A 57,034-nucleotide genomic window follows, 5' to 3' on the forward strand; every position below is an offset into this window, starting at 1 on the left:
GATTGCCTCGAACATCTGCCCAAGCACGAAGGTCTGCAACTGCTCGGTGGCATCCGCAATCTCAACGCCAACCGAATCGCGGTTCTGATCGACCTCAATGCATGCGACTGGCAGGCCACCGACTTCTTTGCCCTCGCTCTGCAGATCAGCGCGCACTTCGAACGTGACCGCCAGACCCTGACCCTCTTCACCTACGACCTGCTTGCTTACAAGCAGGTTCCGGATTGGCTGAACGCGAAGTTTTGGGCCAATCCCCAGATGTTCGGTAAATATTGGTGGTGAATCGATGATCAGCGAAACACAACATGACGCCAATTGCCCTTGCGGCAGCGGCGACTCGCTCAGCGAGTGCTGCGGGCGATACCACGGCGGCCAGCCGGCGCCGAGTGCGGAACGGCTGATGCGTTCACGCTATAGCGCCTACGTCTTAGGGCTCGTCGATTATCTCAAGGCCACGACGCTGCCCGTGCAGCAGCAGTCGCTAGACGTGCAATCGATGAGAGACTGGAGCGCCACGAGCACCTGGCTCGGGCTGGAAGTGGAAGATAGCCAACTCATTGGTGGACAGCCGGAACACGCGCTGGTGACGTTCACCGCTCGCTGGCACGATCCGGCGGGACAGCATGCGCAGCATGAACGTTCGGCTTTCGTTCAGCACGACGGGAAATGGTATTTCATCGATCCGACCGTCCAGCTGAAAGCCGGTCGCAACGATCCCTGCCCTTGCCGCAGCGGCCAAAAATTCAAGAAGTGCTGCGCTGCCTATATATGAAAAAAGGCCGGCAAACGCATCGCGCCAGCCGGCCTTCTTTCACGATTTCACCGAGCGCTTACTTCTCGACGAAAGCACGCTCGATCAGATAATGCCCTGGGTCGCCCATGCGCGGCGAAGCCTTGAGGCCGAAGCTGTTCAGCACCTCGCTGGTTTCAGTCAGCATACTCGGGCTTCCGCAGATCATGGCGCGATCATCTTCGGGATTGATTGGAGGCAGACCAATGTCGGTGAACAACTTGCCGCTGCGCATCAGGTCGGTCAGGCGTCCCTGATTTTCGAACGGCTCGCGCGTCACGGTCGGATAGTAGATCAGCTTTTCTTTCAGCGCTTCGCCGAAGAATTCGTTCTGCGGGAGGTGCTCCGTGATGAATTCCCGGTAAGCGACTTCGTTCACGTAGCGCACGCCGTGAATCAGCACGACCTTTTCGAAACGCTCATAGGTCTCCGGATCCTGAATTACGCTCATGAATGGCGCCAAACCGGTACCCGTGCTCAGCAAATAGAGATATTTGCCTGGCAGCAGGTCGTCCAGGACGAGCGTGCCGGTAGGCTTACGGCTGATCATCAGCGAGTCGCCTTCCTTGAGGTGCTGCAGGCGCGACGTCAGGGGGCCATCCGGAACCTTGATGCTGAAAAATTCTAGATGCTCTTCGTAATTCGGGCTGGCGATGCTGTAGGCGCGCATCAGCGGTCGGCCCTCGACTTCGAGACCGATCATCACGAACTGGCCATTTTCAAAGCGCAGCCCTGGATTACGGGTGGTTTTGAAACTGAACAGCGTGTCGTTCCAATGATGAACACTGAGGACTCGCTCGACGTTCAGGTTACTCATGTTACGGATTCCCCTTCTAGCTCGCGAAGAGCACGCTTTGATATTTACGAGAGTTTACCGGCATCGTTAATATCCGCTAAGTGAATATTAACGATATATGTTATCGGTTATATAGATATGCATTTTACGCTGCGTCAGCTTCAGGTATTTGTTTCCATCGCCCGCCAGGAAAGCGTTTCCCGCGCGGCGCAAAGTCTTGCGCTGTCCCAATCGGCTACCAGTACTTCGCTGGCCGAACTGGAGCGGCAATCGGGCTGCCAGTTGTTCGACCGCGCCGGCAAGCGCCTGTGGCTCAATTCACTAGGTCATCAGCTGCTGCCGCAAGCGGTGAGCCTGCTGGATCAGGCCAAGGCCATTGAGGACCTGCTGGCCGGCAAGACTGGCTTCGGCTCACTCAACGTCGGCGCAACCCTGACGATTGGCAACTATCTCGCCACCTTGCTGATTGGCAGTTTCATGCAGCGTCACCCCGAGTGCCGAGTGAAGCTGCATGTGCAAAATACGGCGCATATTGTCCATCAGGTCGCACAACATGAACTTGACCTGGGTCTGATCGAAGGCGATTGCCAGCACGCCGATATCGAAGTGTTGCCTTGGGTAGAAGATGAGCTGGTGGTCTTCTGCGCACCGCAACATGTCCTGGCGGGGCGCACCGAAGTAAGCATGGAAGAGCTTTCGCGTGAGGCCTGGATCCTTCGTGAACAGGGTTCCGGCACTCGGCGGACATTCGATCACGCGATGCGCCATCATCCCGCCAAACTGAATATCCGGCTCGAACTGGAACATACCGAAGCGATCAAGCGCGCCGTCGAATCGGGTTTGGGGATCGGCTGCATATCACGGTTGGCACTGCGCGACGCGTTTCGGCGCGGCAGTCTGGTTGCGGTGGAAACACCCGAACTGGATTTGACTCGGCAGTTTTATTTCATCTGGCATTCGCTGAAATACCAGACCGCAGCGATGCGCGAATTTATTGAGCAATGCCGGGCGCTGACGGCAGGGGTACGGCGCAGCGATGAAATCGTCCTACCATCGATCGCCTGATCGTAAATCGTCTCGGTTTACGGGCCGCGCGCCCTTCGGCGAACCGTGACTCAGCCTTCAGCCGCCTGGAATCGAACCCATCTGCTGTAGCAACAACGCCGCTTGTGTCCGGGTACGAACGCCGAGCTTGCGGAAGATTGCGGTGACATGCGCCTTGATGGTCGCCTCGGACACGCTCAGCTCGTAGGCGATTTGCTTGTTCAGCAGGCCGTCACAAACCATGGTCAGTACCCGGAACTGCTGAGGCGTGAGGCTGGCGAGGCCCTCACTGGCCGCCTTGGCCTCTGGGCTGACGTGGGCAACGTCTTGAATATTGCTGGGCCACCAGACGTCGCCGTCCAGCACCATTCGCACCGCTTCTTGAATGGTTTCCAGCGAACTGGATTTGGGAATGAAGCCACTGGCGCCGAACTCGCGCGAACGGGCGACTACTGCCGCGTCTTCCTGAGCGGAAATCATCACTACCGGTAGCTGAGGATACTGCCCTCTGAGCAGCACCAATCCTGAAAAGCCATAAGCGCCCGGCATATTCAGATCCAGCAGGACCAAATCCCAATCTACGGTCCGGGTCAGTTGAGCTTCCAGCTCGGCAATGCTCGCCGCTTCGGACAAATGCACGCCGTCGCCCAGACCAAGCGTCAAGGCTTGCTGGAGCGCACTGCGGAATAGAGGATGATCGTCAGCGATAAGGATTTCGTAAGCAGCCATGGCAGACCTATGATTTTTTTATTGGCGCTTTCACCGGCCTGAGCCGGATGCCGACTTCAGGTCGAAGAACCCGAGGCGTTCCTGATGGACCGCGGTGATGATATCGCGCCACCACTCGAAATTCGATCACCGTTCCGCATTTAATCAGGGGCCCAGCCTAGTGGGCCGATGAATCTGTGGCCAATCGCATCGCTTTGATGCACAGTTCGCAGGTTTCTCCAGACGAACTCAAACATGCGTAACCAAGCCCTTCGCGCTGATTTCCTGATGCTCATTACGGCCATGATCTGGGGCAGCGCTTTCGTCGCACAGCGGGTCGGAATGGATAACATCGGCCCCTTCCTTTTTACTGGCCTGCGCTTCGCCCTGGGCGCCATCGTTCTCTTGCCTCTGCTACTGCATCAGGGCCGTGGAGCTGCTCGGCACGAGCCTTTCTTTCAGCGCAGCCTGCTGTTGGGCGGCCTCTGCATGGGGCTTGCGCTAACACTGGGCATCAATCTGCAACAGGTCGGCCTGCTCTTCACCAGCGTGACCAATTCCGGCTTCATCACCGGTCTGTACGTCATCGTCGTACCGCTGCTGGGGCTGATCATCGGCCAGCGAACCGGGACAGGCACTTGGTTAGGTGCGATTCTGGCCGTGATCGGCATGGCCCTGCTCAGCATCGGCGACAACTTCCAGGTCGCCTCCGGTGACTGGATTCAACTGGCCGGGGCCTTCGTATGGGGCGTGCACGTTTTGCTAGTGAGTTTCTTCGTCAGTCGCCACGACGCCATCCGCCTGGCCTTTCTGCAATTCGCCACCTGTGCAGTGGTCAGCCTGGCGCTGGCGGCAATCTTCGAGGAAGCCAGTCTGAACAGCATCTGGCTGGCGGCACCCGCTTTGATCTATGGCGGTCTATTTGCAGTGGGTGTTGGTTACACCTTGCAAGTAGTGGCGCAGAAGCACGCAATTGCCTCGCATGCGGCCATCATTCTGTCGCTCGAAGCGGTATTCGCCGCGATCGCCGGCGCGGTGTTTCTCGATGAAAGCCTCAGTATGCGCGGCTATTTCGGTTGCGCGCTGATGTTCGTCGGCATGCTCGCCGCGCAGCTTTGGCCGCGCAAGACGCTACCGATGGCTGCCGATAGCGACATTCCGCAAACAGCCCGGCACTGATCGCGGCGACCCGGTCAGCACCGCCTGAACGCCGCCAATGCCCGATGTGTGGCGTCGTCCGGATCAGGCTTACGGTGGTGCTTGGCGCCCAGGTAATGATCGGTGAACACATCCAGCCAGGCATCCAGCGCACCAGCGGCCTGATCGTCCCCCGCCAGGTCCAAGCACAACGCGGCGACTTCAGCAGTGCAAAAATGCTCGCTACGCGTCGAGCGACGCAAACGATAGCGTGACACCGCCTCGGCCTGCAGGCTCAGCACGGGCAGGCCGCTCAGATAAGGACTCTTGCGAAACATCTTGCGTGCTTCGGTCCAGGTCGCATCGAGCAGGATGAACAGCGGGCGCTTGCCTGAGGACACTTCCACTTCTGAAACCACCCGCTCGGGCTCGGCATACTCGCCGGGAAACACCACAATCGGCTGATACCGGGAATCGGCGAGCAGCGCCAGTAGCGCTGGATCCACCCCGACCCGCTGCCAAGTGAAGGCGTAGGTATTGGCAACGATATCGGCAATCAGCCAGCCGGTATTGCTCGGCTTCAGCGGCTCGATGTCATGCATGACCAGGCACACCGCACTGTTCGCCGCCACCTGCGGAAGCCAGTCGCATAAGCAATGACTAGTGGCGACCCGACAACGTGGGCAGCGCGATGTACGCGATCCGCGTGCGATAAATGGCTTGGCGCTACGGGCCAGGCGCGCTTCACGCAAACGGGCTACAGCATGTGGCATGGGAAATTCGAACAGTCTGAGCGGGGCGGCAGTTTAGCAGCCTGACCGGAAACCATGGCAGCCGCTGAACCGTGCCGACGTGCACCGGTCGAACGACGGCAGTCACCTGGAGATCACCATGCACCGTCTGACCATTTTATTCACGCTCAGCCTCGCCCTACCCTTCGCTCACACCGCCTCGGCACAGGATCAGGCACTCGGCCCGTTACTCGAGAAAGTTGCGAGCGAAAGCAGCGTCGGAACACCGCGGGCAATCAACTCCGACCTCCTCGACGAAGGGTACAGCGTCGACGGTAATGAGCTGGTCAACCATTTGAGCGTCCAGCCCCGCCATGCCGCGCAGATGCGCGACAATCCCAAGCAGGTCCGCACGCAGCTGGCTGCGAGTGTTTGCAGCAATGATGGCCTACGTCAGCTGATGGACCAGGGCGCGGTGTTGCGCTTCGAATTCAGCGAATACGAAAACAAGAAGCCGATAACAACCGAAAGGTACCGTGCTAGCGATTGCTGAAAATCCCTAATTGCTGAAAGCCCCTCAAAAGGGCAGCTGCGTGCCTGCCCTGCCGCCTGGCAAAAGAATCGTGCTCGCTTGCCCGTTACTGATATGTCTTTATTCGATTGAACAAGGCGGTTCGCAGCACCAAGCAAGCACGCGGCTGATATCTCGATCTCCGCGATGGGCCACCGTTAACTTCAAAAGGCATAGAGCATTGCCCGATCTTGGTCTGTTCCAAAGATTACTGGCAAGCTTAAGCACACCGCGCGAACCCCTCGCGCAAGGCGGCCCAGAGCAACGCCGCAGGTTCCAATGCAGGGAGACGTAGTATGCCTTTTGAACCAGACAACGACTTATCACGACATTTCGCGGCCAGCGGTGCCGAGCTGTCGAAAAGGGTTGATGACTTGGTGGCTTTGGTTGTACCGACGGACAGCCCGAACCTTCCCCTTTACCGCGAAATGCTGATCACCATCATGCGCCTGGCGCAAGCGGATCGAAGCCGTTGGAATGCCAAGATAATGCTGCAGACCATGCGCGAAATGGAGCATGCCTTCAGCCGACTCGAACCGTTCAAGCGGCGCCGCAAGGTCACGGTGTTCGGCTCGGCACGTACGCCCGTCGAGCATCCGCTGTATGCGCTGGCACGCGAACTGGGTGAAACCTTGGCACGCTACGACCTGATGGTCATTACCGGGGCCGGCGGTGGCATCATGGCGGCCGCCCATGAGGGCGCCGGCACGGACAACAGCCTCGGACTGAATATCACCCTACCCTTCGAGCAACGCGCCAACCCCACGGTGGACGGTACTGAGCATTTGCTGTCCTTCCACTTCTTTTTCGTGCGCAAGCTGTTCTTCATCAAGGAAGCCGATGCATTGGTCCTGTGTCCCGGAGGATTCGGCACGCTGGATGAAGCATTGGAAGTGCTGACGCTGATACAGACGGGAAAGAGCCCATTGGTGCCTGTCGTTCTGTTGGACGAGCCCGGCGGCTCCTTCTGGAAGGACGCGCTGGACTTCATGCGCCGCCAACTTGAAGGCAATCGCTACATACTGCCCACCGACATGCGCCTGATGCGGCTGGTTGATAACGCCGAAGACGCTGCCGTAGAAATTGATAAGTTCTACAGCAACTTCCATTCGAGCCGCTGGTGGAAAGACCGCTTCGTCATGCGCTTGAACCACCAGCTGACCGACGCCGCACTGGACGTTCTGAACACGGAATTCGTAGATCTTTGCCTGAAGGGTTGCTTCGACCAGCAGCCATGCTGCGCGATGGAACTGGATGAGCCGGAGTTGCGACAGCTGCCGCGGCTGAGCTTCGTATTCAATGGCCGCGACCACGGTCGTCTACGCGAGCTGACCGACTTCATCAATGAGCGGCAGAACTGGGCAGTTTCGCCGGATTAAACGACTGAACCACGGATAGACTGCCATCCGCCACCCACGCCCGGACACATGATACGAGAGGATTCAGCGCCCGCGCCTCAGCTATCGAGCGATCCGCGCTTTAACAGCTGGCCGATCATGTCCAGAGGGTAACCGCGGTAACTGAGGAATCGGCCCTGCCGAGCGCGTTCCCGCTGATCGCTCGGCAGCTCGCCGGCGAATTTGCGCATCCAGACCTCATGTAACTGCGCACTCCAATCGAAGCCGCTGTCACGCAACGCCTGCTCGATATCGTCACGGGCCAGCCCTCGCTGGGACAGCTCCTCACGAATACGCAAGGGGCCGTACCCCGCGTTTGCACGCATACGGACGAAGCTTTCCAGATAGCGTGCTTCGCTGAGTAACCCCTCCTCGCTCAACCGATCCAGCGCCGGCTCGATGAGTTCGGGCAGCGCGCCGCGCGTGCGCAGCTTGCGGCTGAGCTCGATGCGCCCATGTTCGCGACGGGCCAGAAGATCCATGGCTGCCCGCCGCACGGCGGCGGGACTATCGAGCACAACCGGCATACGGATCAGAGATCGGCTTCGGCCAGATCTTCAGCCACCGGGTTGGCTTTGGTGTTCGGTGCGACCACCAACAATTTGTCGCGGATCTGTTGCTCGATCTCGCGGCCAATTTCCGGATTTTCTTCCAGGTATTTAGCGGCGTTAGCCTTACCCTGACCGATCTTGTTGCCTTTGTAGGCGTACCAGGCACCGGACTTTTCAACCAAGCCCTGCTGCACACCGAGGTCGATGACTTCGCCGTTGCGGTAAATGCCCTTGCCATAGAGGATCTGGAACTCGGCCTGGCGGAACGGCGGCGCCACCTTGTTCTTAACGACCTTGACGCGCGTTTCGCTGCCAACCACCTCGTCGCCTTCCTTCACTGCACCGGTACGACGAATATCCAGGCGTACCGAGGCGTAAAACTTCAGCGCGTTACCACCAGTAGTCGTTTCTGGGCTACCGAACATCACACCGATCTTCATTCGGATCTGGTTGATGAAGATGACCAGGCAGTTGGCGTTCTTGATGTTGCCCGTGATCTTGCGCAGCGCTTGAGACATCAGACGCGCCTGCAGGCCTACGTGGGTATCGCCCATTTCGCCTTCGATTTCCGCCTTGGGTACCAGCGCCGCCACCGAGTCGACGATGATCACGTCGACGGCATTGGAACGCACCAGCATGTCGGTGATTTCCAGCGCCTGCTCGCCGGTGTCCGGCTGAGAGACCAACAAGTCATCGACATTGACACCGAGCTTGCCGGCGTAATCGGGATCCAATGCATGTTCGGCATCGACGAAGGCGCAGGTAGCACCCGCCTTCTGCGCCTCGGCAATCACCGACAGCGTCATGGTGGTCTTGCCCGAGGACTCGGGACCATAGATCTCGACGATACGGCCTTTCGGCAGACCGCCAATGCCCAGTGCGATATCCAGGCCCAGCGAGCCGGTAGAGATAGAAGGAATAGCCTGGCGATCGTGATCGCCCATACGCATGACCGCACCTTTACCGAACTGCTTTTCGATCTGGCCCAAGGCGGCGGCCAAGGCGCGCTTCTTGTTCTCGTCCATTACAATCCTCACTTGATCAAGAGGGCCAGAGGCCACGACAACTGTATAAGTAGACAGTATTAGAGCATAGGCAAAATAAAGCGCCTAGCCCTAAACCGATTTTTCTCCCGCCGCGAGCCGGATTAATCCGACGAGCGCGGCGTCCACGCTCTGCTCACGTACGGCCTGCCGGTCGCCGTCGAACTGGAAGCGCTTGGCAACGATCTGGTCACCTGCCGCCCAAGCCAGCCACACGGTGCCAACCGGTTTCTCCGGCGAACCACCACCTGGGCCCGCAATACCGCTAACGGCGACGCCGTAATGCGCTCCGCTGGCGCGCAGTGCACCACGCACCATCGCTTCTACAACCTCCTGACTGACTGCACCGACCTGGGCGAACAGATCAGCTGGCACTCCCAGCTGACGTGTCTTTTGCACGTTGGAGTAGGTGACGAAACCCGCCTCGAACCAGGACGAGCTGCCAGCGATGCGGGTAATGGCTTCGGCGATGCCGCCGCCTGTACAGGATTCGGCAGTAGTGACCTGTGCACTGGCAAGCTGCAGCGCGCGGCCCAGTTCGGCGGCGAGTGCTTCGGTCGGGTTCATCGCGATGTCCTCAGAGCAACGAAAGACTACAGCCTACCTCAGCCAAAGGCGCTGTACAGCCGGTCTTCCGTTGGCCCATTGGAATCAGCACGCATTCCAAAGCTGTCCTTGGACAATAGAAAACAGCCCCGCCGAAGCGGGGCTGATCATCTTCAAGCGGAAGCCTTTCAGACCGTCGGAATGTCTGGATCGTCCTCGAACAACTCGACGTCCTCGTCGGTCAGCTCGCCATTGTCCGGATCCGACATGGGTGCGTCGTCGATGCCGGCGCCTTCCGGGTCGCCGGGTAGCTGCGCAGACGAATCGGGATTGTTAGGGTCGCTTTGGTCTTGCATCATTCACCTCCAACGAGGCCGCCTGTGGCCTACTGTCATTCGAGCGGCACAGAGATGGATCGTGCAGACCGCCAGTCAGGATCAGGCCGACGTCCCCCGTCGACATTCGCTTCCGACCGCGCGTTAGCCCGGACTGATGGCCGTGATAACCTTGCGTCCCCCAAAAGGACGAGCGGCGAACTTCGAACCATTCGGCGCGAATACAACCCGACTGCCTGACCTCAATCTTGCCCCACCGCAAACACTCGAACAGCTCTAATTCATTGATGAAAAAAGATATTCAGGATCTTTCCAAACATACGCCCATGATGCAGCAATATTGGAAGCTCAAGCGCGAGCATCCAGATCAGCTGATGTTCTACCGCATGGGCGACTTCTATGAGCTGTTCTACGAGGACGCCAAGAAGGCTGCCAAACTACTGGATATCACTCTCACCGCGCGTGGCCAGTCGGGCGGTAATGCCATCCCCATGGCCGGGATTCCCTTTCATTCTGCCGAGGGCTATCTCAGCCGCCTGGTGAAGCTTGGCGAGTCAGTGGTGATCTGTGAGCAAATAGGCGATCCGGCCACCAGCAAGGGACCGGTGGAGCGCCAGGTGGTTCGCATCGTTACCCCTGGCACGGTGAGCGACGAGGCGCTGCTCGATGAACATCGCGACAACCTGCTGGCCGCGGTGGTCGGCGATGAGAGGTTGTTCGGACTCTCGGTGCTGGACATCACCAGTGGTCGCTTCACGGTGCAGGAATTCGGCGGCTGGGAAACCCTGCTAGCCGAAGTGGAGCGGTTGAATCCCGCCGAACTGATGATCCCCGATGACTGGCCCGCAGGCCTGCCGTTGGAAAGACGCCGTGGCGTGCGCCGTCGCGCGCCTTGGGATTTCGACCGCGACAGCGCCTTCAAGGGCCTCTGCCAGCAGTTCACGACCCAGGACCTGAAAGGCTTCGGCTGCGAGAAGCTGACCCTGGCCATCGGTGCCGCCGGCTGCCTGCTGACCTATGCCAAGGAGACCCAGCGCACCGCCCTACACCATCTGCGCAGCCTGCGTCATGAACGCCTCGACGACAGCGTGGTACTGGACGGCGCCACCCGACGCAACCTGGAGCTGGACATCAACCTTGGCGGCGGGCGCGACAACACCCTGCAATCGGTGGTCGACCGCTGCCAGACCGCCATGGGTTCGCGCCTGCTGAGCCGCTGGCTGAACCGCCCGCTGCGCGATCGCCACGTGCTGGAAGCGCGCCAGGACTCGATCACCTGCCTGCTAGAACACTACCGCTTCGAGCAGGTCCAGCCGCAGCTCAAGGAAATCGGCGACCTGGAACGCATCCTTGCCCGGATTGGTCTGCGCAACGCTCGCCCGCGTGACCTGGCCCGCCTGCGCGATGCGCTTGCCGCCCTGCCGCAACTGCAGGCGGGCATGCAGGAGCTGGTGGCGCCGCACCTGATCGAACTGGCCGCGAGCATCCGCACCTACCCTGAACTGGCTGAGCTGTTGGCCCGCGCCATCATCGACAACCCGCCTGCGGTGATACGCGAAGGCGGCGTGCTCAAGACCGGCTACGATGCGGAGCTGGACGAATTACAGTCGCTCTCCGAGAACGCCGGCCAGTACCTGATGGACCTGGAGACGCGCGAGAAGGCACGCACCGGGCTGGCCAACCTCAAGGTCGGCTACAACCGCGTCCACGGCTATTTCATCGAGCTGCCGAGCAAGCAGGCCGAATCCGCCCCCGCCGACTACATCCGCAGGCAAACGCTCAAGGGCGCCGAGCGCTTTATCACGCCAGAACTCAAGGAGTTCGAGGACAAGGCATTGTCGGCCAAGAGCCGTGCCCTGGCCCGCGAAAAGCTGCTCTATGAGGAATTGCTGGAACTGCTGATCGGCCATCTGGCGCCGCTGCAGGACTCCGCCGCCGCGCTGGCCGAGCTGGACGTGCTGAGCAACCTCGCCGAACGCGCGCTGACCCTCGATCTGAACCGTCCACGCTTCGTCGAACAGCCCTGCATGCGCATCGAGCAGGGCCGTCATCCGGTAGTCGAGCAGGTGCTGCAGACGCCCTTCGTCGCCAACGACCTGGGACTCGACGACGACACCCGCATGCTGGTGATCACCGGGCCGAACATGGGCGGTAAATCCACCTACATGCGCCAGACGGCGCTGATCGTGTTGCTGGCGCAAATCGGCAGCTTCGTCCCGGCCAAGGCCTGCGAGCTGTCGCTGGTGGACCGCATATTCACCCGTATCGGCTCTTCCGATGACCTGGCCGGCGGTCGCTCCACTTTTATGGTGGAGATGAGCGAAACCGCCAACATCCTGCATAACGCCAGCGACCGCAGCTTGGTATTGATGGATGAAGTCGGCCGTGGCACCAGCACCTTCGACGGCCTGTCGCTGGCCTGGGCCGCTGCCGAACACCTGGCCAAGCTTCGCGCCTTCACGCTGTTCGCCACTCACTATTTCGAGCTGACCGTGCTGCCGGAAAGCGAACCGGTGGTGGCCAACGTGCATCTGTCAGCCACCGAGCACAACGAGCGCATCGTCTTCCTGCATCACGTACTGCCCGGCCCAGCCAGCCAAAGCTACGGCCTAGCAGTGGCGCAGCTGGCCGGCGTGCCGGGCGAAGTGATCCAGCGCGCCCGCGACCATCTGTCGCGCCTGGAAACCACCAGCCTGCCCCACGAAATGCCGAAAATAGAGCCCGGCCAGCCCGCGCCGCCGCTGCAGAACGATCTGTTTGCCAGCCTGCCGCACCCGGTCATCGAGGCGCTGGGCAAGGTTCAGCCCGATGACCTGACCCCGCGTCAGGCGCTGGAGCTGCTATACAAGCTGAAAACGCAAATCTGACGGGCCGCAAAAAGCTGCTAGAATCGCGCGCATTTTTGGACATGAGCGGCATTTGCCTGGTGCCGCTGAGCCTGCCGAACCGGGGGCATCATTGCAACGCCACCCGAAACGCCTGAGGAGATAATAGAAATGACCTTCGTCGTCACCGACAACTGCATCAAGTGCAAGTACACCGATTGCGTAGAAGTCTGTCCGGTGGACTGTTTCTACGAAGGCCCGAACTTCCTAGTCATTCACCCGGACGAGTGCATCGATTGCGCGCTCTGCGAGCCGGAATGCCCCGCCCAAGCGATCTTCTCCGAAGACGAGGTGCCGGAAGACCAGCAGGAATACATCGAGCTGAACGCTGATCTGGCTGAAGTTTGGCCGAACATCACTGAGAAGAAGGACTCGCTGCCTGACGCCGAAGAATGGGACGGCGTAAAGGACAAGCTGCAGTATCTGGAGCGCTGAGCCGCTACCGATAACAAAGAAAAAGGGATGCTTCTGCATCCCTTTTTCGTTCAATCCTGGCAGTCAACTCAACCGGAAAGTAGCGGGCCTCGGCAGGTCGGCTAGATAACGTTCGGCTCTATTTCCAGCTGCACACCGAAACGCTCGCCAATATCCCTCTGAATGCGCCGAGCAAGCTCCAGAATCTGCCGTCCGGTGGCCTCACCGTAGTTGACGAGAACCAGTGCCTGCAGTTTATGCACGCCAGCATCACCTTCCCGATAACCTTTCCAGCCGGCCCTTTCGATCAGCCAACCAGCCGCAAGCTTGACCTGCCCATCCCCCTGCACAAACGCCACCAGCTCCGGAAAGCGTTCGCGCAAGGTGTCAGCTGCCGCCTGAGACACCAAAGGGTTCTTAAAGAAGCTGCCGGCGTTGCCCAGGACGCTCGGATCGGGCAGTTTCTCGCTGCGAATCGAACATATTGCACGGCTTACATCCGCCGGCGTCGGGGCCTCTATAGCATGCTGTTGCAGCCAATGACGAAGCGGTCCGTATTCGAGCTTTAGATTCGGTGTCCGCTGCAACGCGAAGCGCACCCGCAGAATGATATAGCGCTCGGACTGGCGCTTGAACACGCTGTCGCGATAACCGAATTCGCACGCCTGCAGACCGAACTCAACGAGCTCTCCGGTTTCCCGATCCAATGCCGTCAGCCCCGCGAAGACATCCTTGATCTCGACGCCGTACGCTCCGACATTCTGAATGGGCGCGGCGCCGACGGTGCCTGGTATCAGACTGAGATTTTCCAGCCCGCACAGGCCGAGCGCCAGACTGTGCAGCACGAAGGGATGCCAGGGTTCTCCCGCCTCCACCTCGATCACCGCCCGCTCCCCGTCATCCTCGACAATCCGAATGCCTCTGCTGGCCATACGCAGCACTAGTGCATCCACATCCCCGGTCAGCACCAAGTTGCTGCCGCCGCCGAGCATCCACGGTCGAACGCCGAGACGCCTAGCCTCTGCGAGCGCTTCGATGACCTCTTGATCGTCATGCGCTTCGGCAAAGCGCGTCGCGCGCGCCTCGACGGCGAAGGTATTGAATGGTTTAAGCGAGCGACTCTGTTCGATGAGAAGACTCACAAACGCCCCCGGATTTCGTCGAGCAGCGCCGCGGATGCCCTCTCCACCAACTCAAGCACCCGCTCGAAGCCCTCGTCGCCACCAAAATACGGATCGGGCACTATGTCCTCGCCCAGCTTGTAGCGGCGCAGGAACAGGTCGAGTTCACTGCGAGAATCAGCGGGCCGCAGCGCCTGTAATCGCTCCAGGTTGTCATGATCCATCGCCAGAACCAGATCGAAGCGCCGGAAGTCGTCCTCTACCACCTGCCGCGCTCTCAACGCACTGAGGTCGTAGCCTCGCTTGGCGGCAGCCAGGCAAGACCGCTGATCCGGCCCATTTCCAACGTGCCAGTCACCGGTTCCGGCCGAATCGATGCTGATTCGATCATCCAACTGGGCATCCTGAACACACTTACGAAACACGGCCTCGGCAGTGGGCGAACGGCAGATATTCCCCATGCAAACGAACAGAACCTTCACGCTCAGGCTCCGAGCAACTTACGGACGCGCTCGAGATCCTCGGCGGTGTCGACCCCTGCCGGAGGCGCCTCGACCGCATCGGCCACGTGAATACGCTGGCCGTGCCAGAGGGCACGCAGCTGCTCAAGACACTCGGTGTTCTCCAGCCAGCAAGGGCCCCAGGCTACGAAGTCAGCCAGGAACCCGGCTCGGTAGGCATAGATACCGATATGTCGGCGATATGGAACGCCGGACGGCAAAGCATTCCGGTCCTGTGCAAATTCGTCCCGCGCCCAAGGCAGTGGTGCACGGCTGAACGTCAGCGCCAAACCATTGATATCGCTGAGCACTTTGACCACGTTCGGATTGAACAACGCCTGCGAATCGCTGATCGGCTCGGCAAGGGTAGCGATTGCCGCCTCGGAGTGCGCGGCCAGGTTGAATGCGACCTGATCGATCACCGAAGGGGGAATCAACGGCTCGTCGCCCTGCACATTGACCACTATTGCATCTGTCGCGAGACCCAGCTTTTCCGCCACTTCGGCAAGGCGATCCGTCCCCGAGTTGTGCTCGACTCGGGTCAGCACGGCGTCCGCACCAAAGCCTTCGCAGGCCTCCAGAATGCGCTGGTCATCGGTCGCCACCACCACCCGTTGCGCACCACTCTTGCACGCCTGTTCCCAGACGTGGCGGATCATCGGTTTGCCTGCGATATCTTGTAGCGGTTTGCCAGGCAAGCGGCTGGACGCGTAACGCGCCGGGATCACAACGGTATAGGAGCTACTCATTTGTCCAGACGCTCATCCACTTCGAGGGTGCGGGCTTCACTCTCCAACATCACCGGGATCCCGTCTCGCACGGGAAAGGCCATGCCGTCAGCCTTGCAGATCAGTTCGGACTTGTCGTCGGCCAGCTTCAGCGGACCCTTGCAGAGGGGGCAGGCGAGAATATCGAGCAGTTTGGTATCCATGCGCAGTCCTTGGATCGACCGCACCAGGCAAGTCGAGCGGCTTAGGGGTGTTCCGGCAGCAGTCGGTCCAGCTGGGCATCGAACCAGGTCACGAATGCCGCCGAAGGCGCGGCCTGTACCTGCAGATAGCACCAACCCGGCAACGCGAATGCCCGGCATTTGACCGCATCCTTCTCCGTCATCACTAAGGGGAGCTCGGGGCTGAAACTCAACTGCTCCAGGCTATAGCGAGCGTGATCGGCAAAGGGGTGCGGAATCGGTCGCCAGTGTAGCGCCTCGAGCGTGGTGAAGAAACGCTGCGGATTACCGATTCCGGCGACCGCATGCAGCTGCTGACCCGGCGGGAAATGATCGAGCGGCCAGCTCTGTCCGCTGACCAACTCGACCAAACGTGATGGCTGCAGGGCGAAGGCGAAACCGGAGGGGTCGTCGGCGAGCGCTCCATTGAAAAGCACCGCATCGACCGACTCCAGCCGCTCCACTGGCTCACGCAATGGGCCGGCCGGCAGGCAGCGACGGTTGCCGAGCCCGCGGGCGGCATCGATAAGCACCAGCTCAAGATCACGTGCAAGCCGGTAGTGCTGTAAACCATCGTCGGAAAGAATCAGATCGAGCGATTCGCTCTTGAGTAGCTCGCGAACCGCACGGGCGCGATCCGGATCGATCATCACCGGTACGCCCGTCCGTTGCGCGATCAGTAACGGCTCGTCGCCCGCCTCGGCCGCTGTCTGCTCGGGCATTACCCGCCACGGATGGGCCGGTGGCGTGGCGCCGTAACCCCGACTGACCACGCCGACCTTAAGGCCGCGCTGGCAACAATGCTCGATGAGCCAGAGAATCAGAGGCGTCTTGCCGGTTCCGCCAACGGTGATATTGCCCACCACCACCACGGGCACCGGGGCCCGATAACGGTCGGTCGAACCACTGAGAAACTTCTGTCGCTTGGTAACGACCACCCGCCGGTAAACCGCCTCCAATGGGGCGAGCAGGGCCAGAGCCGGGTGCCCTTCATACCAGGCTCGCTGTAGACGTTCGGCAAAGGACATCAGGGTTCCGGCTGGGCCTCGACGGTAGTGATGCGCAGCTGTGCAAAGCCCAATTTGCCCGCCGCATCCATGGCGGTGATGACCGCCTGATGTGGCGTCTTACCGTCGGCGCTGATCACCATCGGCAGATTGGTGTCGCCCTCTGATTCCTTGCTGAGTGCTGCCATGAGCGTGCTCAGATCATGCTTGATCAAGGTCTTGCCATTGAGGGTGAATTTGCCTTCGACATCGATGACCACTTCCAGCCGCTTTGTCTCTGCTTGCTGTGGTGGCGTACCGCTGGCCGCTTCAGGCAGATCGACCTGGAGCTGGGTTTCACGGGTGAAGGTTGTCGTCACCACGAAGAACAGCAGCAGGATAAACACTACATCGATCAGCGGTGCCAGGCCGATATCGACGTTTTCCCGCGCCTTGCGTCGAAACTTCACGCCTTGCCCTCACCCAGATCGACGTCACGGTCACCCTGTACGACCTCGACCAGCTTGATCGCTTCCTGCTCCATGCCGACCACCAGTTCTTCGACGCGGCGTAGCAGGAAACGATGGAAAAACAATGCCGGGATGCCGACCATCAAACCTGCTGCAGTAGTGATCAACGCTTTGGAGATACCGGCTGCGAGCAACGGTGCGTTGGCCATGCCGGAGCCCATGAAGGCGCTGAAAATCTCGATCATCCCAAGCACCGTACCCAGCAGCCCGAGCAGCGGCGCGATCCCGGCGATGGTGCCCAGTGCATTGAGGTAACGCTCGAGATCATGGACGACACGCGCCGCAGCCTCCTCGATGCACTCTTTCATGATCTCCCGGCCATGTTTGGAGTTGGCCAGACCTGCTGCCAAAATCTCGCCTAGCGGCGAATCGGCGCGCAACTCCTTGAGCTTCTGATTACTGAGCTTCTTGTCCTTGATCCATTTCCATACCTGGCCGAGCAGATGCGGCGGGGTCACGCGAGCAGGCCGTAGCGTCCACAGCCTTTCGGCGACGATACCAGCGGCAGCGATGGAACAGAAAATGATTGGCAGCATTATCCAGCCGCCCGCTTTAACCAGCTCCCACACGAGATGAATCCCCCTCGAAAAAGTGGCGCCACTCTAGCATAGGGTCAATGGGCAGCCGACGGCCTCGGTTCTCATTTTTCCCGCCAGAATCGCCGTTCGGCGCGCAATCCCTGCGCGGATTCGAAACGCCCGAGAAGGATTCGTATGGCACCCTGCTCGGCGGTGTCGTAAAGCTGCGTATTGGATGCTTGCAGACGCTGCACGACGTCCGGATGCGGATGACCGAAAGCATTATGAAAGCTGCGCGAGACCAGCGCCCCTTCAGCACCCGCCGCCTCGATGAACGCCGCAGAAGACGAGCTGCGACTACCATGGTGCGGCACCAGCAGCCATCGCACCTCGAGTGGCATATCGCTCGCTATCAGCGCCTGTTCCGCTGTCGCATCGATGTCCCCGGTGAGTAACAGCCGCTCGCCAGCCGCTTCGACCAACAGTACGCAAGAAGATTGGTTGCTATTTTTGCTTTCTGACCATTGCCAAAGCGTGAAACTGACCTGATCCCACTCCCAACGATCTCCTGGACGGCACCACTCGGCGCCCAACGTAGCAGGTAGTCGCTCCGGTTCGCCGCTGAGTACCCGTGCTGCCGGTAGCAATCGCTGAATTGCCTCGGCGCCTCCCGAATGATCACTATCAGCATGGCTGAGGATCAGCAGATCGAGATCGGCCAGCCCCAACGCCCTTAGCGAAGGAAACACAACACGCTCGCCGATATCGAAGTCCCCGTAGCGCGGCCCCGCGTCATATAGCAAGGCATGCTCACGCGTACGCACCAGCACCGCCAGCCCCTGACCGACATCGAACACCCACACTTCCGCCTGCCCTACAGCGGGTGTGTTCGCCGGTGGAAACAGCAAGGGCACGAAGAGCGCCCACCCTAGCGCCCGGAACGGCACTCCGGACGGCAACAAGATCAATAGCATGCCCAGCGCAACCAGCAACCAACTCCACAGCGGCAAGGACGTTGACAGCCATGCCGGTTGCCAGCCAGCGAGCCATTGCAGCGCATCGAACAGAAACGCCAGCAGCCCACCAGCCAGCCATAGCAGCAGCTCACCGACATCCGGTAGCCACAACAGCGAGGTGCCTAATAATGACAAGGGTACGATCAGCGTACTGACCAGCGGCACGGCAAACAGATTGGCGATCGGGCCGCTCAGGCTTACCGGCAAGCCCAACGCAAGCAATACTGGTAACAAGCCGAACGCCATACCCCACTGAGCGCGACCCAACGCCCTCCACCAGATCCAGCTACCGAGTCGACCACGAAAGATCAGAACGAGTAATGCCACCGCCAGGAACGACAGCCAGAACCCCGGTTGCAGGCTTACCAGCGGATCTAGCAGCAGGACACCATTGAGCGCGATCAACAGGGGCAGCCATACGCCGAGATGTCGAAAGCGCAAGCGCCACAGAAGCACCAGCGCGACCATCATGCAAGCGCGCTGCACCGGCACTTCGAAGCCCGCCAGCCAGCCGTATCCAAGCGCACCTACCAAAGCGAAGCCACACGCCCACGGCAGCCAGGCGACCCTTGGTGGCCAGATACCCCAGCGCGCCATCAGCGCGACCAGGCCATAAAGCAGGCCGGCCAGCATCCCTACATGCTGTCCCGAGATCACCATTAGGTGCACGGTTCCGGTGTCTTGAAGGATCCGCCAGTCGGACGTAGACAAACCACTGTCGTCGCCAACCACCAGCGCTGCGATTGCGCCCGAGCGTCCCTGCGCATCGACTGCTAACAAGCGTTGGCGCAGCCGATCACGCCACGACTGATTTCCTTGCGCGACCGACACGCGCTCGCCGGCCTTGATCGTGCCGCTGGCGCCAATCCGCCGCGCCAGCAGCCAGGCCTCGTAATCGAACGAGTTCGGATTGACCAGACCACGTGGTCGTTTCAGCTTGGCTGCAAGCCGCCAGCGTTCTCCGGCCTGCAATACCGGCCCGCCGTACCAAGCCAATCGCACCCGCGATGGTAGACCGGCATGACGCGACGAAATATCCACCAGTTCGAACCGCACCACGCCATCACTGATGTCCGGCAGTCCGGTCACGCGTCCTTCCATCCAGAAGGTGCGTCCGTCGAGTTCTACCGGCAAGCGATCATCCAGCGCCCAATGAGCACTCAAGCAGGCCCAGCCAAATCCAAAGCAGAAAAAAGCGCCCGGCCAAAAGCGCGACGGTAGCAGCGCCAAACCGGACATGCAGATGAGGGGCAGCGCCCACATTGGTGGTAACTGCGGTAGAAAGCGCAGCAGTAGGAGGCCTGCCGCCAGCGCCAGCATCGCTGTACGCATTACATCTCCCGGATTCCCTTCCGAAAACAATAAACGCGACCCGAATAATCGGGTGGTCTACTACGAAGCTCGACATCCTGTCGGCCGGGGCAGTGTATACCTAATGTCACAAACTCTAGCAGTGCCGGGTCTCGTTTCAGGCATAATCGCCGTGCTTACGCCTGCCAGAGAAACGCCATGCCGCGTCGCTTTTTCAAACGCTACATGCCGCACCCGGATCGCATAAAAGAGGACAAGTCCCTGCGCTTTCTTGGCGCGCTGATTCACGATCCCAACCTGCTGCACCTCAACCGGCATTCCGTTTCCAGGGCGATGGCTATCGGCCTGTTCTGGGCCATGATTCCCATGCCTATGCAGATGCTCGTCGCCGCAGTTTGCGCAGTGCCCGCCAGAGCCAACCTGCCAATTGCCATAGGCCTGGTATGGCTGACCAATCCTCTGACCATGCCGCCGATTTTCTATTGCAACTACAAGATTGGTGCCTGGCTTATGGATACTCCGGCCTCGCCAATGCCGGTGGAACTGAGCCTCGCCTGGGTGCGCCAGATGCTCAATAGCCATTGGCAACCGCTTTATCTAGGCTCCTTCGTCGCCGCCATAGTGCTATCGGTATTGGGCTACGTTGCCACCCAGGCATATTGGCGCTGGTGGGTTGGCCGCAGCTGGCGCAAACGCCAGCAGAATCGCCGCTGACTCCCCCACCCTTTTTCACGGCTGGCAACCGTTGAATGCCTGAGCATGGCGAGCCAAGGCGCAACGACATTGAATTGGTTACAGCCACAGACTGGCTCGACGGCTGAGCCCAACGCTCAACGGATCAATACCCTTTTACCTTCGTAATGATTGACCGGCCCGCAACCAAGGCCGGTTCGATACCGCATGACCAACGAGCAGCACTACTCGTAGCGCAGTGCTTCGGCGGGCTGTGTCTGTGCAGCGCGCCAGGCGGGATAGAGCGTTGCAAGAAAGCTCAGCACAAGTGCCGCAAGCGTCACCAAGGCGACGTCTTCGAGCCGCAATTCGGACGGCAACGTGCTGATGAAATACACATCGGAGCTGAAGATATGCTGCCCCGATATCTTTTCTAGCCAGGCCACTAGAGCGCTGACGTTCAACGCGCCAAGGACTCCGAGAACAGTACCTATCAGCGTACCGGTCAGGCCGATGATGCTGCCCTGCACCATGAAGATCGCCATGATCTGACGGGGCGTTGCGCCCAGGGTACGCAGAATCGCGATGTCGGCACGCTTATCGGCGACTACCATGATCAAGGTCGCGATGATATTGAACGCGGCAACCGCCACGATCAGCAGAAGCAGCAGGCCGATCATAGTTTTTTCCATCTTCATCGCACTGAACAGACTGCCCTGGGTCAGCGACCAATCCTCGCCGCGATAGTCGCCGCCGAGCGCGTCGATGATCTCGGACGTCGTTTCAGGCGCGCGGTATAGATCCGCCAGCCTGACCCTCACGCCTTCGACCTGATCAGGCTGCCAACGGAGCATCCGCGCCGCATCGGCCCGATGGATCATGGCCAGACTGCCGTCCAGTTCGGCACCGACCTTGAATACTCCTACGACATTCAGACGCTGCATGCGCGGCGTGACACCGCCGGGCGTATCGCTGAGCTCCGGCACGATCAGCGTGAGCTTGTCGCCCAGTTTCAGGCCGAATCGACGCGCGGTCATCAATCCGAGAATGACCCCGGACTCGCCCGGCTTGAGGTCGTCGAGCCTGCCAGCCATCATTTTCGAGCCGAGGATCGAGACCTCCCCTTCCATCTGCGGATCGATACCCTTGATCTCGATAGGCTGCATGGCCCCTTTGAAGGAAAGCATGCCTTCGAGCTGTGTAATCGGCGCAGCGCCGAGCACTTCAGGATGCGCCATAACCTGGTCAGCCAACGCTCGCCAATCATCCACCGGCTGTCCGTCGCCTGCGATGACTGCATGCGGGACCATTCCGAGAATGCGATTGCTCATCTCGCGCTGAAAACCGTTCATGACCGACAGCACCATGATCATCGCCAGCACACCCAGCGAGAGGCCGATCATGGACGTCAAGGAGATAAACGAGATGAAGTGGTTACGACGCTTGGCCCGCGTATAACGACTGCCAATGAAGATGCTGAGCGGCCTGAACATTAATCAGCCACCAGCCGACCGTCTTCCAGACGCAGTATGTGATCCATCTGCCCTGCCAGTTGCGGGTCGTGGGTCACGACAAGAAAGGCTGTGCGCAACGAGCTGCTCAGCTCCAGCATCAGGTCCTGAATACCCTGCGCAGTATGGTGATCAAGGTTGCCAGTGGGCTCGTCGAGTAGCACCAATGCCGGGCGATTGGCCAAGGCGCGAGCGATCGCCACACGCTGGCGTTCGCCTCCCGACAGCTCCGAAGGCTTGTGCGCCAACCGGTGGCCAAGCCCAACCCGCTGCAACAGTTCGGTGGACCGTGTGCGCGCTTCAGGTATCGGCACCCTGCCGATCAGCAGCGGCATGCACACGTTCTCCAGCGCGGTGAACTCCGGCAACAGATGATGGAACTGATAGACGAAGCCCAGCGCGCGGTTACGCAGCAACCCGCGGTCCTTTTCGCTCAACGCCGAGAGTTCTTCGCCGGCCAGCCAGACGCTGCCTTCGCTGGGCGTGTCGAGGCCTCCGAGCAGGTTCAGCAAGGTGCTCTTGCCCGAGCCGGAACTACCGACAATGGCAACCCGTTCACCCGGAAAAAGCTCCAGCTGCAATCCGGACAGCACGCTGACCGACTCCGGACCTTCCTCGTAGCGCTTGCCCAGGTTGCGGCAACTCAGTACCGCGCGGTCGTTCGAAGACCTTTCGTTCATAACCAGCTCACTCATAACGTAACGCCTCGGCCGGTTGGGTACGGGCCGCTCGCCACGCCGGGTACAGGGTGGCGAAAAAGCTCAGGACGAGCGCCGCGACACAGACCTGCACCACGTCGGCAGCCATCAGCCGAGACGGCAGGTAATCGATGAAATACACCTCGGCACTGAGAAACTTGTGCCCGATCAATCGCTCCAGCGCTGCGATCCAACTGCTGACATTGAGCGCGGCGAAGATACCGAGCAAGGCACCCACTAAGGTACCGACAACGCCGATTACCGTTCCTTGAACCATGAAGATCGCCATGATCTGACGGGGCGTCGCGCCGAGCGTACGCAGGATGGCGATGTCGCCACGCTTGTCCGTCACGACCATGACCAGCGTGGAAATGATATTGAAGGCGGCTACCGCGACGATGAGCAACAACAAGAGGCCGATCATGGCCTTCTCCATGCGTATCGCCTGATAGAGATTGCCGTGCGTGCGGGTCCAATCGCGGGAATAGAAGTCGTCGCCCAATTGGCCGGCGAGCTCCCAGGCGATACGCGGAGCCTGAAACAGATCGGCGAAACGCAGGCGCAGCCCCTGAACCTGATCCGGTTTCCAGCGATGCAATCGCGCGAGATCGGAAATGTTGGCCATCGCCACGTAGCCATCGATCTCACCCGCGCCGACATGAAAGATGCCGCTAACGGTAAAGCGCTTCATACGTGGGAAAACACCGGCCGGAGTGACCGACACTTCCGGCGCAACGAAGGTGACCTTATCGCCGACGCCGACTCCAAGCTTGGCCGCAGCCCTGTCACCGATGACGATGCCGAACTCGCCTGGCTGCAAACTATCCAGCGACCCTTGGCGGAAGAACTGACCGATGATGGATACATCCGGCTCGAGTGCCGGGTCCACCGCATTGATGAGAATCTTGGTGACCTGGCCACGATTGGTCAGCAGACCCTGCATCTGGATGAACGGCGCTACCGCCTCGACTTGCGGATGCTGCTCGAGTCGCTGACCCAGCGTTTGCCAGTCGTCGATCGGCGTCGCGCTTTCGACCGTGGCGTGCGGAACCATACCCAGCACACGGGTGCGCATCTCGTGGTCGAAACCATTCATCACCGACAGCACGACGATCATGACCAGCACACCCAGCGCGAGCCCGATCATGGAGGTGAAGGATATGAAGGAGACGAAGAGGCTGCGACGTCTGGCGCGTGTGTAACGCGCCCCGATATATACGGACAGCGGTCTGAACATAAATCGATGGGTTCGCTTTCGCTGGCGGAAATAACAAGCTGAATGACGTTGCCAGGCGGCCTGATACACTCAAACCATCACTGCAGCCCAGGGAACGACATGCCCATAGAAGATACTGAAGATCGCCGCGAATACTACCGTATCGAGGACGTGATCGCACTGGAAATCCTGCCACTGGAACACCCAGCAACAGTCAAGAACAGCGGCACAAGCCAGCTGTTCGACCTGCTTGGCGAGCTGCACCAACTCGACTTCGAAGCGCAACATCTCCTACGTCAGATAGCCGAGGGCAACCGCACGCTGGCCAACTATCTGAAGGTACAGAACAAACGCATCGACCTGATCGGTCAGGCGTTGGCGCAAGACTTGGTGAAAAATCTCGCCCCAGCGCGCACGGTCGTGCTGTCGGAAGGCGGCATCAGCTTCGTAAACGATCAGCCTCTCGAAGAGGGTTCGGCCTGGATGCTCAAGCTGGTGCTGATGCCGCAGGGCCTGGGTATGTTGCTCACCGCACGCATCGCCAGCTGCCAGGCACTCGACGAGAATCGGTTTGCAATCGGTACGTCCTTCGAAGCGCTGACTGATGCACAACGGCAACTGCTCGCTCGACATATCCTTCAGAAACAGGCGACTGAACGACGCCTGGCCCGTGAGAGCCTGCAAGGAACCTGAAATGCCTCGGTTAGTGATCCCTTTCCTGACAATCGCACTCTGCATCCCGGCACATGCCGACATCATCCGTATTCCCGTTGGCCAGCAGGGCTCTGCCGAGCTGGCCATGCCCATTCGGGGCGACTCCAAGAATCTGGTACTGGACCGCTTCGGTCTCGCCGATGAGGAACACCCTGCCGTGGGCCAGCCGCCCATCACGCGCTGGGATTACCGTGAATTTTCCGTCTACTTCGAAGGCAACCGGGTCATCAACAGCGTCCAGCATCATCAACGCATCACGCCGCTACAGCGAGGCATACAACCGTGACTCTGATCTACGGACATCGTGGCGCTAAGGGCGAAGCCCCGGAAAATACCCTGGTCAGCTTCCAGCAGTGCCTCGAACATGGCGTGCGTCGCTGCGAACTGGATCTGCATCTGTCCAAAGACGGCGAACTGATGGTCATCCATGACCCGACGCTCAAGCGCACCACCGGGCAGCGCGGCAAGGTCGTGGAGCACGACGCCGAAGAACTGACTCGTTACGATGCACGTCAGGGTGGGCCTGGCTGGAAACAGCCCTGCCCTATTCCGCGCCTGTCGGAGCTGTTCGAGAAATGCGCGTTCGACCACTGGCAGCTGGAAGTCAAAAGCGCCTCCAGAGTCCGTGCCGCACGCTCGGTGCTGGCGATCCGTGAGCTGGCCGAACGTCACGGCCTGCTTGATCGAATCACGGTCACGTCCGGATCGCGGGAAGTGTTGCGGGCGCTGAAGCGACTGACGCCGGAAATCTCTTGCGGTCTGGTGGCCGAATACGCCTGGCTCGACCCGTTGAAAGTGGCCAAGCAATACGACTGCGATCTGCTGGCATTGAAATGGACGCTATGCACGCCCGAGCGGATCGCGAAAGCTCGCCAGCAAGGCCTGCACGTATCGGTCTGGACAGTGAACGAACCGGCGCTGATGCGCCGGCTCGCCGATTTCGGCGTGGACAGCCTGATTACAGACTTTCCCGGTTTGGCGGTTGAAACACTGGCCAAGCGATAAGCTGAAGCTGGTGTGCTTGGTGCAGGAACCTGTCAAACGCTCTTCCTGCTTTTACTTCAAGCTCCACCTTCAGCTTCGAGCTGCTTTACCTGATCAAAAACTCTCCCGATTTGGCCAGCGCCAGTTCCGGGTATCTTCTCCGACCGGCTCAGGCCACCGATCGGAGCCGCTCAAAAAAGCCGGTTTAGCCCGTCGAATGCAGCGACGCGATAGGCTTCGGCCATGGTCGGGTAGTTGAACGTGGTGTTGATGAAGTACTTGATCGTATTCGCCTCACCTGGCTGATTCATGATCGCCTGACCGATATGGACGATTTCCGAAGCCTGATAGCCAAAGCAATGCACGCCAAGCACCGCCAGCGTCTCGCGATGGAAGAGTATTTTCAGCATGCCGACCGGTTCGGCTGATATCTGCGCCCGCGCCATTCCTTTGAAGAACGCTTTGCCCACTTCGTAGGGGACCTTCGCCTCGGTGAGTTCACGCTCGTTCTTGCCGATCGAACTGATCTCCGGAATGGTGTAGATACCGGTCGGCACATCATCAACGAAACGCCAGCTGTCGTTCTCGACGATACTGCCAGCGGCCGAACGCCCCTGGTCATACGCAGCACTGGCCAGCGAGGGCCAACCGATCACGTCTCCAGCCGCGTAGATGTTGCCCACGTCGGTACGGTAATGCTCGTCTACTTTTATCTGCCCGCGGCTGTTGACCTTCAGACCGATGTTTTCCAACGCAAGCTTGTCAGTGTTACCGGTCCGCCCATTGCACCAGAGGAAGGCATCGGCCTTGATCTTCTTGCCTGACTTAAGGTGCAGGATGACGCCGTTGTCGACACCCTCAACGCGCTCATATTCCTCGTTATGGCGGATCAGCACGTTGTTGTTGCGTAGGTGATAGCTGAGCGCATCGGAGATTTCATCGTCGAGGAAGCTCAGCAACTGATCGCGGTTGTCGATCAGGTCGACCAGCACACCCAGTCCACTGAAAATCGACGCATACTCGGAACCGATCACCCCGGCGCCATAAATGATCAGCCGGCGCGGTGTATGGCTCAGGGTCAGAATGGTGTCGCTGTCGTAGACGCGCGGGTGCGAGAAGTCTACGTCGGAGGGACGATAAGGGCGCGAACCGGTGGCGATGATGAACTGGCCGGCCACCAGCTTTTCCACCATGCCGTTGGCACTGACGACCTCCACCGTCTGCTCATCAGCGAAACTTGCGGTGCCGAAGAAGATGTCGATGCGGTTACGTGCGTAATAGCCGGTGCGCGAGGTCACCTGTTTGGCGATTACGCTCTCGGCACTCTTCAGTACATCGGGGAACGAAAACCAGCGCGGCTCGCCAATCTGGCGAAACAACGGATTGGTGTTGTATTGCATGATCTGCCGCACCGAATGGCGCAGCGCTTTGGAAGGAATGGTACCCAGATGGGTAGAGTTGCCACCGACGTGCGGTCTGCTATCGATTACGGCTACCTTGCGCCCCGCTTTGACCGCGTTCATCGCCGCGCCTTCGCCGGCTGGCCCCGAGCCCAATACCACTACATCGTAATTGTAGACAGCCATATTCCCCCCCCTGAACACGCAGCAGGAACCCTGCTGCTTTAACGAATTGGTCGACCAGCAAGATCGCTTGCGCATCGGTGCCCTGAGTCATGCGCCGAGAGTCCGTGCGGCATCGACGCGAAACTCAGCACCTTGGAGATCGATGGCCGAAGCCGGAAGTTCGATCAATGCCCACTGTCAGCGTCTGGTCGCGTCGTATGCGAGATCTGCTTTTGTACCCTGGCTCGTCTCCTTGTTGACCTCCTCGCATTTCTCGCGGCTTCCGCCGCAGATCGAGCACTCCTTCTCGATGCCAAGGTTGGCGATACCGCCACAGGAACCAGCAATGGGCTTACGCCCCATGATCACACCGATGGACATGCCGAACACGACCAACAACATGACGAGAAAAACAATTAACCAAGTCATTGCTCTACTCCCGCACCGAACAGTTCATCGAACGCCTCGGTGCTTCTGCTTACGAATTTCTGCCCTTCGCGAATGACAAAGAGCGCTGCGATTTTATGCTCTGCCGCATACGCTAACCCCCGCTCGGGACCCAGCACCATGAGCACAGTAGACAAGCCATCAGCCCGCAATGTTGAAGGATCGACAACCGTTACGGCTGCCAGGTGATGATCGATAGGGACACCCGTCTGCGGATCGAGCGTGTGGGAATAACGTTTGCCGTCACGCTCGAAATAGTTGCGATAGTCGCCGGAGGTGGAAACGGCATAGCCATCCAGTTCGATGATCCGTTGAGCAACGCGCTCAGCATCATGCGGCGCTTCGATAGCGATGCGCCAAGGCGCGCCGTCCGGTTTGTGGCCTCGAGCCTTGAGCTCACCAGTGATTTCTACCAGATAGCTGCTAACGCCAGATGCCTCGAGCGTTTCCGCCACCTGATCTACCGCGTAGCCTGCGGCGATGCTGTTGAAATCGACCTGAACGGCCCTGACTTTGCAAAGTTGCTCGCCTTCGACCCGCAGATGCTGCTGGCCGACATCCTGCCGAACCCTGGCGATCTCTTCCGCCGACGGAACCCGCTCGCCTCGTCCCTGCGGACCAAAGCCCCAGAGGTTGAGCAGCGGCTCGATGGTGAGATCCAGAGCACCGTCGCTTTCTTCCGAAAGCCGCTGTCCTGCCACGACCAACTCGCGCACACCGCTCGGCATGGTCATGCATTCACCGGCAGGCAAGGCATTGAAAACTTCGATATCCGAATCAGAGCGATAGGTCGACATTTGCTTGTCAATCTCCGCCAGTATCGACTCGGTGTCACGCTGTAGTTGTGCCTTGTTGGCGGCCTGGTCGCCCGCCACGTACTTCACCGAATAGGTGCTGCCCATGGTTGGGCCGCCGAAGCTTTCCACTTTGTCCTGAAAAAGACAGCCCGTCAGGGCTGCCGCTAAGGTGGCAACGATGACGGGCTGCAATAACGCGTGGTTCATGCTAGCCGCCGAAGTCGTCGAGCAGGATATTCTCCGGTTCCACGCCCATGTCGGTGAGCATTTTGATGACCGAGGCATTCATCATCGGTGGGCCGCACATGTAGAACTCGCAATCTTCCGGCGCCGGATGGTCCTTCAGATAGTTCTCGTACAGCACGTTGTGAATGAAGCCGGTCGGACCTTCCCAGTTGTCTTCAGGCTGCGGGTCGGACAGCGCCAGGTGCCACTCGAAGTTTTCATTCTCGGCCTGTAGCTGATCGTACTCTTCGACATAGAAGGCTTCACGCATGGAGCGTGCGCCATACCAGAAGGTCATCTTGCGCTTGGACTTCAAACGCTTGAGCTGATCGAAGATGTGCGAACGCATCGGTGCCATACCGGCGCCGCCGCCGATGAAGACCATTTCGGCATCGGTATCCTTGGCGAAAAACTCACCGAAGGGCCCGTAAACCGTGACCTTGTCACCCGGCTTGAGATTGAATACCCACGACGACATCTGCCCCGGTGGCAAGTGATCCTTACCCGGAGGCGGCGAAGCGATGCGGATATTGAATTTCACAAGGCCGACTTCTTCGGGATAGTTGGCCATGGAATAAGCGCGAATCACCGTTTCCTCAACCTTGGAAACGTATTTCCACTGGTTGAACTTGTCCCAGTCGCCGCGATACTCCTCCTGAATATCGAAATCCTTGTAGGCCACCGTGTGCGGTGGGCACTCCAGTTGCACGTAACCGCCGGCACGGAAGTCAACGTTCTCGCCTTCGGGCAGCTTAAGGGTCAGCTCCTTGATGAAGGTGGCCACGTTGGGGTTGGACTCCACCGTGCATTCCCACTTCTTCACACCGAAGACTTCTTCCGGCACCTCGATCTTCATGTCTGCCTTGACCGGAGTCTGGCAGGACAGACGCCAGCCCTCCCCCGCCTCGCGACGGGTGAAGTGCGACTCTTCGGTGGGCAGCATCTCGCCACCACCGCTCTCGACGATGCACTTGCACTGCGCGCAGGTGCCGCCACCACCACAGGCGGACGAGAGGAAGATATTGTTGGAGGCGAGCGTCTGCAGCAACTTGCCACCGGCAGGTACCGTGATGGTGCGTTCGCCGTTGATCTCGATGTTGACGTCGCCGCTGGAAACCAGCTTGGCGCGCGCCGCCAGGATGATCACCACTAGCGCAAGCACGATGGCGGTGAACATGCCGATGGCGAGGAAAATTTCGTAACTCATCTGTTCATCCCGTCCTTACAGCTGTACGCCAGAGAATGACATGAAGCCCAGCGACATCAGGCCGATGGTGATGAAGGTGATGCCCAGACCCTGCAGGCCATCCGGTACATCGCTGTATTTCAGCTTCTCGCGGATGCCCGCCAGCAAAGCGATGGCCAGTGCCCAGGACAAGCCCGAACCAACGCCATAGACAGTACTTTCCGCCAGGTTGTAATCACGCTCGACCATGAACAAGGTGCCGCCCATGATGGCGCAGTTCACGGTGATCAGTGGCAAGAACACACCCAGCGCGTTGTAGAGGCTGGGCACGTACTTATCGAGGGTCATCTCGAGAATCTGAACGATGGCCGCGATCACGCCGATATAGCTGAGCAGCCCGAGAAAACTCAGGTCCACTTCAGGCAAACCGGCCCACGACAGCGCACCCGCCTTGAGCAGATAGGTGTAGATCAGGTTGTTGGCCGGCACGGTGATGGTTTGGACCACGATAACCGCAATACCCAAGCCAATCGCCGTTTCCACCTTCTTCGAGATCGCGATGAAGGTACACATGCCGAGGAAGAACGCCAGGGCCATGTTCTCGATGAACACGGCACGGACGAACAGGCTGATGTAATGCTCCATTAGTAAGCCTCCTTGTTCGAGACTTGCGGCGCCATCTTGAAGGACGGTTTCTCGACTTGCTCCCTCTTCCAGGCACGGATGCCCCAAATGAACAGACCGATCAGGAAGAACGCCGAAGGAGGAAGCAGCATCATGCCGTTGGGTAGGTACCAGCCACCGTCGTTGACCACAGGGAAGATGGTATAGCCCATCAACTTGCCCGCACCGAACAGCTCGCGAATGATGCCAAGCGCGATCAGCATGGCGCTGTAGCCCAGACCGTTACCCAATCCGTCGAAGAACGACAGCATCGGCGGGTTCTGCATGGCGAACGCCTCGGCACGTCCCATCACGATGCAGTTGGTGATGATCAGACCGACAAAGACCGACAACTGCTTTGATAGCGAGAAGGCATAAGCCTTGAGCACCTGGTCAACCAGGATCACCAGCGAGGCGATAATCACCATTTGCACGATCATGCGGATCGAGCTCGGGATCTGGCTTCGGATCATCGAGATGAACAGGTTGGAGAACGCAACCACAAGCGTCAGCGCGACAGACATCACTAACGCAGTATTGAGGTTGGAAGTAACCGCCAGCGCCGAGCAGATCCCGAGAATCTGCAGGCCGATGGGGTTGTTGTTGAAAATCGGATCGAACAGGACTTGCTTGATTGTAGGTTGCGACATGCTCATGCCTCCCCTGCGCGCAGATTAGCGATAAAGGTGCCGAAGCCATTCTCGCCTAGCCAGAAGTGCAGCAGATTGTTTACACCGTTGCTGGTCAGCGTTGCACCTGCCAGGCCGTCGACTTGGTGATTCGCCTTCGGGCTCTGCGGATCCACGCTGCCCTTGACGATTTGCACAGCAAGGTTGCCGTTGTCATCGAACAGCTCCTTGCCGGGCCACTGGCCGCGCCATATCGGATTATCGACCTCACCACCCAGGCCGGGAGTTTCGCCATGCTGATAGAAACCAAAGCCGGCAATGGTGTCGAGATCGCCTTCGACGGCCATAAAGCCGTAGAGAGTTGACCACAGGCCGTAGCCACGAACAGGCAGGATCAGCGTATCGATCTCGCCTGCACTCTCCCCTTCAACGATATAAACGGTGCTGTAACGCTCGCGGCGCTTGATCGAGGCGATGTCCTCGTCGCTCGGTAGCGCTTCGGACAAAGCTGGATCCTTGGCAGCAACCAGCGGATCGAAAGTCGTGGCATCGAATTCATCGCTGAACTTGCCAGTTTCCAGATCGACCAGGCGGGCAACGATACGCTCGTTGAACAGCTGCTTGACCTGGTTGCCGGACATTCCAGCCTCACCCAGGCCCGCGATGGCCAGAATGCTGCGCTGCTTGTCCAGCAAACGATTTTCCAGCTGCGTCGGGCGCAGCGCCACAGCGGCGCCCGCAACGAAAATGGAGCACACCAGGCAGACCAACAGGGCTACCGTCAGCGTACGAACGGTTGATTCTTTCTGACTAGACATTACGTGCCAGCCTCCGCTTGATATTGGCCTGAATGACAAAATGGTCAATCAGCGGTGCACACAGGTTGGCGAACAGAATCGCCAGCATCATGCCTTCCGGGAAGGCAGGGTTGACCACGCGGATCAGCACGACCATCACACCAATAAGGATGCCGAACACCCACTTTCCGGTATTGGTCATGGAGGCCGAAACCGGATCGGTCGCCATGAAGATCAGACCGAAGGCGAAGCCACCCACCACCATATGCCAGTACCAAGGTATGCCGAACAGCGGATTGGTGTCGGAACCGATCAGGTTGAACAGGTAGCTCAGCGCAATCATGCCGATCATCACGCCGGAAACGATGCGCCAAGAGGCAATCTTGGTCAGCAACAGCACCGCGCCGCCGATGAAGATGGCCAACGTGCTGGTTTCTCCGATCGAGCCATGCACGGTGCCGATGAATGCATCCATCCAAGTGATGCCGTTGCCGATGACATTCTCGATACCGCCGACGAAGCCGAGGCTGAGTGCGGTCGCGCCAGAGAAGCCATCCACGGATGTCCACACCGCGTCACCGGACATCTGCGCCGGATAGGCGAAGAATAAGAAAGCACGAGCGGTCAGAGCCGGGTTAAGGAAGTTCTTGCCGGTGCCGCCGAAGATTTCCTTGCCGATCACTACGCCGAAGCTGATGCCCAGCGCCACCTGCCACAGCGGGATGCTCGGCGGCAGAATCAATGCGAACAGCACCGAAGTGACGAAGAAGCCTTCGTTGACCTCATGTTTACGAATGGATGCGAACAGCACTTCCCAGAAACCGCCGACGATGAAGGTCACCGCGTAGATCGGCAGGAAGTAGGCCGCCCCCTGGATGAAGTTATCCCACAGACTTGTCGGATCGAAGCCGGCCAGAGCGCCGATCAGCGCGAAGCGCCAGCCTTCCTGCGCAGCCAGCAGATCGGGACTCTGCGCGAAGATCAGGTTGGCCTGATAGCCCACGTTCCACATGCCGAAGAACATCGCCGGGAAGGTGCACATCCAGACGGTAATCATCATCCGCTTGAGGTCGATGCCGTCACGCACGTGCGCAGTGGTCTTGGTGACGCTGCCCGGACGATAGAGGAAGGTATCGGCGGCTTCGTACAGTGCGTACCACTTCTCGTACTTGCCGCCCTTTTCAAAATGATGCTCGATCTTGTCGAGGAATGCGCGAATGCCCATGCCTTACCCCTCCTTCTCGATGCGGGTCAGATTGTCCCGCAGGATCGGGCCGTATTCGTATTTGCCGGCGCAGACATAGCTGCACAGCGCCAGATCCTCTTCGTCGAGTTCCAGGCAGCCAAGCTTCTGCGCCACCTCGGTGTCGCCTACGATCAGCGAGCGCAACAATTGAGTCGGCAGGATATCGAGCGGCATCACTTCCTCGTAGTTGCCAACCGGCACCATCGCGCGCGGGCTGCCGTTGGTGGAAGTAGAGAACGCGAATTTCTTACCGGCGTTGAGCTTGGAGATGAAGATATTGAGCACCGAATGCTTGGTCCGCCCCAGGCGCATGTAATGCAGCATCTCGCGCTCCTTGCCCTCGCGCAGGCAGGAAACCTGCTGATGGTAGCGACCGAGATAGGCGAAGGCGCCATGGGCGGTACGACCCCCGAGCAGCGAGCCGGAAACGACGCGATTGGCTCCCGGCTGCAGTTCGCCCGCAGTCAGTTCATCCAGGTTGGCGCCCAGACGCGTGCGCACCAGGCGCGGTTGTTCAACTACAGGGCCGGCAAGCGATACCACCCGCTCGACTGACAGGCGACCGCTCGTAAATAGCGCACCTATGGCGATGACATCTTGATAGCCAATAGTCCAGACACTTTTACTGGCGCTGACGGGATCAAGGAAGTGGATATGCGTACCAGCGAGACCCGCAGGATGCGGACCGGCAAAACTCTCGGTCTTGACCTTAGCGAGCTGTTCGCCTGGCAGCGAGGCGCCATCGGCCTTGCAAAGAAACAGTTTGCCTAGATTGCCGAGAACCTTGAGGCCAGCTTCGAAATCAGCCGCACGTTCAGCAATTATGATCGATGGATCGGCTGCCAACGGATGGGTGTCGATTGCCGTGACGAAAATGGAATTGGGCACGGCATCGATCGCCGGCACCTTACTGTATGGACGCGTGCGCAGGGCAGCCCAGAGGCCCGACTGCTGGAGATTCTCACGAACCTGCGCATCGCTCAGCCCTTCGAGTTCGGCCGCGCCGTACTGGCTGAACGTCACTTCGTCCGTTCCGTCCAAGTCGATGACCACCGACTGCAGGACGCGCTTCTCACCACGATGAACTGCACTGACAACGCCGGCGCCAGGCGCCGTGAAGACGACTCCAGGTGTCTTCTTGTCCGAGAACAGGACCTGCCCCAACTTGACCCGATCACCCACCTGAACGTCCATGGTCGGCTTCATGCCCGGGTAGTCAAATCCCAAAACCGCGACGCTTCGCACGGGCCTTGCAGCCTCGATACGCTGCGCCGGCGCACCTGCAATGGGCAAATCAAGCCCACGTTTTATATTGATCATCGGTTCGCTAACCACTGATTGAAGGCTTTTTTACGAGCCTGCGACCTAGCTCAAAGTCGAATTGCACGACACGCACTGATGATTTATCAGCGCGACGCCATGCCGCAGGTCCCAAGTAGAAATCCGCCCGATTATAGAGGTCGCGGACCTAGACTGGCCACCCAAGAGCTTTCAATTTTTTGACTGCGGACAAGCGCGCCTTGTAACCAACTATTGACGCGGGCCGCTACATGGCTTGATACGGCGGGAATCTGTTTACGATAAAAATGAAAAACGGGAGCCGAAGCTCCCGTTTATTATTTGCGCAGACTCAGCGCGGGAAAGCTGGCGGATTGACCCCTGCCATATCTTCCATGACGCGCACCACCTGACAGCTGTAACCGAATTCGTTGTCATACCAGACATACAGCACGACGCGGTTGTCGCTACAGATAGTTGCCTCGGCATCCACTACGCCGGCATGACGTGAGCCGACGAAATCCGTGGAAACCACTTCCTGTGAATTGACGAAGTCGATCTGCTTCTGCAAATCAGAATGCATGGCCATTTGGCGCAGGTATTCGTTGATCTCGTCGCGGTTGGTGGCCTTCTCAAGGTTCAGGTTGAGGATGGCCATGGAGACGTTCGGCGTCGGAACGCGGATGGCATTCCCGGTCAGCTTGCCCTTGAGCACCGGCAGCGCCTTGGCAGCAGCGGTAGCGGCACCGGTCTCGGTGATGACCATATTCAGCGCGGCACTACGACCACGACGACTACCTTTGTGGAAGTTGTCGATCAGGTTCTGGTCGTTGGTGTAGGAGTGCACGGTCTCGACGTGACCGTTGACGATTCCGTACTGGTCGTTGACCGCCTTAAGCACCGGCACGATGGCGTTGGTGGTACAGGAAGCAGCGGAGACGATCTTATCGTCTTCTGTGATATCGGTATGGTTGATGCCATGCACGATGTTCTTCAGCTCACCCTTGCCAGGCGCGGTCAGCACTACGCGGGCGACGCCCGGGCACTTGAGATGCTGGCTAAGGCCTTCGGCGTCACGCCACTTGCCGGTGTTGTCCACCAGCAACGCGTTCTCGATACCGTACTGGGTGTAGTCCACCGAAGCCGGATCGTTGGAGTAGATCACCTGGATCAGGTTGCCGTTGGCGGTGATGGTGTTGTTCTCGGCATCGATATGAATGGTGCCGTCGAATGGGCCGTGTACCGAATCGCGGCGCAGCAGGCTGGCGCGCTTGACTAGGTCGTTCTCGGCACCCTTGCGCACAACGATGGCACGCAGGCGCAGGCCGTCGCCGCCACCGGTCTTCTCGATAAGGATACGCGCCAGCAGGCGGCCGATACGGCCAAAGCCATAAAGCACGACGTCGGTGCCTTTGTGGACGCCAGTCGTGTTGCGCTTGCCTGCGACTTCAGCCAACTCATCACGCACGAACTGGTCGAGGCTGCGGCCGTTGCCCTCAGCCTTGAACTTGGCAACGACCTTGCCCAGGTCCACCGAGGCGGCGCCCAGGTCCATGCTACTCATGGTCGTGAGGATCTGATGGGTTTCGTTGACACAGAGTTCAGCTTCGTCAGCCTGGCGGTGACGAGCGAAACGATGCGCTTTGAGCAATGCGATGACCGAACGGTTAATCAACCCGCGGCCATAGATGGAAGTCACCACGTTATTGTTACGATACAGCTGACCAATCAGCGGAATCATCGCTTCGGCGAGGGCTTCTCGATCAATCCATTCACCAAGACACTGGTCGGGCTTCTGAGTCACGGGCAGTTCCTTCCAACATGTAGGGGCTGAGAAAAAGGGCTACATTATGCCGGCGCACCCTAGCGCCGGCAATCTGTGCAGCGGAAACACTGACAGCGTCCCGCCCGGATAGTTACAATCCGGGCGGTCCATTTTTCGACCGGAGTCACGTCCACTCGTGTCCGTATTGCGCCTTCCGCCCATGCCTGCCGCCAGCGGCAAGCAAACCTGGGGCAACCTTCCCGGAGCCGCGCTAAGCCTGGCCATCGCCGAATCCGCCAGCCGCGCAGAATGCTTCACCCTTCTTCTCACCGCCGACAGCCAGAGCGCCGAGCGCCTCAAGGAAGAACTGGCGTTCTTCGCGCCGAGCTTGCCGGTGCTGCATTTTCCCGACTGGGAAACGCTGCCCTACGATGTGTTCTCGCCGCACCAGGACATCATCTCCCAGCGCATCGCGGCGCTCTATCAGCTGCCCGAACTGACCCACGGCGTACTGGTAGTTCCGATCACCACCGCGCTACATCGCCTGGCGCCCAAGCGTTTTCTGCTGGGCTCCAGTCTGGTGCTGGATGTCGGCCAGACGCTCGATGTCGACCAGATGCGCTCGCGGCTGGAAGCCGCAGGTTATCGCTGCGTGGATACGGTCTACGAGCATGGCGAATTCGCCGTGCGCGGCGCGCTGATCGACCTCTATCCCATGGGTAGCGCCCTGCCCTATCGCATCGACCTGTTCGACGACGAGATCGAAACGCTGCGCACCTTCGACCCGGAAAACCAGCGCTCCATCGAAAAGGTCGACTCGGTGCGCCTGCTGCCGGCCCGCGAGTTTCCAGTAAAGAAGGAAGCGGTCACCGGTTTCCGCGCGCGCTTTCGTGAACGCTTCGACGTGGACTTCCGGCGCTGCCCGGTCTACCAGGACCTGTCCACCGGCATTACCCCGGCGGGCATCGAGTACTACCTGCCGCTGTTCTTCGACGAAACCTCGACGCTGTTCGATTATCTGCCCGAGGACACCCAAGTGTTTTCCCTGCCGGGCATCGAGCAGGCCGCCGAGAATTTCTGGAAGGACGTACGCAACCGCTACGAAGACCGCCGCGTCGATCCCGAACGGCCTCTGCTGCCACCGGCCGAGTTGTTCATGCCGGTAGAGGATTGCTTCGCCCGTTTGAAGCTATGGCCACGTGTAGTCGCCAGCCAGGAAGATGTGGAAACCGGAATCGGCCGCGAACGCTTCCCGGCCAGTCCGCTGCCGGAGCTGGCCATCGAAGCCAAGGCCAGCGAGCCGCTGGGGGCGCTGCGGCGCTTTCTCGATGAATTTCCCGGCCGCGTGCTGTTTACCGCCGAATCGGCCGGTCGCCGGGAAGTACTGCTGGAACTGCTGGCCCGCCTGAAACTGCGCCCGCAGGAAGTCGAAGGCTGGCCCGCGTTTCTGCAGAGCAAGGAGCGCCTGGCGATCAGCATCGCGCCGCTGGACGACGGCCTGCTGCTGCAGGAGCCGCAACTGGCACTGATCGCGGAAAGCCCGCTGTTCGGCCAGCGCATCATGCAGCGCCGCCGTCGCGAGAAGACTCGCGATGCCGGTGAGAACGTCATCAAGAACCTCACCGAACTGCGCGAAGGCGCGCCGGTGGTGCATATCGACCACGGCGTGGGCCGCTATCAGGGCCTGATCACCCTGGAGATCGAAGGCCAGTCGGCGGAATTCCTCCAGCTGCAATACGCCGAAGAAGCCAAGCTCTACGTGCCGGTGGCCAGCCTGCACCTGATTGCCCGCTACACCGGCAGCGATGACGCCCTGGCGCCGCTGCATCGGCTGGGTTCGGAAACCTGGCAGAAGGCCAAGCGCAAGGCCGCCGAGCAGGTGCGCGACGTCGCCGCCGAGTTGCTCGACATCTACGCCCGCCGCGCCGCCCGCGAAGGTTATGCCTTCCAGGACCCGCAACTGGACTACGACACCTTCAGCGCCGGCTTCCCCTTCGAGGAAACGCCGGACCAACAGGCCGCCATCGAGGCCGTGCGCAGCGACATGCTCGCGCCCAAGCCAATGGACCGGCTGATCTGCGGCGACGTCGGCTTCGGCAAGACCGAAGTGGCCATGCGCGCCGCATTCATTGCCGTCCACAGTGGCCGCCAGGTTGCCGTGCTAGTGCCTACTACATTGCTCGCCCAGCAGCACTACAACAGCTTCCGCGACCGTTTCGCCGACTGGCCGGTGAAGGTCGAGGTGATGAGCCGCTTCAAGTCCACCAAGGAAATCCAGGCGGCAGTGGACCAGCTGGCCGAAGGCAAGGTGGATATCCTTATCGGCACCCACAAGCTGCTGCAGGACGATGTGAAGTTCACCAACCTGGGGCTGGTGATCATCGACGAGGAACACCGTTTCGGCGTGCGCCAGAAAGAACAGCTCAAGGCGCTGCGCAGCGAGGTGGACATCCTCACCCTCACCGCCACGCCGATCCCGCGCACGCTGAACATGGCGGTGGCGGGCATGCGCGACCTGTCGATCATCGCCACGCCACCGGCACGCCGACTGTCGGTGCGCACCTTCGTCATGGAGGCCAACAACCCGACCATCAAGGAAGCCCTACTGCGCGAGCTGCTGCGTGGCGGCCAGGTCTACTATCTGCACAACGATGTGAAGACCATCGAGAAATGCGCCGCCGACCTCGCCGAACTGGTACCCGAGGCGCGCATCGGTATCGGCCACGGGCAGATGCGCGAGCGCGAGCTGGAACAGGTGATGGGCGACTTCTATCACAAGCGCTTCAACGTGCTGGTGGCCTCGACCATCATCGAGACCGGCATTGACGTGCCCAGCGCAAATACCATCATCATCGAGCGCGCCGACAAGTTCGGCCTAGCCCAGCTGCACCAGCTGCGTGGCCGCGTCGGCCGTAGCCACCACCAGGCCTATGCCTACCTGCTCACCCCGCCGCGCAAGCAAATGACGCCGGACGCCGAAAAGCGCCTGGAAGCCATCGCCAACGCGCAGGACCTGGGTGCCGGCTTCGTGCTGGCCACCCACGACCTGGAAATCCGCGGTGCCGGCGAGCTTCTCGGCGACGGCCAGAGCGGGCAGATCCAGGCGGTCGGCTTCACGCTTTATATGGAAATGCTCGAACGTGCGGTCAAAGCCATCCAGAAAGGCGAGCAACCGAATCTGGACCAGCCGCTGGGCGGCGGTCCGGAGATCAACCTGCGCATCCCGGCGCTGATTCCTGAAGATTATCTGCCGGACGTGCATGCGCGGCTGATTCTCTACAAGCGCATCGCCAACGCCGCCGACGAGGACGGCCTGAACGAGCTGCAGGTGGAGATGATCGACCGTTTCGGCTTGTTGCCGGATGCCGCCAAGCACCTGATCCGCCTGACGCTGCTCAAACTGCAGGCCGAGAAGCTCGGCATCACCAAGATCGATGCCGGCCCGCAGGGCGGACGCATCGAATTCGCCGCCGATACGCCGGTCGATCCGATGGCATTGATCAAGCTGATCCAGACGCAGCCCAAGCGGTACAAATTCGAGGGGGCGACGGTGTTCAAATTCCAGGTGCCCATGGAGCGGCCCGAGGAGCGCTTCAACACGCTGGAAGCATTGCTCGAACGTCTGACACCGGCGGCTGGTCAGTGAGACCATTCGCCGTTGTCCCGACTATCCCTGCTTGCGGCTGACCCATGCCCGAGACTTTTTTCGATCGCCTTCCCGAACCCTGGACGACCTGTTTCTCACCACTGGCCTTGAGCCGTGGTGAGCAATATGCCGCCGAAGGACGGGTGCGGATCTTTGAGCAGTCGGTGCAGCGGGTCGCTGCCAGTTGCCAGGGCTCGGGGAGCAACAGCTACCGGCAAACCCTGACCCTCGGCCCGCGCGGCGAGCTGCACTGCCTCTGCACCTGCCCGGTGGGCTGGGCCTGCAAACACGCTGCGGCTGTGCTGTATGAACTGAAGCGACAACAGCAACAACCACGATCCGCCGCTCCGGTGAGCGATTCCCAAGACGGCCTGCACGACGCGCTGCAAGCTTGGCTTTCGCGTCTGCCTCAAGCCCTCGGCGAGGCACCGTCGGCGCCGGAGCAGTATTGCCTGCACTATCTGCTCGAACCAGATCTCACCGTCACCGTATATAAAGTGCGGCAACTCAAGGATGGCAGCGTCAGCACTCCTCAGCTCTATTTCGCAATGCGCGAGGCGAGCTTCCGGCAGCCACGCTTCATGCAGCCGATCGACTTGCGCATCGCCGCCCTGCTGAACTTGTGCGCAGGCGGCAGCAACACGTTCCAGCTGGAAGGCCCGAATGGCGGCGAGGCGCTGCGGCTCGTGCTTGACAGCGGGCGCGCCTTCTTGAGTTTCGACCGGCCCGCCTTGCAACCCGGTCTCTGCCGCGAGGCACAGCTGCAATGGCGCACCAATCGCAACGGAACCCTATACGCTAGCCTCGTTCCGGAGGATGTCGAATTGATCGAAGCCATCGACCCCCTCTACTACCTGGACGTGGCGAAAAACGAGTTGGGTGTGATCGCTCACGGTCTCGGCGATGCCCTGGCCCGGCATCTGCTCAAGCTGCCCGAAGTGCCTGCCGCGCAGGCCACGCTGTTCAGCCTCTCGCTGAACGACATCGCCCCCAAGCTGCCCGCACCGAGCCGGCCGCAGGAAAGTCGTATAGACGATTTGTCACCCCGGCCACGCCTGACGCTAGGCAGCCATCAGTCCATGAATTACCACCCCGGCAGTGGGCGCATGGTCAACGAACATCAGCACCGCGCCGGGCTCAGCTTCGTCTATGACCGCACGGCAGCGCACGGCAAGAGCAAGGCCGACGAGCGCGTACGCCAGCTCGACGGCCAGGCCATCCTCAGCATCGCGCGCCAGCCCCAAGCCGAACAGGCGCTGCGCCAGCGGCTGCAACAGCTCGGCCTGCGCCCCGCTTTGCGCCAGAGCCTGGCACTGCCCAAGGACTCGGCGGAAATGTACGAGCTGCCCAACGAGGCCGCCTGGCTGCGGTTCATTCAACAGCAGCTGTCGCAACTGCGCGACGAAGGCTGGGAGATCGTCATCCAGCCGGGCTTCGCCTACGACCTGGCCGAGGTCGAGCAGTGGTACGCCGAGGTCGAGGAAGCGCCGGAACACAACTGGTTCGAGCTGGAACTGGGCATCGTCGTCGAAGGCGAACGCATCAGCCTACTGCCGGTGCTGCTGGATGTGATACGCAAGACCCCGGCGCTGCTGGCCCCGGAACAACTGGCCCAGCGTGGCAATGACGAGGTGCTGCGCATCACCCTCGCGCGCCGCGACAACGGCCATCCGCTGCAGGTGCTGCTGCCCTTCGGCCGGCTCAAGCCGATCCTCGCGACCCTCGGCGATCTGTACTTGCAACAGCCCTCGGCCACGAGTGACAGCCTGCGCCTGGGCCAGGCCGACGCCGCGCGCCTGGCTCAGCTCGACGTGCTCCCGCTGGAGTGGCATGGCGGCGAGCGCCTGCGTGATTTCGCCCAACGCCTGCGCGACTACCGCCAGCGCCCCTGCCCTCCGCCCACGGGGTTGAACGCCAAGCTGCGCCCCTATCAATTGCAGGGGCTGTGTTGGATGCAAACGCTGCGCGAACTGGGGGTGGGCGGCATTCTTGGCGACGACATGGGCCTGGGCAAAACCCTGCAGACCCTCGCCCATCTGCTTATGGAAAAACAGGCCGGCCGCCTCGACCGCCCCGCCCTTGTGGTGATGCCCACCAGCCTGATTCCAAACTGGCAGGACGAGGCGGCGCGCTTCACTCCCGATCTTCGGGTGCTCACCCTGCACGGCCCGACCCGGCAAAAACACTTCGACGAGCTGGCCGAATACGACCTGCTGCTGACCACCTATGCCTTGCTGCCGAGAGATGTCGAGCAGCTGGCCGAACAGCCGCTGCACGTGCTGGTCCTGGACGAGGCGCAGAACATCAAGAACGCCACCAGCAAGGCCGCCCAGGCCGCCGGCCGGCTGCAGGCGCGACAACGCCTGTGCCTGAGCGGCACGCCGCTGGAAAACAACCTCAGTGAGCTCTGGTCGCTGTTCCATTTCCTCATGCCCGGCTGGCTGGGCAACGCCAAGGAATTCAGTCGCGCCTATCGCACACCTATCGAGAAACACGGCGACCCGCTGCGGCTACAGCATCTGATCGGTCGTATCCGCCCCTTTCTCCTGCGCAGGCACAAGGAAGAGGTAGCGCACGAGCTGCCGCCGAAGACTGAAATCCTGCACTGGGTGGAGCTGACCCCGGCGCAACGCGACCTCTACGAGACGGTGCGTTTGGCCATGGACCGCAAGGTGCGCGACGAGATCGACCGCAAGGGGCTGGCGCGCAGCCAGATCATCGTTCTCGACGCCCTGCTCAAACTGCGCCAGGTCTGCTGCGACCTGCGCCTGGTCAAGGGCGAGGCGTCACGCTCGGCCCGTGGCGGCTCATCAGGCAAGCTGGACAGCCTGCTGGAAATGCTGCAGGAACTGCTGGCCGAGGGCCGCCGCGTACTGCTGTTCTCGCAGTTCACTTCGATGCTTGCCCTGATCGAGGAAAGCCTGCAGCAACGCGGCATCGATTACGTGCAGATCACCGGCGACACCCGCGACCGCCGCACCCCGGTGCAGCGCTTCCAGAACGGCGAGGTGCCGGTGTTCCTGATCAGCCTCAAGGCCGGCGGAACCGGGCTCAACCTCACCGCCGCCGACACCGTGATTCACTACGATCCCTGGTGGAACCCAGCCGTCGAAAGCCAGGCCACCGACCGCGCCTACCGCATCGGTCAGGACAAGCCGGTGTTCGTCTACAAACTCATCGCCCGAGGCACGGTGGAAGAAAAAATCCATCAATTGCAGGCACGCAAGGCCGAACTGGCAGCCGGTGTACTGCAAGGCAGCGGCAACGTCGACTGGACGCTACAGGAAAGCGATATCGAAGCGCTGCTGGCGCCGCTTGGAGGTTGAGGGTTGGACGCCGGACGAAAGTATTGGATTTGCGCCTTGCGTTCAGCTTCACTTTTGCATGTGGCGTTAAGGTCCTATCGAGGAGTCAGCCTCGATGCAGAGGCGCGTTTTCGTCCAGCCTCAAGCCTTAGCCTCCGCGCTTTTAACTCCACCACTACCATTCGCAAGGAATCGCTCCATGAGCCGCTACGAAATCACCTTCTCCGGGGAGCTTGCGTCCGGCGCCACGCTTGAGCAGGTCGAGGCTAATCTGGCGCGGCTGTTCCAGGCCGATGCCCAGCGTATCGCCTTGCTGTTTTCCGGCCGCCGCATCGTGATCAAGCAGGGCCTGGACTACGACAGCGTCGAGAAGTACCGCCAGGCCATGTCTCGCGCCGGGGCGATTGCCGAGGTGCGGCCGATGCCGGTAGAAGTCGAGGAAATCGAACTGGCGCCACCGCCGGAAGAGCCCGCCGCGCCATCGAACAGGGAGGCCGGCGCAACGCCGCCACCGCTAAAAGTCGCACCGCGCGATGAATACATGGCCGCTTTCGTCGACGTCGAGGCACCGGATTTCGGCATCGCGCCGGTCGGTGTCGACCTGCAGGACGCCCGCCCAGCAACCCCGCCGCCGGCGCTGAACCTGTCGCAGTTCAGCCTGGCACCGGTGGGCAGCGACATGAGCGAGCGCCGCCGCGCCACTGATAACCCCGTGCCGGATACCTCGCATCTAAAACTGATGGATTGACCGCGCTGCATCGAGCAACGGCGGAAAAATTTCCGCCCTACAGATTCAGCTGCGTTCAATCCTGCGGACCGCAACCGTAGGGCAGATTTCAATCCGCAAGGGACACGCCGTCTGACGACGTATCGCAAGGCGGAAAGATTTCTGCCCCTGCAGATTCAGCTGCGTCAGCGGTATGCGTGCGCGATAGGCCGAACTCCCGCTGTCCCGGCAGGCTCCAAGCCTACAAGCCCTTAAAGTGCCTGTGCTCATGGACCTAGTCGTCGCCCGCCCCGAAGGTCTCTATTGCCCGCCCGGTGATTTCTATATCGATCCCTGGCGCCCCGTCGAGCGTGCCGTCATCACTCACGCCCACGGCGATCATGCTCGCTGGGGCATGAATCATTATCTGGCGTCCAGCGACAGCGAAGGCATCCTGCGCTCGCGCATCGCAGCCGACATGCCCCTGCAGACGCTGGGCTACGGCGAATCCATAGACCATCACGGCGTGAAGCTCAGCTTCCACCCCGCCGGCCATGTGCTCGGCTCGGCCCAAGTGCGCCTCGAATACAAAGGCGAAGTCTGGGTCGCCTCGGGGGACTACAAGGTCGAGCCGGACGGCACCTGCGCACCCTTTGAGCCAGTGCGCTGTCATACTTTCATCACTGAATCCACCTTCGGTCTGCCGATCTACAAATGGCCTTCGCAGACCGACGTATTCCGCGAGATCAATGACTGGTGGCGCGCGAATGCCGCGGTGGGCCGTGCCAGCGTGCTGTTCTGCTACGCCTTCGGCAAGGCTCAGCGGATTCTCCATGGCCTTGATGAGAGTATCGGCAGCGTGGTGGTGCACGGCGCCGTCGAGCCACTGAACCGGGTCTATCGCGACGCCGGCGTGTATCTGCCACCGACCCTCTACGCAGGCGATCTGAAAAAAGGCGACCCACGCCTGAAACAGGCGATCATCCTGGCCCCGCCTTCGGCTGGCGGCAGTACCTGGATGCGCCGCTTCGGCGATTACGCCGACGCCTTCGCCAGCGGCTGGATGATGCTACGCGGTACGCGTCGGCGTCGCGGCGTCGATCGCGGCTTCGTGCTCTCCGACCATGCCGACTGGCCCGGCCTGCTCTGGGCGATTGGCGAGACCGGTGCCGAGCGGGTGATGGTCACCCACGGCTCGGTACCGGTGCTGGTGCGCTATCTGCGCGAAATGCGCGGTCTCGATGCCCAAGCCTTCGAGACCGAATACGGCGAAGAGGACGATGCGCCTGAACAGGAGGCTCCGTGATCTACCGTCATTGCGCGGTCTTACTCCCCTGTAGGAGCGAGCTTGCTCGCGAAGCCGTTCCAATCAGCGCCCTGCGTAACGGTGTCGCATGAAAGCCTTCGCCACCCTCTACAGCCGCCTCGACGCCACCACCTCGAGCAACGCCAAGCTCGCCGCCATGCGCGATTATTTTCGTGAGGCCGAGCCGGCCGATGCGGCCTGGGCCGTGTACTTCCTGGCCGGTGGCCGGCCACGCCAGTTGGTGCCGGCCAAGGTGCTGCGCGAGACCGCGATGCAGGTCGCGCAGCTGCCCGAATGGCTGTTCGAGGAAAGTTATCAGGCCGTTGGCGACCTGGCCGAAACCATCTCTCTGCTGACCCCCGAAGCCGAGCACAGCTCGGATGACGGTCTGGCGGTGTGGCTGCAGGACAGGCTGCTGCCCTTGCGCGGCCTGCCTCCGCAAGAGCTGGCGATACACCTGCCCGCGCTCTGGGCGCAGTTGGACCGGCTGAGCTTGATGGTCTGCATCAAGCTGATTACCGGTGCCTTCCGGGTCGGCGTCTCGAAGCTGCTGGTGACGCGAGCGCTTGCGTCGCTGGCCGATCTCGATCCCAAACGGGTGGCCCAGCGGCTGGTGGGTTACACCGATCTGTCCCATCGGCCCAGCGCCGAAGGCTACCTGGCGCTGATCGCCGACGAATCGGAGCACGAGCATGCCCAGCGCGGCGGCCAACCCTATCCCTTCTTCCTGGCCCATTCGCTACAGGCGCCGGTTGAACAGTTCGACGAATTGCTAGGCGCACCGGAAAACTGGTTCGTCGAATGGAAGTGGGACGGCATCCGCGCGCAGCTGGTCAAGCGCGACGGGCAGATATGGGTTTGGTCGCGCGGCGAAGAGCTGGTCAGCGAGCGTTTTCCGGAGCTGTGCGAGCTGGCCGGCTGCCTGCCCGACGGCACGGTGATCGATGGCGAGATTGTGGTTTGGAAGCATCCACCCGAACGGCCACCCACTGCGCTGCCTGGAATGGATGCCGCCACGCCCGCAACCACAGAAGCCGGCATACAACCCTTCGCCTTGTTGCAGCAGCGAATCGGTCGCAAGAACCTCACCGCCAAGGTCTTGCAAGACGCGCCCGTTTCCGTGCTCGCCTACGACCTGCTGGAATGGCAAGGCGAAGACTGGCGGCAACGACCGCATCGCGAGCGCCGCCAGCAACTCGAAGCGGTTGTCTCGCAATGTCTCGACCCGCATCTGATGGTTTCGCCACTGGTTACGGGAGCCGACTGGCAGGACCTGGCTCGCCAACGCGAGGCCTCCCGCGCCCTGGGCGTCGAGGGCATGATGATCAAGGCGCGCGCCGCTCAGTATGGTGTCGGTCGGACCAAGGACGTGGGCCTCTGGTGGAAATGGAAGATCGACCCTTATTCGGTGGACGCCGTGTTGATCTACGCCCAGCGTGGCCACGGCCGCCGCGCCAGCCTCTATACCGATTTCACCTTCGCCGTCTGGGACGGCGAGCCAGGCGATCCCGAGCGCAAGCTGGTGCCCTTCGCCAAGGCCTATTCGGGCCTCACCGATGAGGAAATGCGCAAGGTCGACGCCATCGTGCGCAAGACCACCGTGGAGAAGTTCGGCCCAGTGCGCAGCGTGACGCCGACCCTGGTGTTCGAGCTGGGCTTCGAAGGCATCGCCGCCAGCAGCCGACACAAGAGCGGCATCGCCGTGCGCTTCCCACGCATGCTGCGCTGGCGTCACGACAAACCGGTCGATGAAGCCGACACGCTGGAAGTGCTCAAGGAACTGCTGGGATGACAGCGCTCTGGCCAACCCCACGGCCGAACAAGTTCGGCCCTACAACAAAATCGCAACCCCGCTCCCGGTCTTCGGGCCGAATTTATTCGGCCAACCTGCCCCGCCTGACACCTACGTACAGACAGACCTGGCCGAACACGTTCGGCCCCACAACAAACCGCCGCCCCGCACCCAACCGTAGGGCCGAATTTATTCGGCCGCTCCGGACGCCGCACCACTTCCGGGCACGACAAAGAGGCTGCATGCATCATGCAGCACCACGCCGGTGCAGCCACCGGTTTCTAGCCCTCTCAAGAGCTGCTGCGGCAAGGCATAGCGGTCTCGCCACCCACAAGGCACGACTATTGCTGAATGAAGGTTCAACTATCGATGAACCCTTCTGCAATGACTGCGCTGAATCCCCTGTTTACCCCGCACTGGCACGCCGAGCTGGAACTCGGCTACGCGCGTTTCGGCGACGCGACGCGTCCAGTGCTGCGCCGTCATAACGGCCCCCTGCGGGTGCAGAAGCATCTGTATGCCGAAGGCCCGGAAGTCTGCCAGCACATCATCGTGCATCCGCCCGGCGGAATTGCCGGCGGCGATCGCTTGGAGATCAGCGCCACGGTCGGCGCCAATGCCTGGGCGCAGCTGACCAGCCCCGGCGCAGCCAAGTGGTACCGCGCAGCCGCCCCGGCGTTCCAGCAGCTGGCATTACATGTCGAAGCCGGCGCGACGCTCGAATGGCTGCCGCAGGAGACCATCGTCTACTCCGCTGCGCAGGCCGAGCTGAACACGCACATCGCGCTCGAAGGCGATGCACGCCTCTTTTACTGGGACATGGTCGCCCTCGGCCGCCCAGCCGCGAACGAGCGCTTCGATGCCGGGCATTTCCAGGCGCGGCTGGATATCCGTCGCGATGGCCAGTCGCTCTGGCACGAATGCCAGCGTGTTATCGGCGGCGACGGGCTGCTGGACTCGCCGATCGGGCTCGACGGCCAGCCGGTATTCGCCACTCTGATCGCCACAGGAGAAATCGACGCCGATCTGCTGGAGCGCTGCCGCGAGCTGCCGAGCCGGGTTCGCGGCGACCTGACGCAATTGCCGGGCCTGCTCGTCGGGCGCTGCCTGGCCCGCGAAGCACTGCATGCCCGCGCCTGGCTGATCGAGCTATGGCGCCTGCTGCGCCCAGAACTGCTGGGGCGCGAAGCCGTGCCGCCACGCATCTGGAGCACCTGAAACACATGTTCTGTAGGCGCTGGATATGCCGACGATACGGCCTCGCTGAGCATCGGCAAGCCGGCTCCTACAGGTTGCAACACAGACCCGCAAGGTAGAGACCGCGCACGTTTCACCGAGCGGCCGAGACTTTCCTGGCGGACAGGCTTGCCGTTGTTCGCCCTATGACTGGAGCCGTTATGGATTTGTCGCCGAGAGAAAAAGACAAGCTGCTGATCTTTACCGCCGGCCTGGTGGCCGAACGACGCCTGGCGCGCGGCGTGAAGCTCAACTACCCGGAGGCCATGGCCTACATCTCCGCTGCCCTGCTCGAAGGCGCCCGCGATGGCCGAACGGTCGCCGAGCTGATGCACTTCGGCACCATTCTGCTCAGCCGCGAACAGGTCATGGAAGGCGTGCCGGAAATGATTCCGGAGATCCAGGTCGAGGCTACCTTCCCTGACGGCACCAAGCTGGTCACCGTCCATCAACCCATAGCTTAGCGACAAGCTTCAAGCCGTAAGCCACAAGCAAGAGCACCCCAGAGCCGCTTGTACTTGCCACTTGCAGCTGCGACTAAAAGGAGCCCCACCCCATGATCCCCGGCGAATATCAGATCCAGGACGGCGACATCGAGCTCAACGCCGGCCGCCGCACCCTGACCCTCAGCGTGGCCAACAGCGGTGACCGGCCGATCCAGGTCGGCTCGCACTACCACTTCTTCGAGGCCAACGACGCCCTCGCCTTCGAGCGCGAACAGGCGCGGGGCATGCGCCTGAATATCCCCGCCGGCACCGCGGTGCGCTTCGAACCTGGGCAGAGCCGCGAGGTGGAGCTGGTCGAACTGGCCGGTGATCGCCGAGTGTTCGGTTTTGCCGGGCGGGTGATGGGTGACCTCTGACGCGACCCGATTCGTAGGGTGGAAAACGCCGAAGGCTTTTCCACCGTGCCCTTGACTGGTGGATGGCTTCGGCCATCCACCCTACGCGAGACGAAACGAATGAAGATTTCCCGCCAAGCCTACGCCGACATGTTCGGCCCCACCGTTGGCGACAAGGTGCGCCTGGCCGATACCGAGCTGTGGATCGAAGTGGAAAAGGACTTCACCGTCTACGGCGATGAAGTGAAATTCGGTGGCGGCAAGGTCATCCGCGACGGCATGGGTCAGGGCCAGCTGTGCGCCGCTGACGTGGTCGATACGGTGATCACCAATGCGCTGATCCTCGATCACTGGGGCATCGTCAAGGCGGACGTGGGGCTCAAGGACGGGCGCATCGCCGCCATCGGCAAGGCCGGCAACCCGGACATCCAGCCGGGCGTGACCATCGCCATCGGCGGCGCCACCGAAGTCATCGCTGGCGAAGGCATGATCCTGACGGGAGGTGGAATAGACACCCATATCCACTTCATCTGCCCGCAGCAGATCGAAGAAGCCCTGATGAGCGGCACCACCACCATGATCGGCGGCGGTACGGGACCTGCCACCGGCACCTATGCCACCACAGTTACACCGGGGCCGTGGCACATGGCGCAAATGCTCAAGGCCGCCGAGGCCTTCCCGATGAACATCGGCTTCACCGGTAAGGGCAACGTGTCGTTACCGCAACCATTGATCGAGCAGATCGAGGCCGGCGCCATCGGCCTCAAGCTGCATGAGGATTGGGGCACCACCCCAGCGGCGATCGACAACTGCCTGTCGGTCGCCGACCAGTACGACATTCAGGTGGCGATCCACACCGACACATTGAACGAGTCCGGCTTCGTCGAAACGACGCTCGGTGCCTTCAAGGGCCGCACCATTCACACTTACCACACCGAGGGCGCAGGCGGCGGTCACGCGCCTGACATCATCAAGGCCTGCGGCTTGCCCAACGTGCTGCCCAGCTCGACCAACCCGACCCGGCCGTTCACCCGTAACACCATCGACGAGCATCTGGACATGCTCATGGTTTGCCATCATCTGGACCCGAGCATCGCCGAGGACGTGGCCTTCGCCGAGAGCCGCATCCGCCGCGAAACCATCGCCGCAGAAGACATCCTTCACGATTTGGGTGCCTTCTCGATGATCAGCTCCGACAGCCAGGCCATGGGCCGCGTCGGCGAGGTCATCACCCGCACCTGGCAAACCGCCGACAAGATGAAGAAGCAGCGCGGCGCCCTGCCCGGCGACGGCCCAGGCAACGACAACTTCCGCGTGAAGCGCTATATCGCCAAGTACACCATCAACCCGGCAATCACCCACGGCATCAGCCACGAAGTCGGCTCCATCGAAGTCGGCAAGTGGGCCGACCTAGTGCTCTGGCGCCCGGCCTTCTTCGGCGTCAAGCCGACGCTGATCCTCAAAGGCGGTGTCATTGCCGCCAGCCTGATGGGCGACGCCAACGCCTCGATCCCGACCCCGCAGCCGGTGCACTACCGCCCCATGTTCGGTAGCTACGGCGGCTCGCTGCATGCGTCGAGCTTCACCTTCATCAGCCAGGCCGCAGCCGAGGCCGGCGTGCCCGAGCAGCTCGGGCTGAAGAAAAAAATCGGCGTGGTAAAGGGCTGCCGGACGGTGCAGAAAAAGGACTTGATCCACAACGATTACACACCGCAGATCGATGTCGACCCGCAGAACTACCAAGTGAAGGCGGACGGTCAGCTGCTCTGGTGCGAGCCAGCCGAGGTGTTGCCCATGGCGCAGCGGTATTTTCTGTTCTGACTCCAACGTGCCGTACAGCGGCGAAAAATTTCGCCCTACGATCATCGCGACATTCGACATATGCAGCTCGACGCGGCAAACCGTGGGGCGGGTTTCAATCCGCCACCGGCGCTCGGCGCAGCGCTGCAACGCAACGCAACGCAACGGCGAGAGACTCCACTTCGGCACTCCGCCAGGGCATTGCACGTTTTCTTGCGTGCTATCGGTGCATACCAGAGCATTTCGCAACGGACCGCCCCGGTCTTCTTAACCGCTTGTATACAAAACGCGTAGCGAAACATGCCGGACGGTCTACGCTTCCCATATCGAGCAGGAGCGAACGATCGACGATTGCTCGATGCCACGCGGGCCGAGCCGTACGCGGAACAAGAACTGCATACACCTATGCCACCTTGTCTTGCATACAGAGCGCACGCCATGAACCACGACGATTTCAATATCAAGCGGATCGATACCAGCCTGCACAACGCCGACCTTGCGCCCTTGCCTCCTGCGAAGCGCAAATGGGGCTGGTTCGAAATATTCAACGTCTGGTCAAACGACATTCAAAGCCTGTTCGGCTATACCCTCGCCGCCACCCTGTTCATCAGTTACGGCCTCAACGGCTGGGCCGTGCTCGCCGGCATCGTGCTGGCGGGCTTCATCGTCATGGGGCTGGTGCAGCTGACCGGCAAACCCAGCGTCAAGTACGGTATCCCCTTTCCGGTCATGGCGCGCGCCAGCATGGGCGTGCGCGGGGCGAACTTCCCCGCCGTGGTGCGTGGCATCGTGGCGATCTTCTGGTACGGCGTGCAGACCTACTTTGCCTCCACGGCGGTAGCACTGTTGATCCGTACCCTGATCGGCGCCGGCTCGGATGCGACGCTGCTGGGCCTGACCGCCATCGATTGGGTGGCCTATGTGATCGTCTGCGTATTCCAGGTGGCGTTGTTCGTGCGCGGCGTAGATTGGGTCACACGATTCCTCAACTGGGCCGGCCCGCTGGTCTATCTGGTGATGATCGCGATGATGATCGCCATCTGCTACAAGGCCGGGCCGGGTCTCATCGGCGCGCTTGGCAGCATTTTCAGCGGCACCGGCAGCTACACCGGTGGGCCCATCGCCGCGTTCGCTACCGTGGTCGGAACCATGGTGGCCTACTTCGCTGCCGTGGTGATCAATTACGGCGACTTCGCCCGCTTCGTGAAAAGCGAGCGGCAGATGCGCATCGGCAATTTCCTGGGGCTTCCGGTGAGCCTCGCGATCTTCTCGATGATCGCGCTGGTGATCACTGCCGGTACCGTAGTGGTGTTCGGCGAGACGCTGACCAATCCGACCGATATCGTCGCGCGGATCGACAACGTCGGCCTGACCCTGATCGCGGCGCTGACCTTCTTCGTCGCCACGGTGGGCATCAACCTGGTCGCCAACTTCATCCCGCCGGCCTACGACATCGCCAACCTGGCACCGGCCCGTATCAGTGCCCGTACCGGCGGCTTCATCACCGCGACCATCGCCTTCTTCATCGGCGCACTCTGGGTATCCTTCATCAGCGCCGTAGGCATCGCCGCATTCGTCGACACGCTGGGCGCGGTGCTGGCGCCGCTGTACGGCATCCTCGTCGCCGACTACTACCTGATCCGCCGCCAGCAGTTGAACGTGCAGGAACTGTTCTCGGCCGAACCGGGGTCGACCTACTACTTCAGCGCCGGCTGGAATCGCAAGGCGATCATCGCCTTCGGCATCAGCTCGTTGTTTTCGGTCGCATCGGTGTGGACACCCGGCCTGGAAAGCCTGTCGGGCTTCGCCTGGTTGCTCGGCGCGCTGTTCGGAGGATTCGTGCATTACCTGCTGATGCGCAAGCAGCCGGTGACATCAGGCGTAGCGCCCGCTGTGCCATAGAATTGAGCGGAGCCGAACGGGCCGGTCGCGGGATCGGTCCGTTCGATGGATATTGCCGGCGCCCTGCCGCACAGCCGACTCGCTAACCTCTCATTTCGCGGCTCGATCGGCCTCATCATGATCAGCCGCCACTCAACATCACAGCTCCATCTTTACTGTCGCAACGGTAGTAACCGTTGAAGCCGTAGCGCACCAACGTGAGGCATGAAGCCCTCCTGCGCACCACGACGAAACAGATCGAGCCCCATTTCCAGGCACGCCGCCCTGCCGCAGCCCCCGTGATGTGTCCATCGATTGAGATTGGCAAGGGCCTTGCTCTGCTTGCGTCATCACACAAGCGGAACTGCTCATGCTGGTCATTCATCAACGCACCACCCCGCAGGCCAACGGCGACGCCGAGCTGGAACTGACCTACGAGGCGCGCAGCAAGTCGCGCTTGCGCTGCTTTTCCACCGATGGCGAAGATGTCGGCCTGTTTCTAGAACGCGGCCAGCCGCCGCTGCATGACGGCGAAGCCCTGCTGGCCCAGGACGGTCGCATCGTCATCGTGCGTGCCCGCGCGGAGCGTTTGCTCCACGTCATCTGCGCCAACAGCTTCGAGCTGACACGCGCCGCCTACCATCTGGGTAATCGTCACGTGGCGCTGCAAGTGGGCGACGGCTGGCTGCGCCTGCTCGACGACTACGTGCTCAAGGACATGCTGCTGCAACTGGGCGCCAGCGTCGAAGCCATCGAAGCGCCCTTCCAGCCGGAACATGGCGCCTATGGCGGCGGCCATCATCACTCCCATGCCGGCGAGGCCGAGTTCAGCTACGCGCCGCGGCTGCACCAGTTCGGCGCGCGTCGGTGAATCCGACTGCATTCGCGTTGCTGCGGCTGGCCAGTCCGCAACTGCCGATTGGCGGTTACAGCTATTCCCAAGGTCTGGAAATGGCGGTGGAACAAGGGCTAGTGCAGGACGAGAACAGTGCCCGACGCTGGCTCGGCGACCAGTTGCTGCTGAATCTGGCGCGCTTCGAGATGCCCTTGCTGCTAGCTCATTGCAAAGCGGCCGCCGCCGAGAACTGGCATGAGCTGGAACAGCTGGCCGCACGTCATCGCGCCAGCCGCGAAACGCGGGAGCTGCGTCTGGAAAGCCGGCAGATGGGCTATTCGCTGAAACAGCTCCTGGAGAATCTGCCGGAACTGGACGATCCCGCCCGCACGCTGTTCGCCCGCATCGACGAACCCGGCCTCGCCCTCGGCTGGGCGCTGGCTGCGCGTGCGTGGGCCATCTCGCCTGACGATGCACTCAGCGCCTGGCTCTGGGGCTGGCTGGAGAACCAACTGGCCGTGCTGATGAAAACCCTGCCGCTGGGCCAGCAAGCTGCGCAAAGACTGACTTCAGACCTGCTATCGACGCTACGCCAGGCCCAACGCATCGCCAGCGAAATCGCCCCCGAGCACTGGGGCAGCGCCCCGTTCGGCCTGGCGCTGGCCAGCATGGCTCATGAGCGCCAGTACAGCCGACTGTTCCGCTCATGAGCGTTGCAGGCATCGCAATCACTCTATTACCGCAACAGAGGACATCACCATGAACGCCCAACCCCTGCGTGTCGGCATTGGCGGCCCAGTCGGCTCCGGCAAGACCGCGCTGACCCTCGCCCTGTGCCTGGCCCTGCGCGAGCGCTACAACCTGGCCGTGGTCACCAACGACATCTACACCCAAGAAGACGCCCAGTTCCTGGTACGCAACGAGGCCCTGGCGCCCGAACGCATCATCGGTGTGGAAACCGGCGGCTGCCCGCACACGGCGATCCGTGAGGACGCCTCGATCAACCTTGAGGCCGTCGACCAGCTCAACCGGCGCTTTCCGGGGCTGGATCTGATTCTCGTCGAATCCGGCGGCGACAACCTGTCGGCCACCTTCAGTCCCGAACTGTCGGACCTGACCATCTATGTGATCGACGTCTCGGCCGGCGACAAGCTGCCGCGCAAGGGCGGGCCGGGCATCTGCAAATCCGACCTGCTGGTGATCAACAAGATCGACCTGGCGCCAATGGTCGGTGCCTCGCTGGAAGTCATGGACCGCGACACCCGCAAGATGCGCGGCGACAAGCCCTTCGTCTTCAGCAACCAGAAGGTCGGCCAGGGTCTCGACGAGATCATCGCCTTCATCGAACGACAGGGAATGCTCAACGCCGCCTGAGCGAAACCATTCCCGTAGGAGCGAGGGGACGCCAAATTCTTGTTCGCGAGATGCTCGAAGTCCGTTCGAAGTGCTTCGCCTGCAAGGGCTCGGCGTTCCCGCGCGCCTACAACAGCAAACCGCAACCGACCTTCACGAATCGCCTTCGACGCTTCGCCATACCAAAACCCAAGGAACACCACATGAACCTGCACCGAAAATTCCTCTTCGCTTCCGCCCTGCTGCTCAGCCCGGCACTGGCCTTTGCCCATCCCGGCCATGACCACGCTGGCGTGATGTCCGGCATCGCTCACCCGATCCTGGGTCTCGATCACCTGCTGGCCATGCTGGCCGTCGGCCTGTGGGCTTCGCAGCAACAGGGCAAGGCGCGTCTGGCGCTGCCACTGACCTTCGTCGCCACCATGCTCGTCGGCGGCCTGTTCGGCTTCGCCGGCATTGAGCTGCCGCTCATGGAAACCGGCATCGCCGGCTCAGTCCTGGCGCTCGGCCTGCTGGTGGCGCTGGCGGTGCGTCCGCCGCTGCCGCTGGCGGCCGGTCTGACCGCACTGTTCGCGCTCAGCCACGGCATGGCCCACGGCCTGGAACTGCCGGAGCTGGCGAGCCCATGGGGTTATGCGGCCGGGTTCATCGTCGCCACGGCGGCCCTGCATGCTGCCGGTTACGCCGTCGCACGCAGCCTGCCGCAAGCCGCCGCGCCGCTGGTGCGTATCGCCGGCGCCGCCTCGGCACTGGCCGGCGCCTGGCTGCTGGCCGGCTGAGTAAGGGCAAAACCAACCTCCTTCGCACCACGAGCGTGCAGAGCACCGCTCCATCGCATCTTTACCGCCCCGTTTTCGAACCACCCGGGCGCGCCGCGCTTGTACGGCGCATGGTCGAAAACGGCGGCAAGCCCTGTTCTAGAAGGCTCCTGAAGAATTGGCACGGATGCTGCGATAGCGCTCACGTCCCCAAGGACCCACCCAAAGTTGCGCATGGACAGCCAAGGAGCCGCCCACCATGAAACGCCGTCCTCTACTGAAGTCCACCCTTGCCGCCAGTGCCCTGATGCTCAGCGGCCTGTTCCCCTTCACCCTGCAGGCCGCCGAGACCATCAAGGTCGGCATCCTGCATTCGCTGTCCGGCACCATGGCCATTTCGGAGACGTCGCTGAAAGACATGGCGCTGATGACCATCGACGAGATCAACGCCAAGGGCGGCGTGCTCGGCAAGCAACTCGAGCCGGTGGTGGTCGACCCCGCATCCAACTGGCCCCTGTTCGCCGAGAAAGGCCGTCAGCTGCTGACCCAGGACAAGGTCGCGGTTACCTTCGGTTGCTGGACCTCGGTGTCGCGCAAATCGGTGCTGCCGGTCTACGAAGAACTCGACGGCCTGCTGTTCTACCCCGTGCAGTACGAAGGCGAGGAGTTGTCGCCCAACGTCTTCTACACCGGCGCCGCGCCAAACCAGCAAGCGATCCCGGCGGTGGAATACCTGATGAGCGAGGACGGCGGCAGCGCCGAACGCTTCTTCCTGCTGGGCACCGACTACGTCTACCCGCGCACCACCAACAAGATCCTGCGCGCCTTCCTGATCAGCAAGGGCGTGCCGGAATCGAGCATCGAAGAGGTCTACACCCCCTTCGGTCACAGCGATTACCAGACCATCGTCGCCAACATCAAGAAGTTCTCCGCCGGCGGCAAGACCGCCGTGGTCTCGACCATCAACGGCGACTCCAACGTGCCGTTCTACAAGGAACTGGCCAACCAGGGCCTGGAGGCGACCGACGTGCCAGTGGTGGCCTTCTCGGTCGGCGAGGAAGAACTGCGCGGCATCGACACCAAGCCGCTGGTCGGTCACCTGGCCGCCTGGAACTACTTCCAGTCGGTGGAAAATCCGGTCAACGAACAGTTCGTCAGCCAGTGGAAGACCTACGCCAAAGCCAAGGGCCTGCCGGGCGCCGACAAGGCGGTAACCAACGACCCGATGGAAGCCACCTACGTCGGCATCCACATGTGGGCGCAGGCGGTTGAGAAAGCCGGCACCACCGAGGTCGGTAAGGTA

General features: G+C 61.1%; 55 protein-coding genes (2 of these 55 running past the window's edge). 27 read left to right on the top strand and 28 right to left on the bottom strand.

What is annotated here, in order from left to right; translation table 11 throughout:
• Positions 1-282, top strand: partial view of a DUF6231 family protein gene (locus NA645_RS05310; RefSeq protein ID WP_256047875.1) — the 3' portion only. Its footprint begins 216 nt before the window's first position; 282 of the gene's 498 nt are visible here — the last part of the coding sequence; its start codon lies off the left edge, out of view; its stop codon occupies positions 280-282.
• A gap of 4 nt (positions 283-286) precedes the next feature.
• Positions 287-772 carry a YchJ family protein gene (locus NA645_RS05315; protein ID WP_256047876.1) on the top strand — a complete coding sequence of 162 codons (486 nt, stop codon included), beginning with the start codon at positions 287-289 and terminating at the stop codon, positions 770-772.
• A 58-nt stretch (positions 773-830) separates the two neighbouring features.
• Here NA645_RS05315 and fpr read toward each other — a convergent pair whose 3' ends face one another.
• Positions 831-1,607, bottom strand: coding sequence for a ferredoxin-NADP reductase (gene fpr, locus NA645_RS05320; protein WP_256047877.1), 777 nt, complete (start codon positions 1,605-1,607; stop codon positions 831-833).
• A 117-nt stretch (positions 1,608-1,724) separates the two neighbouring features.
• Between fpr and NA645_RS05325 the strand changes: the two genes are divergently transcribed.
• A complete protein-coding gene (locus NA645_RS05325; protein ID WP_256047878.1) occupies positions 1,725-2,651 on the top strand; it encodes a LysR family transcriptional regulator in 927 nt (308 codons plus the stop codon).
• Between the two features lie 57 nt (positions 2,652-2,708).
• Here the strand turns inward: NA645_RS05325 and erdR are convergent, their stop codons facing one another.
• Positions 2,709-3,359, bottom strand: a complete 651-nt coding sequence (gene erdR, locus NA645_RS05330; RefSeq protein ID WP_256047879.1) for a response regulator transcription factor ErdR — start codon at positions 3,357-3,359, stop codon at positions 2,709-2,711.
• A gap of 234 nt (positions 3,360-3,593) precedes the next feature.
• Here erdR and NA645_RS05335 point away from each other — a divergent pair, with 234 nt between their 5' ends.
• Positions 3,594-4,517, top strand: a complete 924-nt coding sequence (locus tag NA645_RS05335) for a DMT family transporter (protein WP_256047880.1) — start codon at positions 3,594-3,596, stop codon at positions 4,515-4,517.
• A gap of 14 nt (positions 4,518-4,531) precedes the next feature.
• Here NA645_RS05335 and NA645_RS05340 read toward each other — a convergent pair whose 3' ends face one another.
• A complete protein-coding gene (locus tag NA645_RS05340) occupies positions 4,532-5,248 on the bottom strand; it encodes a tRNA-uridine aminocarboxypropyltransferase (protein ID WP_256047881.1) in 717 nt (238 codons plus the stop codon).
• Between the two features lie 118 nt (positions 5,249-5,366).
• Between NA645_RS05340 and NA645_RS05345 the strand changes: the two genes are divergently transcribed.
• Together NA645_RS05345 and NA645_RS05350 are read left to right on the top strand one after the other, a co-directional pair.
• Positions 5,367-5,759 (top strand): PA3611 family quorum-sensing-regulated virulence factor, encoded by a 393-nt coding sequence (locus NA645_RS05345; protein ID WP_256047882.1) that lies wholly within the window; start codon positions 5,367-5,369, stop codon positions 5,757-5,759.
• 314 nt (positions 5,760-6,073) lie between these two features.
• The gene (locus NA645_RS05350) at positions 6,074-7,156 is read left to right on the top strand and encodes an LOG family protein (protein ID WP_256047883.1); all 1,083 of its coding nucleotides are present in this window, start codon (positions 6,074-6,076) and stop codon (positions 7,154-7,156) included.
• Between the two features lie 77 nt (positions 7,157-7,233).
• Here NA645_RS05350 and recX read toward each other — a convergent pair whose 3' ends face one another.
• The 4 genes from recX to NA645_RS05370 form a co-directional block, all read right to left on the bottom strand.
• Positions 7,234-7,701 (bottom strand): recombination regulator RecX, encoded by a 468-nt coding sequence (recX, locus tag NA645_RS05355; protein WP_256047884.1) that lies wholly within the window; start codon positions 7,699-7,701, stop codon positions 7,234-7,236.
• 5 nt (positions 7,702-7,706) lie between these two features.
• Complete coding sequence (gene recA, locus NA645_RS05360) at positions 7,707-8,750, bottom strand: recombinase RecA (RefSeq protein WP_181102714.1); 1,044 nt, start codon at positions 8,748-8,750, stop codon at positions 7,707-7,709.
• Positions 8,751-8,840: 90 nt separating this feature from the next.
• Complete coding sequence (locus tag NA645_RS05365; RefSeq protein WP_256047885.1) at positions 8,841-9,335, bottom strand: CinA family protein; 495 nt, start codon at positions 9,333-9,335, stop codon at positions 8,841-8,843.
• Positions 9,336-9,502: 167 nt separating this feature from the next.
• Complete coding sequence (locus NA645_RS05370) at positions 9,503-9,670, bottom strand: hypothetical protein (RefSeq protein WP_256047886.1); 168 nt, start codon at positions 9,668-9,670, stop codon at positions 9,503-9,505.
• A gap of 266 nt (positions 9,671-9,936) precedes the next feature.
• On the opposite strand from NA645_RS05370, the gene mutS reads away from it, so the two are divergent.
• Both mutS and fdxA read left to right on the top strand, forming a co-directional pair.
• Positions 9,937-12,516 carry a DNA mismatch repair protein MutS gene (gene mutS / locus NA645_RS05375; protein WP_272891984.1) on the top strand — a complete coding sequence of 860 codons (2,580 nt, stop codon included), beginning with the start codon at positions 9,937-9,939 and terminating at the stop codon, positions 12,514-12,516.
• 129 nt (positions 12,517-12,645) lie between these two features.
• A complete protein-coding gene (gene fdxA / locus NA645_RS05380) occupies positions 12,646-12,969 on the top strand; it encodes a ferredoxin FdxA (protein ID WP_014851990.1) in 324 nt (107 codons plus the stop codon).
• A gap of 101 nt (positions 12,970-13,070) precedes the next feature.
• Here the strand turns inward: fdxA and murB are convergent, their stop codons facing one another.
• The 8 genes from murB to NA645_RS05420 form a co-directional block, all read right to left on the bottom strand.
• Positions 13,071-14,090 carry a UDP-N-acetylmuramate dehydrogenase gene (gene murB / locus NA645_RS05385; protein WP_256047887.1) on the bottom strand — a complete coding sequence of 340 codons (1,020 nt, stop codon included), beginning with the start codon at positions 14,088-14,090 and terminating at the stop codon, positions 13,071-13,073.
• Positions 14,087-14,551, bottom strand: coding sequence for a low molecular weight protein-tyrosine-phosphatase (locus tag NA645_RS05390; protein ID WP_256047888.1), 465 nt, complete (start codon positions 14,549-14,551; stop codon positions 14,087-14,089). Before NA645_RS05390 ends, murB begins: the two co-directional genes overlap by 4 nt.
• 2 nt (positions 14,552-14,553) lie before the next feature.
• Positions 14,554-15,318 carry a 3-deoxy-manno-octulosonate cytidylyltransferase gene (kdsB, locus tag NA645_RS05395; RefSeq protein WP_256047889.1) on the bottom strand — a complete coding sequence of 255 codons (765 nt, stop codon included), beginning with the start codon at positions 15,316-15,318 and terminating at the stop codon, positions 14,554-14,556.
• Positions 15,315-15,500, bottom strand: a complete 186-nt coding sequence (locus NA645_RS05400; protein ID WP_131648208.1) for a Trm112 family protein — start codon at positions 15,498-15,500, stop codon at positions 15,315-15,317. The genes kdsB and NA645_RS05400 overlap by 4 nt, the downstream gene beginning before the upstream one ends.
• Positions 15,501-15,541: 41 nt before the next feature.
• On the bottom strand, positions 15,542-16,546 hold the full coding sequence (gene lpxK / locus NA645_RS05405; protein WP_256047890.1) for a tetraacyldisaccharide 4'-kinase: 1,005 nt from the start codon (positions 16,544-16,546) through the stop codon (positions 15,542-15,544).
• Entirely contained in the window at positions 16,546-16,974 is a 429-nt protein-coding gene (locus NA645_RS05410) for an ExbD/TolR family protein (RefSeq protein ID WP_256047891.1), read from the bottom strand. Before NA645_RS05410 ends, lpxK begins: the two co-directional genes overlap by 1 nt.
• Entirely contained in the window at positions 16,971-17,603 is a 633-nt protein-coding gene (locus NA645_RS05415) for a MotA/TolQ/ExbB proton channel family protein (RefSeq protein ID WP_131648205.1), read from the bottom strand. Before NA645_RS05415 ends, NA645_RS05410 begins: the two co-directional genes overlap by 4 nt.
• A gap of 71 nt (positions 17,604-17,674) precedes the next feature.
• Positions 17,675-19,900 carry a DNA internalization-related competence protein ComEC/Rec2 gene (locus NA645_RS05420; protein ID WP_256047892.1) on the bottom strand — a complete coding sequence of 742 codons (2,226 nt, stop codon included), beginning with the start codon at positions 19,898-19,900 and terminating at the stop codon, positions 17,675-17,677.
• 177 nt (positions 19,901-20,077) lie between these two features.
• Here NA645_RS05420 and NA645_RS05425 point away from each other — a divergent pair, with 177 nt between their 5' ends.
• Positions 20,078-20,593 (top strand): DUF2062 domain-containing protein, encoded by a 516-nt coding sequence (locus NA645_RS05425; RefSeq protein WP_256047893.1) that lies wholly within the window; start codon positions 20,078-20,080, stop codon positions 20,591-20,593.
• 203 nt (positions 20,594-20,796) lie between these two features.
• On the opposite strand, the gene NA645_RS05430 is transcribed toward NA645_RS05425, so the two are convergent.
• Genes NA645_RS05430 through NA645_RS05440 form a run of 3 tightly spaced genes read right to left on the bottom strand, consistent with a single transcriptional unit; the run spans position 20,797 to position 23,997 of the window.
• Positions 20,797-22,044 (bottom strand): lipoprotein-releasing ABC transporter permease subunit, encoded by a 1,248-nt coding sequence (locus NA645_RS05430; RefSeq protein WP_256047894.1) that lies wholly within the window; start codon positions 22,042-22,044, stop codon positions 20,797-20,799.
• Positions 22,044-22,742 (bottom strand): lipoprotein-releasing ABC transporter ATP-binding protein LolD, encoded by a 699-nt coding sequence (gene lolD, locus NA645_RS05435; RefSeq protein WP_256048089.1) that lies wholly within the window; start codon positions 22,740-22,742, stop codon positions 22,044-22,046. Before lolD ends, NA645_RS05430 begins: the two co-directional genes overlap by 1 nt.
• A 7-nt stretch (positions 22,743-22,749) precedes the next feature.
• Positions 22,750-23,997, bottom strand: coding sequence for a lipoprotein-releasing ABC transporter permease subunit (locus tag NA645_RS05440; protein ID WP_256047895.1), 1,248 nt, complete (start codon positions 23,995-23,997; stop codon positions 22,750-22,752).
• 99 nt (positions 23,998-24,096) lie between these two features.
• On the opposite strand from NA645_RS05440, the gene NA645_RS05445 reads away from it, so the two are divergent.
• Genes NA645_RS05445 through NA645_RS05455 form a run of 3 tightly spaced genes read left to right on the top strand, consistent with a single transcriptional unit; the run spans position 24,097 to position 25,695 of the window.
• Entirely contained in the window at positions 24,097-24,669 is a 573-nt protein-coding gene (locus NA645_RS05445; protein ID WP_256047896.1) for a PilZ domain-containing protein, read from the top strand.
• Position 24,670: 1 nt separating this feature from the next.
• Complete coding sequence (locus NA645_RS05450; protein ID WP_256047897.1) at positions 24,671-24,976, top strand: phosphodiesterase; 306 nt, start codon at positions 24,671-24,673, stop codon at positions 24,974-24,976.
• Complete coding sequence (locus NA645_RS05455; RefSeq protein ID WP_256047898.1) at positions 24,973-25,695, top strand: glycerophosphodiester phosphodiesterase; 723 nt, start codon at positions 24,973-24,975, stop codon at positions 25,693-25,695. Before NA645_RS05450 ends, NA645_RS05455 begins: the two co-directional genes overlap by 4 nt.
• Positions 25,696-25,865: 170 nt before the next feature.
• On the opposite strand, the gene sthA is transcribed toward NA645_RS05455, so the two are convergent.
• From sthA to NA645_RS05505, 10 genes are all read right to left on the bottom strand, one after another.
• Positions 25,866-27,260 carry a Si-specific NAD(P)(+) transhydrogenase gene (gene sthA / locus NA645_RS05460; protein WP_131648198.1) on the bottom strand — a complete coding sequence of 465 codons (1,395 nt, stop codon included), beginning with the start codon at positions 27,258-27,260 and terminating at the stop codon, positions 25,866-25,868.
• Positions 27,261-27,437: 177 nt separating this feature from the next.
• On the bottom strand, positions 27,438-27,668 hold the full coding sequence (gene nqrM, locus NA645_RS05465; protein ID WP_256047899.1) for a (Na+)-NQR maturation NqrM: 231 nt from the start codon (positions 27,666-27,668) through the stop codon (positions 27,438-27,440).
• On the bottom strand, positions 27,665-28,690 hold the full coding sequence (locus NA645_RS05470) for an FAD:protein FMN transferase (protein WP_256047900.1): 1,026 nt from the start codon (positions 28,688-28,690) through the stop codon (positions 27,665-27,667). The genes nqrM and NA645_RS05470 overlap by 4 nt, the downstream gene beginning before the upstream one ends.
• A 1-nt stretch (position 28,691) precedes the next feature.
• Positions 28,692-29,915, bottom strand: a complete 1,224-nt coding sequence (nqrF, locus tag NA645_RS05475; protein ID WP_256047901.1) for an NADH:ubiquinone reductase (Na(+)-transporting) subunit F — start codon at positions 29,913-29,915, stop codon at positions 28,692-28,694.
• Between the two features lie 15 nt (positions 29,916-29,930).
• Positions 29,931-30,539 carry an NADH:ubiquinone reductase (Na(+)-transporting) subunit E gene (gene nqrE / locus NA645_RS05480; protein WP_122165194.1) on the bottom strand — a complete coding sequence of 203 codons (609 nt, stop codon included), beginning with the start codon at positions 30,537-30,539 and terminating at the stop codon, positions 29,931-29,933.
• Positions 30,539-31,213 carry an NADH:ubiquinone reductase (Na(+)-transporting) subunit D gene (locus NA645_RS05485; protein ID WP_177493019.1) on the bottom strand — a complete coding sequence of 225 codons (675 nt, stop codon included), beginning with the start codon at positions 31,211-31,213 and terminating at the stop codon, positions 30,539-30,541. The genes nqrE and NA645_RS05485 overlap by 1 nt, the downstream gene beginning before the upstream one ends.
• Positions 31,210-32,004, bottom strand: coding sequence for a Na(+)-translocating NADH-quinone reductase subunit C (locus NA645_RS05490; RefSeq protein WP_181102728.1), 795 nt, complete (start codon positions 32,002-32,004; stop codon positions 31,210-31,212). The genes NA645_RS05485 and NA645_RS05490 overlap by 4 nt, the downstream gene beginning before the upstream one ends.
• Entirely contained in the window at positions 31,997-33,208 is a 1,212-nt protein-coding gene (locus NA645_RS05495; RefSeq protein ID WP_256047902.1) for an NADH:ubiquinone reductase (Na(+)-transporting) subunit B, read from the bottom strand. The genes NA645_RS05490 and NA645_RS05495 overlap by 8 nt, the downstream gene beginning before the upstream one ends.
• A 3-nt stretch (positions 33,209-33,211) precedes the next feature.
• Positions 33,212-34,549 (bottom strand): Na(+)-translocating NADH-quinone reductase subunit A, encoded by a 1,338-nt coding sequence (locus NA645_RS05500; RefSeq protein WP_256047903.1) that lies wholly within the window; start codon positions 34,547-34,549, stop codon positions 33,212-33,214.
• A 310-nt stretch (positions 34,550-34,859) separates the two neighbouring features.
• A complete protein-coding gene (locus tag NA645_RS05505) occupies positions 34,860-36,311 on the bottom strand; it encodes a glyceraldehyde-3-phosphate dehydrogenase (protein WP_256047904.1) in 1,452 nt (483 codons plus the stop codon).
• 157 nt (positions 36,312-36,468) lie between these two features.
• Here NA645_RS05505 and mfd point away from each other — a divergent pair, with 157 nt between their 5' ends.
• The 15 genes from mfd to urtA all read left to right on the top strand — a co-directional run.
• Complete coding sequence (gene mfd, locus NA645_RS05510; protein ID WP_256047905.1) at positions 36,469-39,918, top strand: transcription-repair coupling factor; 3,450 nt, start codon at positions 36,469-36,471, stop codon at positions 39,916-39,918.
• 44 nt (positions 39,919-39,962) lie between these two features.
• Positions 39,963-43,244, top strand: a complete 3,282-nt coding sequence (locus tag NA645_RS05515) for a DEAD/DEAH box helicase (protein WP_256047906.1) — start codon at positions 39,963-39,965, stop codon at positions 43,242-43,244.
• A 178-nt stretch (positions 43,245-43,422) separates the two neighbouring features.
• Positions 43,423-43,971: a hypothetical protein gene (locus tag NA645_RS05520; protein WP_256047907.1), complete on the top strand. Its 549-nt coding sequence runs from the start codon at positions 43,423-43,425 to the stop codon at positions 43,969-43,971.
• A 247-nt stretch (positions 43,972-44,218) separates the two neighbouring features.
• Positions 44,219-45,235, top strand: coding sequence for a ligase-associated DNA damage response exonuclease (locus NA645_RS05525; protein WP_256047908.1), 1,017 nt, complete (start codon positions 44,219-44,221; stop codon positions 45,233-45,235).
• An 88-nt stretch (positions 45,236-45,323) separates the two neighbouring features.
• Positions 45,324-47,027: an ATP-dependent DNA ligase gene (locus NA645_RS05530; RefSeq protein ID WP_256047909.1), complete on the top strand. Its 1,704-nt coding sequence runs from the start codon at positions 45,324-45,326 to the stop codon at positions 47,025-47,027.
• 384 nt (positions 47,028-47,411) lie between these two features.
• On the top strand, positions 47,412-48,245 hold the full coding sequence (locus NA645_RS05535; protein WP_256048090.1) for an urease accessory protein UreD: 834 nt from the start codon (positions 47,412-47,414) through the stop codon (positions 48,243-48,245).
• 179 nt (positions 48,246-48,424) lie between these two features.
• On the top strand, positions 48,425-48,727 hold the full coding sequence (ureA, locus tag NA645_RS05540; RefSeq protein ID WP_256047910.1) for an urease subunit gamma: 303 nt from the start codon (positions 48,425-48,427) through the stop codon (positions 48,725-48,727).
• 92 nt (positions 48,728-48,819) lie between these two features.
• Positions 48,820-49,125, top strand: coding sequence for an urease subunit beta (locus tag NA645_RS05545; protein WP_256047911.1), 306 nt, complete (start codon positions 48,820-48,822; stop codon positions 49,123-49,125).
• 99 nt (positions 49,126-49,224) lie between these two features.
• Positions 49,225-50,925 (top strand): urease subunit alpha, encoded by a 1,701-nt coding sequence (gene ureC / locus NA645_RS05550; protein WP_256047912.1) that lies wholly within the window; start codon positions 49,225-49,227, stop codon positions 50,923-50,925.
• A gap of 417 nt (positions 50,926-51,342) precedes the next feature.
• Positions 51,343-52,806 (top strand): NCS1 family nucleobase:cation symporter-1, encoded by a 1,464-nt coding sequence (locus NA645_RS05555; RefSeq protein WP_256047913.1) that lies wholly within the window; start codon positions 51,343-51,345, stop codon positions 52,804-52,806.
• A gap of 349 nt (positions 52,807-53,155) precedes the next feature.
• Positions 53,156-53,656 carry an urease accessory protein UreE gene (gene ureE / locus NA645_RS05560; protein ID WP_256047914.1) on the top strand — a complete coding sequence of 167 codons (501 nt, stop codon included), beginning with the start codon at positions 53,156-53,158 and terminating at the stop codon, positions 53,654-53,656.
• Complete coding sequence (locus NA645_RS05565; protein WP_256047915.1) at positions 53,653-54,330, top strand: urease accessory protein UreF; 678 nt, start codon at positions 53,653-53,655, stop codon at positions 54,328-54,330. Before ureE ends, NA645_RS05565 begins: the two co-directional genes overlap by 4 nt.
• A gap of 49 nt (positions 54,331-54,379) precedes the next feature.
• Positions 54,380-54,994, top strand: a complete 615-nt coding sequence (gene ureG, locus NA645_RS05570) for an urease accessory protein UreG (RefSeq protein ID WP_256047916.1) — start codon at positions 54,380-54,382, stop codon at positions 54,992-54,994.
• 182 nt (positions 54,995-55,176) lie between these two features.
• On the top strand, positions 55,177-55,752 hold the full coding sequence (locus tag NA645_RS05575) for a HupE/UreJ family protein (protein WP_256047917.1): 576 nt from the start codon (positions 55,177-55,179) through the stop codon (positions 55,750-55,752).
• 238 nt (positions 55,753-55,990) lie between these two features.
• On the top strand, positions 55,991-57,034 hold the 5' portion of the coding sequence (urtA, locus tag NA645_RS05580) for an urea ABC transporter substrate-binding protein (protein WP_256047918.1). 225 nt of this gene lie beyond the right edge of the window; 1,044 of the gene's 1,269 nt are visible here — the first part of the coding sequence; it begins with the start codon at positions 55,991-55,993; its stop codon lies off the right edge, out of view.

Origin of the sequence: Stutzerimonas stutzeri (assembly GCF_024448955.1) — a bacterium.
GTDB lineage: Bacteria > Pseudomonadota > Gammaproteobacteria > Pseudomonadales > Pseudomonadaceae > Stutzerimonas > Stutzerimonas stutzeri_AQ.

What these genes read in the sequence shown, in the direction of transcription:
- ureA (WP_256047910.1), top strand. Translation starts at nt 48,425, where the DNA reads ATGGATTTGTCGCCGAGAGAAAAAGACAAGCTGCTGATCTTTACCGCC.
- NA645_RS05555 (WP_256047913.1), top strand. Translation starts at nt 51,343, where the DNA reads ATGAACCACGACGATTTCAATATCAAGCGGATCGATACCAGCCTGCAC.
- nqrE (WP_122165194.1), bottom strand. Translation starts at nt 30,539, where the DNA reads ATGGAGCATTACATCAGCCTGTTCGTCCGTGCCGTGTTCATCGAGAAC.
- NA645_RS05490 (WP_181102728.1), bottom strand. Translation starts at nt 32,004, where the DNA reads ATGTCTAGTCAGAAAGAATCAACCGTTCGTACGCTGACGGTAGCCCTG.
- NA645_RS05450 (WP_256047897.1), top strand. Translation starts at nt 24,671, where the DNA reads ATGCCTCGGTTAGTGATCCCTTTCCTGACAATCGCACTCTGCATCCCG.
- lolD (WP_256048089.1), bottom strand. Translation starts at nt 22,742, where the DNA reads ATGAACGAAAGGTCTTCGAACGACCGCGCGGTACTGAGTTGCCGCAAC.
- nqrF (WP_256047901.1), bottom strand. Translation starts at nt 29,915, where the DNA reads ATGAGTTACGAAATTTTCCTCGCCATCGGCATGTTCACCGCCATCGTG.
- recA (WP_181102714.1), bottom strand. Translation starts at nt 8,750, where the DNA reads ATGGACGAGAACAAGAAGCGCGCCTTGGCCGCCGCCTTGGGCCAGATC.
- NA645_RS05370 (WP_256047886.1), bottom strand. Translation starts at nt 9,670, where the DNA reads ATGCAAGACCAAAGCGACCCTAACAATCCCGATTCGTCTGCGCAGCTA.
- NA645_RS05575 (WP_256047917.1), top strand. Translation starts at nt 55,177, where the DNA reads ATGAACCTGCACCGAAAATTCCTCTTCGCTTCCGCCCTGCTGCTCAGC.
- NA645_RS05535 (WP_256048090.1), top strand. Translation starts at nt 47,412, where the DNA reads ATGACTGCGCTGAATCCCCTGTTTACCCCGCACTGGCACGCCGAGCTG.
- ureG (WP_256047916.1), top strand. Translation starts at nt 54,380, where the DNA reads ATGAACGCCCAACCCCTGCGTGTCGGCATTGGCGGCCCAGTCGGCTCC.
- NA645_RS05315 (WP_256047876.1), top strand. Translation starts at nt 287, where the DNA reads ATGATCAGCGAAACACAACATGACGCCAATTGCCCTTGCGGCAGCGGC.
- NA645_RS05350 (WP_256047883.1), top strand. Translation starts at nt 6,074, where the DNA reads ATGCCTTTTGAACCAGACAACGACTTATCACGACATTTCGCGGCCAGC.
- fpr (WP_256047877.1), bottom strand. Translation starts at nt 1,607, where the DNA reads ATGAGTAACCTGAACGTCGAGCGAGTCCTCAGTGTTCATCATTGGAAC.
- NA645_RS05520 (WP_256047907.1), top strand. Translation starts at nt 43,423, where the DNA reads ATGAGCCGCTACGAAATCACCTTCTCCGGGGAGCTTGCGTCCGGCGCC.
- NA645_RS05345 (WP_256047882.1), top strand. Translation starts at nt 5,367, where the DNA reads ATGCACCGTCTGACCATTTTATTCACGCTCAGCCTCGCCCTACCCTTC.
- NA645_RS05500 (WP_256047903.1), bottom strand. Translation starts at nt 34,549, where the DNA reads ATGATCAATATAAAACGTGGGCTTGATTTGCCCATTGCAGGTGCGCCG.
- NA645_RS05515 (WP_256047906.1), top strand. Translation starts at nt 39,963, where the DNA reads ATGCCCGAGACTTTTTTCGATCGCCTTCCCGAACCCTGGACGACCTGT.
- erdR (WP_256047879.1), bottom strand. Translation starts at nt 3,359, where the DNA reads ATGGCTGCTTACGAAATCCTTATCGCTGACGATCATCCTCTATTCCGC.
- NA645_RS05340 (WP_256047881.1), bottom strand. Translation starts at nt 5,248, where the DNA reads ATGCCACATGCTGTAGCCCGTTTGCGTGAAGCGCGCCTGGCCCGTAGC.
- NA645_RS05440 (WP_256047895.1), bottom strand. Translation starts at nt 23,997, where the DNA reads ATGTTCAGACCGCTGTCCGTATATATCGGGGCGCGTTACACACGCGCC.
- mutS (WP_272891984.1), top strand. Translation starts at nt 9,937, where the DNA reads ATGAAAAAAGATATTCAGGATCTTTCCAAACATACGCCCATGATGCAG.
- NA645_RS05545 (WP_256047911.1), top strand. Translation starts at nt 48,820, where the DNA reads ATGATCCCCGGCGAATATCAGATCCAGGACGGCGACATCGAGCTCAAC.
- recX (WP_256047884.1), bottom strand. Translation starts at nt 7,701, where the DNA reads ATGCCGGTTGTGCTCGATAGTCCCGCCGCCGTGCGGCGGGCAGCCATG.
- NA645_RS05430 (WP_256047894.1), bottom strand. Translation starts at nt 22,044, where the DNA reads ATGTTCAGGCCGCTCAGCATCTTCATTGGCAGTCGTTATACGCGGGCC.
- NA645_RS05470 (WP_256047900.1), bottom strand. Translation starts at nt 28,690, where the DNA reads ATGAACCACGCGTTATTGCAGCCCGTCATCGTTGCCACCTTAGCGGCA.
- NA645_RS05420 (WP_256047892.1), bottom strand. Translation starts at nt 19,900, where the DNA reads ATGCGTACAGCGATGCTGGCGCTGGCGGCAGGCCTCCTACTGCTGCGC.
- sthA (WP_131648198.1), bottom strand. Translation starts at nt 27,260, where the DNA reads ATGGCTGTCTACAATTACGATGTAGTGGTATTGGGCTCGGGGCCAGCC.
- NA645_RS05525 (WP_256047908.1), top strand. Translation starts at nt 44,219, where the DNA reads ATGGACCTAGTCGTCGCCCGCCCCGAAGGTCTCTATTGCCCGCCCGGT.
- fdxA (WP_014851990.1), top strand. Translation starts at nt 12,646, where the DNA reads ATGACCTTCGTCGTCACCGACAACTGCATCAAGTGCAAGTACACCGAT.
- NA645_RS05400 (WP_131648208.1), bottom strand. Translation starts at nt 15,500, where the DNA reads ATGGATACCAAACTGCTCGATATTCTCGCCTGCCCCCTCTGCAAGGGT.
- NA645_RS05445 (WP_256047896.1), top strand. Translation starts at nt 24,097, where the DNA reads ATGCCCATAGAAGATACTGAAGATCGCCGCGAATACTACCGTATCGAG.
- NA645_RS05325 (WP_256047878.1), top strand. Translation starts at nt 1,725, where the DNA reads ATGCATTTTACGCTGCGTCAGCTTCAGGTATTTGTTTCCATCGCCCGC.
- NA645_RS05365 (WP_256047885.1), bottom strand. Translation starts at nt 9,335, where the DNA reads ATGAACCCGACCGAAGCACTCGCCGCCGAACTGGGCCGCGCGCTGCAG.
- NA645_RS05485 (WP_177493019.1), bottom strand. Translation starts at nt 31,213, where the DNA reads ATGAGCATGTCGCAACCTACAATCAAGCAAGTCCTGTTCGATCCGATT.
- NA645_RS05530 (WP_256047909.1), top strand. Translation starts at nt 45,324, where the DNA reads ATGAAAGCCTTCGCCACCCTCTACAGCCGCCTCGACGCCACCACCTCG.
- NA645_RS05495 (WP_256047902.1), bottom strand. Translation starts at nt 33,208, where the DNA reads ATGGGCATTCGCGCATTCCTCGACAAGATCGAGCATCATTTTGAAAAG.
- nqrM (WP_256047899.1), bottom strand. Translation starts at nt 27,668, where the DNA reads ATGACTTGGTTAATTGTTTTTCTCGTCATGTTGTTGGTCGTGTTCGGC.
- kdsB (WP_256047889.1), bottom strand. Translation starts at nt 15,318, where the DNA reads ATGAGTAGCTCCTATACCGTTGTGATCCCGGCGCGTTACGCGTCCAGC.
- NA645_RS05335 (WP_256047880.1), top strand. Translation starts at nt 3,594, where the DNA reads ATGCGTAACCAAGCCCTTCGCGCTGATTTCCTGATGCTCATTACGGCC.
- lpxK (WP_256047890.1), bottom strand. Translation starts at nt 16,546, where the DNA reads ATGTCCTTTGCCGAACGTCTACAGCGAGCCTGGTATGAAGGGCACCCG.
- ureC (WP_256047912.1), top strand. Translation starts at nt 49,225, where the DNA reads ATGAAGATTTCCCGCCAAGCCTACGCCGACATGTTCGGCCCCACCGTT.
- NA645_RS05425 (WP_256047893.1), top strand. Translation starts at nt 20,078, where the DNA reads ATGCCGCGTCGCTTTTTCAAACGCTACATGCCGCACCCGGATCGCATA.
- ureE (WP_256047914.1), top strand. Translation starts at nt 53,156, where the DNA reads ATGCTGGTCATTCATCAACGCACCACCCCGCAGGCCAACGGCGACGCC.